Origin of the sequence: Microbacterium deferens (genome assembly GCF_045517775.1) — a bacterium.
GTDB lineage: Bacteria > Actinomycetota > Actinomycetes > Actinomycetales > Microbacteriaceae > Microbacterium.
This window is the reverse complement of sequence record NZ_JBEUWT010000001.1, coordinates 172,111-228,749: the sequence shown is the minus strand read 5'-3', so window position 1 is coordinate 228,749 and position 56,639 is coordinate 172,111. Positions and strand designations below refer to the sequence as shown.

At 68.2% G+C, this 56,639-nt stretch carries 53 protein-coding genes and 2 tRNA genes (2 of these 55 only partly in view); 37 read left to right on the top strand and 18 right to left on the bottom strand.

Going from position 1 to position 56,639, the window contains the following annotated elements:
- Both ABTU82_RS01085 and ABTU82_RS01080 read right to left on the bottom strand, forming a co-directional pair.
- A protein-coding gene (locus ABTU82_RS01085) for an App1 family protein (protein WP_116646461.1) crosses the window boundary here: on the bottom strand, window positions 1-172 show its 5' end (the start). It extends 875 nt beyond the left edge of the window; 172 of the gene's 1,047 nt are visible here — the first part of the coding sequence; the start codon lies at window positions 170-172; its stop codon lies beyond the left edge, outside the window.
- Between the two features lie 5 nt (window positions 173-177).
- Window positions 178-861 carry a DedA family protein gene (locus ABTU82_RS01080; protein WP_407171120.1) on the bottom strand — a complete coding sequence of 228 codons (684 nt, stop codon included), beginning with the start codon at window positions 859-861 and terminating at the stop codon, window positions 178-180.
- 41 nt (window positions 862-902) lie between these two features.
- On the opposite strand from ABTU82_RS01080, the gene ABTU82_RS01075 reads away from it, so the two are divergent.
- From ABTU82_RS01075 to holA, 5 genes are all read left to right on the top strand, one after another.
- Window positions 903-2,204 (top strand): anthranilate synthase component I family protein, encoded by a 1,302-nt coding sequence (locus ABTU82_RS01075; RefSeq protein WP_407171117.1) that lies wholly within the window; start codon window positions 903-905, stop codon window positions 2,202-2,204.
- 69 nt (window positions 2,205-2,273) lie between these two features.
- Window positions 2,274-4,847, top strand: a complete 2,574-nt coding sequence (gene leuS, locus ABTU82_RS01070) for a leucine--tRNA ligase (protein WP_407171116.1) — start codon at window positions 2,274-2,276, stop codon at window positions 4,845-4,847.
- A 123-nt stretch (window positions 4,848-4,970) separates the two neighbouring features.
- Window positions 4,971-5,582: a ComEA family DNA-binding protein gene (locus tag ABTU82_RS01065; protein WP_407171114.1), complete on the top strand. Its 612-nt coding sequence runs from the start codon at window positions 4,971-4,973 to the stop codon at window positions 5,580-5,582.
- Complete coding sequence (locus tag ABTU82_RS01060) at window positions 5,579-7,912, top strand: ComEC/Rec2 family competence protein (protein ID WP_407171113.1); 2,334 nt, start codon at window positions 5,579-5,581, stop codon at window positions 7,910-7,912. Before ABTU82_RS01065 ends, ABTU82_RS01060 begins: the two co-directional genes overlap by 4 nt.
- Before the next feature lie 10 nt (window positions 7,913-7,922).
- A complete protein-coding gene (holA, locus tag ABTU82_RS01055) occupies window positions 7,923-8,960 on the top strand; it encodes a DNA polymerase III subunit delta (protein ID WP_407171112.1) in 1,038 nt (345 codons plus the stop codon).
- Window positions 8,961-9,097: 137 nt separating this feature from the next.
- Here the strand turns inward: holA and rpsT are convergent, their stop codons facing one another.
- From rpsT to ABTU82_RS01040, 3 genes are all read right to left on the bottom strand, one after another.
- On the bottom strand, window positions 9,098-9,358 hold the full coding sequence (gene rpsT / locus ABTU82_RS01050) for a 30S ribosomal protein S20 (protein WP_116646468.1): 261 nt from the start codon (window positions 9,356-9,358) through the stop codon (window positions 9,098-9,100).
- Between the two features lie 114 nt (window positions 9,359-9,472).
- A complete protein-coding gene (locus ABTU82_RS01045; protein WP_407171109.1) occupies window positions 9,473-10,192 on the bottom strand; it encodes an alpha/beta fold hydrolase in 720 nt (239 codons plus the stop codon).
- 64 nt (window positions 10,193-10,256) lie between these two features.
- Window positions 10,257-14,912 (bottom strand): ExeM/NucH family extracellular endonuclease, encoded by a 4,656-nt coding sequence (locus ABTU82_RS01040; protein WP_407171107.1) that lies wholly within the window; start codon window positions 14,910-14,912, stop codon window positions 10,257-10,259.
- Between the two features lie 228 nt (window positions 14,913-15,140).
- On the opposite strand from ABTU82_RS01040, the gene lepA reads away from it, so the two are divergent.
- The 12 genes from lepA to leuA all read left to right on the top strand — a co-directional run bounded on the left by lepA (window position 15,141) and on the right by leuA (window position 27,993).
- Window positions 15,141-16,991, top strand: coding sequence for a translation elongation factor 4 (lepA, locus tag ABTU82_RS01035; protein WP_116646471.1), 1,851 nt, complete (start codon window positions 15,141-15,143; stop codon window positions 16,989-16,991).
- Window positions 16,992-17,001: 10 nt separating this feature from the next.
- Entirely contained in the window at window positions 17,002-17,652 is a 651-nt protein-coding gene (locus ABTU82_RS01030; RefSeq protein ID WP_116646472.1) for a DUF1990 family protein, read from the top strand.
- Window positions 17,652-18,869: a radical SAM family heme chaperone HemW gene (hemW, locus tag ABTU82_RS01025; protein ID WP_407171103.1), complete on the top strand. Its 1,218-nt coding sequence runs from the start codon at window positions 17,652-17,654 to the stop codon at window positions 18,867-18,869. The genes ABTU82_RS01030 and hemW overlap by 1 nt, the downstream gene beginning before the upstream one ends.
- A gap of 94 nt (window positions 18,870-18,963) precedes the next feature.
- Complete coding sequence (gene hrcA, locus ABTU82_RS01020; protein WP_407171101.1) at window positions 18,964-20,004, top strand: heat-inducible transcriptional repressor HrcA; 1,041 nt, start codon at window positions 18,964-18,966, stop codon at window positions 20,002-20,004.
- 53 nt (window positions 20,005-20,057) lie between these two features.
- Window positions 20,058-21,185 carry a molecular chaperone DnaJ gene (gene dnaJ, locus ABTU82_RS01015; protein ID WP_116646475.1) on the top strand — a complete coding sequence of 376 codons (1,128 nt, stop codon included), beginning with the start codon at window positions 20,058-20,060 and terminating at the stop codon, window positions 21,183-21,185.
- A 2-nt stretch (window positions 21,186-21,187) separates the two neighbouring features.
- Window positions 21,188-21,919, top strand: a complete 732-nt coding sequence (locus ABTU82_RS01010) for a 16S rRNA (uracil(1498)-N(3))-methyltransferase (protein WP_407171098.1) — start codon at window positions 21,188-21,190, stop codon at window positions 21,917-21,919.
- A gap of 49 nt (window positions 21,920-21,968) precedes the next feature.
- Window positions 21,969-22,316, top strand: coding sequence for an HIT domain-containing protein (locus tag ABTU82_RS01005; protein WP_407171096.1), 348 nt, complete (start codon window positions 21,969-21,971; stop codon window positions 22,314-22,316).
- A complete protein-coding gene (locus ABTU82_RS01000; RefSeq protein WP_116646478.1) occupies window positions 22,309-23,391 on the top strand; it encodes a PhoH family protein in 1,083 nt (360 codons plus the stop codon). Before ABTU82_RS01005 ends, ABTU82_RS01000 begins: the two co-directional genes overlap by 8 nt.
- A complete protein-coding gene (gene ybeY / locus ABTU82_RS00995; protein ID WP_116646479.1) occupies window positions 23,388-23,858 on the top strand; it encodes an rRNA maturation RNase YbeY in 471 nt (156 codons plus the stop codon). The genes ABTU82_RS01000 and ybeY overlap by 4 nt, the downstream gene beginning before the upstream one ends.
- Window positions 23,855-25,186 carry a hemolysin family protein gene (locus ABTU82_RS00990; protein ID WP_116646480.1) on the top strand — a complete coding sequence of 444 codons (1,332 nt, stop codon included), beginning with the start codon at window positions 23,855-23,857 and terminating at the stop codon, window positions 25,184-25,186. Before ybeY ends, ABTU82_RS00990 begins: the two co-directional genes overlap by 4 nt.
- Window position 25,187: 1 nt before the next feature.
- Window positions 25,188-26,081 carry a GTPase Era gene (era, locus tag ABTU82_RS00985; RefSeq protein WP_116646481.1) on the top strand — a complete coding sequence of 298 codons (894 nt, stop codon included), beginning with the start codon at window positions 25,188-25,190 and terminating at the stop codon, window positions 26,079-26,081.
- A gap of 151 nt (window positions 26,082-26,232) precedes the next feature.
- The gene (gene leuA / locus ABTU82_RS00980; protein ID WP_407171092.1) at window positions 26,233-27,993 is read left to right on the top strand and encodes a 2-isopropylmalate synthase; all 1,761 of its coding nucleotides are present in this window, start codon (window positions 26,233-26,235) and stop codon (window positions 27,991-27,993) included.
- 86 nt (window positions 27,994-28,079) lie between these two features.
- Here the strand turns inward: leuA and ABTU82_RS00975 are convergent, their stop codons facing one another.
- Window positions 28,080-28,790 (bottom strand): trimeric intracellular cation channel family protein, encoded by a 711-nt coding sequence (locus ABTU82_RS00975; protein WP_407171090.1) that lies wholly within the window; start codon window positions 28,788-28,790, stop codon window positions 28,080-28,082.
- A 67-nt stretch (window positions 28,791-28,857) separates the two neighbouring features.
- Between ABTU82_RS00975 and recO the strand changes: the two genes are divergently transcribed.
- Both recO and ABTU82_RS00965 read left to right on the top strand, forming a co-directional pair.
- Window positions 28,858-29,601, top strand: a complete 744-nt coding sequence (recO, locus tag ABTU82_RS00970) for a DNA repair protein RecO (RefSeq protein ID WP_116646483.1) — start codon at window positions 28,858-28,860, stop codon at window positions 29,599-29,601.
- Window positions 29,598-30,404: an isoprenyl transferase gene (locus ABTU82_RS00965; protein WP_116646484.1), complete on the top strand. Its 807-nt coding sequence runs from the start codon at window positions 29,598-29,600 to the stop codon at window positions 30,402-30,404. The genes recO and ABTU82_RS00965 overlap by 4 nt, the downstream gene beginning before the upstream one ends.
- Before the next feature lie 13 nt (window positions 30,405-30,417).
- Here the strand turns inward: ABTU82_RS00965 and ABTU82_RS00960 are convergent, their stop codons facing one another.
- Window positions 30,418-31,494 (bottom strand): PIG-L family deacetylase, encoded by a 1,077-nt coding sequence (locus ABTU82_RS00960; RefSeq protein ID WP_407171087.1) that lies wholly within the window; start codon window positions 31,492-31,494, stop codon window positions 30,418-30,420.
- 118 nt (window positions 31,495-31,612) lie between these two features.
- On the opposite strand from ABTU82_RS00960, the gene ABTU82_RS00955 reads away from it, so the two are divergent.
- Window positions 31,613-32,308, top strand: coding sequence for a DsbA family oxidoreductase (locus ABTU82_RS00955; RefSeq protein ID WP_407171085.1), 696 nt, complete (start codon window positions 31,613-31,615; stop codon window positions 32,306-32,308).
- Here ABTU82_RS00955 and ABTU82_RS00950 read toward each other — a convergent pair.
- A complete protein-coding gene (locus ABTU82_RS00950; RefSeq protein WP_116646487.1) occupies window positions 32,297-32,797 on the bottom strand; it encodes a glutathione peroxidase in 501 nt (166 codons plus the stop codon). The two genes, ABTU82_RS00955 and ABTU82_RS00950, sit on opposite strands and share 12 nt — an antisense overlap.
- A gap of 59 nt (window positions 32,798-32,856) precedes the next feature.
- On the opposite strand from ABTU82_RS00950, the gene dusB reads away from it, so the two are divergent.
- Genes dusB through ABTU82_RS00920 form a run of 6 tightly spaced genes read left to right on the top strand, consistent with a single transcriptional unit; the run spans window position 32,857 to window position 39,320 of the window.
- On the top strand, window positions 32,857-34,023 hold the full coding sequence (gene dusB, locus ABTU82_RS00945) for a tRNA dihydrouridine synthase DusB (protein WP_407171084.1): 1,167 nt from the start codon (window positions 32,857-32,859) through the stop codon (window positions 34,021-34,023).
- Window positions 34,013-35,353 carry a deoxyguanosinetriphosphate triphosphohydrolase gene (locus ABTU82_RS00940; protein ID WP_116646489.1) on the top strand — a complete coding sequence of 447 codons (1,341 nt, stop codon included), beginning with the start codon at window positions 34,013-34,015 and terminating at the stop codon, window positions 35,351-35,353. Before dusB ends, ABTU82_RS00940 begins: the two co-directional genes overlap by 11 nt.
- Window positions 35,353-37,224: a DNA primase gene (gene dnaG, locus ABTU82_RS00935; RefSeq protein WP_116646817.1), complete on the top strand. Its 1,872-nt coding sequence runs from the start codon at window positions 35,353-35,355 to the stop codon at window positions 37,222-37,224. The genes ABTU82_RS00940 and dnaG overlap by 1 nt, the downstream gene beginning before the upstream one ends.
- 33 nt (window positions 37,225-37,257) lie before the next feature.
- Window positions 37,258-38,031, top strand: coding sequence for an ATP-binding cassette domain-containing protein (locus tag ABTU82_RS00930; RefSeq protein WP_407171083.1), 774 nt, complete (start codon window positions 37,258-37,260; stop codon window positions 38,029-38,031).
- Window positions 38,031-38,381, top strand: coding sequence for a DUF6804 family protein (locus tag ABTU82_RS00925; protein WP_407171080.1), 351 nt, complete (start codon window positions 38,031-38,033; stop codon window positions 38,379-38,381). The genes ABTU82_RS00930 and ABTU82_RS00925 overlap by 1 nt, the downstream gene beginning before the upstream one ends.
- Before the next feature lie 51 nt (window positions 38,382-38,432).
- Window positions 38,433-39,320, top strand: coding sequence for an LLM class flavin-dependent oxidoreductase (locus tag ABTU82_RS00920; protein WP_407171078.1), 888 nt, complete (start codon window positions 38,433-38,435; stop codon window positions 39,318-39,320).
- Window positions 39,321-39,401: 81 nt separating this feature from the next.
- Here the strand turns inward: ABTU82_RS00920 and ABTU82_RS00915 are convergent.
- A tRNA-Asn gene (locus ABTU82_RS00915) sits at window positions 39,402-39,477 on the bottom strand.
- Window positions 39,478-39,540: 63 nt separating this feature from the next.
- Window positions 39,541-40,107 carry a peptide deformylase gene (gene def, locus ABTU82_RS00910; RefSeq protein WP_407171076.1) on the bottom strand — a complete coding sequence of 189 codons (567 nt, stop codon included), beginning with the start codon at window positions 40,105-40,107 and terminating at the stop codon, window positions 39,541-39,543.
- A 45-nt stretch (window positions 40,108-40,152) separates the two neighbouring features.
- On the opposite strand from def, the gene ABTU82_RS00905 reads away from it, so the two are divergent.
- Entirely contained in the window at window positions 40,153-41,139 is a 987-nt protein-coding gene (locus ABTU82_RS00905) for a DMT family transporter (RefSeq protein WP_407173268.1), read from the top strand.
- A 28-nt stretch (window positions 41,140-41,167) separates the two neighbouring features.
- Window positions 41,168-41,241, top strand: a tRNA-Ile gene (locus tag ABTU82_RS00900).
- Between the two features lie 207 nt (window positions 41,242-41,448).
- On the opposite strand, the gene ABTU82_RS00895 is transcribed toward ABTU82_RS00900, so the two are convergent.
- Window positions 41,449-41,868: a DUF4279 domain-containing protein gene (locus ABTU82_RS00895; RefSeq protein WP_407171073.1), complete on the bottom strand. Its 420-nt coding sequence runs from the start codon at window positions 41,866-41,868 to the stop codon at window positions 41,449-41,451.
- A gap of 176 nt (window positions 41,869-42,044) precedes the next feature.
- Here ABTU82_RS00895 and ABTU82_RS00890 point away from each other — a divergent pair, with 176 nt between their 5' ends.
- The 3 genes from ABTU82_RS00890 (at window position 42,045) to ABTU82_RS00880 (ending at window position 46,285) form a co-directional block, all read left to right on the top strand.
- Entirely contained in the window at window positions 42,045-42,809 is a 765-nt protein-coding gene (locus tag ABTU82_RS00890) for a hypothetical protein (protein ID WP_407171071.1), read from the top strand.
- 1,956 nt (window positions 42,810-44,765) lie between these two features.
- Complete coding sequence (locus ABTU82_RS00885) at window positions 44,766-45,299, top strand: putative immunity protein (protein WP_407171069.1); 534 nt, start codon at window positions 44,766-44,768, stop codon at window positions 45,297-45,299.
- Between the two features lie 437 nt (window positions 45,300-45,736).
- Window positions 45,737-46,285 carry a hypothetical protein gene (locus ABTU82_RS00880; protein ID WP_407171067.1) on the top strand — a complete coding sequence of 183 codons (549 nt, stop codon included), beginning with the start codon at window positions 45,737-45,739 and terminating at the stop codon, window positions 46,283-46,285.
- Here ABTU82_RS00880 and ABTU82_RS00875 read toward each other — a convergent pair.
- Window positions 46,254-46,499: a hypothetical protein gene (locus ABTU82_RS00875; RefSeq protein WP_407171064.1), complete on the bottom strand. Its 246-nt coding sequence runs from the start codon at window positions 46,497-46,499 to the stop codon at window positions 46,254-46,256. The two genes, ABTU82_RS00880 and ABTU82_RS00875, sit on opposite strands and share 32 nt — an antisense overlap.
- A gap of 248 nt (window positions 46,500-46,747) precedes the next feature.
- Between ABTU82_RS00875 and ABTU82_RS00870 the strand changes: the two genes are divergently transcribed.
- The 3 genes from ABTU82_RS00870 (at window position 46,748) to ABTU82_RS00860 (ending at window position 48,183) form a co-directional block, all read left to right on the top strand.
- Window positions 46,748-46,903: a hypothetical protein gene (locus ABTU82_RS00870; RefSeq protein ID WP_407171061.1), complete on the top strand. Its 156-nt coding sequence runs from the start codon at window positions 46,748-46,750 to the stop codon at window positions 46,901-46,903.
- Between the two features lie 105 nt (window positions 46,904-47,008).
- A complete protein-coding gene (locus ABTU82_RS00865) occupies window positions 47,009-47,485 on the top strand; it encodes a cupin domain-containing protein (RefSeq protein WP_407171058.1) in 477 nt (158 codons plus the stop codon).
- Window positions 47,482-48,183, top strand: coding sequence for an alpha/beta hydrolase family protein (locus tag ABTU82_RS00860; RefSeq protein WP_407171056.1), 702 nt, complete (start codon window positions 47,482-47,484; stop codon window positions 48,181-48,183). The genes ABTU82_RS00865 and ABTU82_RS00860 overlap by 4 nt, the downstream gene beginning before the upstream one ends.
- 42 nt (window positions 48,184-48,225) lie before the next feature.
- Here the strand turns inward: ABTU82_RS00860 and ABTU82_RS00855 are convergent, their stop codons facing one another.
- Window positions 48,226-49,167: a linear amide C-N hydrolase gene (locus ABTU82_RS00855; RefSeq protein WP_407171053.1), complete on the bottom strand. Its 942-nt coding sequence runs from the start codon at window positions 49,165-49,167 to the stop codon at window positions 48,226-48,228.
- Window positions 49,168-49,215: 48 nt separating this feature from the next.
- Between ABTU82_RS00855 and ABTU82_RS00850 the strand changes: the two genes are divergently transcribed.
- Window positions 49,216-49,587 (top strand): hypothetical protein, encoded by a 372-nt coding sequence (locus ABTU82_RS00850; protein WP_407171051.1) that lies wholly within the window; start codon window positions 49,216-49,218, stop codon window positions 49,585-49,587.
- 34 nt (window positions 49,588-49,621) lie between these two features.
- Here ABTU82_RS00850 and ABTU82_RS00845 read toward each other — a convergent pair whose 3' ends face one another.
- On the bottom strand, window positions 49,622-51,628 hold the full coding sequence (locus tag ABTU82_RS00845) for a DUF262 domain-containing protein (RefSeq protein WP_407171050.1): 2,007 nt from the start codon (window positions 51,626-51,628) through the stop codon (window positions 49,622-49,624).
- 168 nt (window positions 51,629-51,796) lie between these two features.
- On the opposite strand from ABTU82_RS00845, the gene ABTU82_RS00840 reads away from it, so the two are divergent.
- Window positions 51,797-52,570, top strand: a complete 774-nt coding sequence (locus ABTU82_RS00840; protein WP_407171049.1) for a hypothetical protein — start codon at window positions 51,797-51,799, stop codon at window positions 52,568-52,570.
- Between the two features lie 168 nt (window positions 52,571-52,738).
- On the top strand, window positions 52,739-53,242 hold the full coding sequence (locus ABTU82_RS00835) for a DUF3145 domain-containing protein (protein ID WP_116646501.1): 504 nt from the start codon (window positions 52,739-52,741) through the stop codon (window positions 53,240-53,242).
- 139 nt (window positions 53,243-53,381) lie between these two features.
- Here ABTU82_RS00835 and ABTU82_RS00830 read toward each other — a convergent pair whose 3' ends face one another.
- The 4 genes from ABTU82_RS00830 to ABTU82_RS00815 form a co-directional block, all read right to left on the bottom strand.
- Window positions 53,382-54,620: a beta-ketoacyl-[acyl-carrier-protein] synthase family protein gene (locus ABTU82_RS00830; protein ID WP_407171046.1), complete on the bottom strand. Its 1,239-nt coding sequence runs from the start codon at window positions 54,618-54,620 to the stop codon at window positions 53,382-53,384.
- Window positions 54,621-54,675: 55 nt separating this feature from the next.
- Window positions 54,676-54,924 carry an acyl carrier protein gene (locus tag ABTU82_RS00825; RefSeq protein ID WP_116646503.1) on the bottom strand — a complete coding sequence of 83 codons (249 nt, stop codon included), beginning with the start codon at window positions 54,922-54,924 and terminating at the stop codon, window positions 54,676-54,678.
- Window positions 54,925-54,991: 67 nt separating this feature from the next.
- Window positions 54,992-55,993 carry a beta-ketoacyl-ACP synthase III gene (locus ABTU82_RS00820; RefSeq protein WP_116646504.1) on the bottom strand — a complete coding sequence of 334 codons (1,002 nt, stop codon included), beginning with the start codon at window positions 55,991-55,993 and terminating at the stop codon, window positions 54,992-54,994.
- A protein-coding gene (locus ABTU82_RS00815; RefSeq protein ID WP_407173266.1) for an ACP S-malonyltransferase crosses the window boundary here: on the bottom strand, window positions 55,990-56,639 show its 3' portion. Its footprint extends 271 nt past the window's final position; only the last 650 of its 921 coding nucleotides appear in the window; its start codon lies beyond the right edge, outside the window; the stop codon is at window positions 55,990-55,992. The genes ABTU82_RS00820 and ABTU82_RS00815 overlap by 4 nt, the downstream gene beginning before the upstream one ends.

Below are 56,639 nucleotides of genomic sequence, written 5' to 3'. Positions count from 1 at the left end.
TCAGGACGCGTCCGAGGACCCGTACCCACTCCTCACTGCCGTATCCGGGAAAGCCGGTCGCGGTGGGCACGAGGCCGCGCCCGCGGGCGCGACGCTCCCGCCACGAGTGGAAGCGTCGCTCGAGACGGGCGAGCCACAGGATCTTGGGGCGCTCAGGTGCGTCGGAAGGCATCGCTCTCAGTCTTTCATGCCCGCATCGTCCGCGTGCGAGGGTTCGGCCGGATCGTCGCCGAGATGCTTGCGCTCCACGCGCTCGATCACCTTCTTGCCGATGAAGATCAGCACGAGGAACACGACGATCACGGCGACGAAGATGTAGCCCGCGTAATGGATCGACTGCGACAGATCGCGATACGTGCCCGCGGCGAGGGAGGCGACCGAGATGTAGAGCGTCGTCCAGATCACGCACGCCGGCGTCGTCCAGGCGAGGAACCGCCGGTAGGAGTAGTTGCTCATGCCCACCGTGAGCGGGACCAACGAGTGCAGCACGGGGAGGAACCGCGAGAGGAAGATCGCGAGCCCGCCGCGCCGTTGGAGATACCGCTCCGAGCGTTGCCAGTTCTTCTCCCCGATGCGCCGCCCCAACCGCGAGGCGCGGATGCGGGGTCCGAGGAATCGGCCGAGGGCGAAGCCGATGCTCTCACCGATGAGCGCACCGCCCACCACCGCAAACCCGAGCGCGATTGCCTCGACGGGGCCGGAGACGGCGGTGCCCGCGACGATCACCACCGTGTCGCCGGGCACCACGAGACCGACCAGCACGCTCGTCTCGAGCATGATGGCCAGGCCGGCGATGATCGTCCGCACGACGGGATCGACACTCTGCACCGTGTCGAGCAGCCACGTCAGGATCTCGTTCACGCCACGAGCCTAGAACCCGTCGTCGCGTCTACCCTGGGAGCGTGTCGCCACTGAACGTCGCCGTCGCCGTCGACGCATGGATCGACCCCTCCGACGCCTACGCCGGTGTCGTGGGAGACGATCCGCACGGCTTCTGGCTCGACGCCGGCCCCGACGCCCTCCACGGCTGGAGCTGGCTCGGCGTCGGACGCCCCGAGTTCGACCCCGCCGCGGTGGACGCGGTCGACCTGACGCGACCCTCGCATCGCACCGACGAGGCCGGCCCCTTCCGCGGCGGGTGGGTGGGCTGGGTCACCTATGAGGCGGGCGCCTCGGCCGCTGCTGCGCCCACCGTCACCGGCGAGGACCCCGCGCGGTGGTGGCTGCGCGTAGACGACTTCCTCGCCTTCGATCACGCGAACCGCCGCGTCTGGGCGTGGGCGCCGACGCGCGAGCGAGCCACGCGGTTGGCCGACACGGCGGCGCGATGCCGGCCGGATGCTGCGCTGCCGGCTGAGCCCGCCGCATCCGTCGCCCGTTCCCGCCATCTGCCGTCGGAGTACGGCGAACTGGTGGAGAGGTGTCGCGATCACATCCGTGAGGGCGATGCCTACCTCCTCTGCGTGACGACCCGCTTCGAGATCGACGGGCATATCGATCCGCGCGCGGTGCATCGCAGGCTTCGGGCATCATCCCCGAGTCACCACGGAGGCTTCGTGCGGGCCGGAGGCACAGCGCTCGTCAGCGCGACCCCGGAGCGCTTCCTCACGGTGGACGACGGGGTGGTGCGGACGCATCCGATCAAGGGCACACGACCGCGTTCGATCGATCCCGTGGAGGATCGCCGGCTCGCCGACGAGCTGCGCGCAGATCCGAAGGAACGCGCGGAGAACGTCATGATCGTGGACCTGATGCGCAACGACCTCGCGCGGGTGTGCGCCCCCGGCACCGTGACCGTCGAACGGCTGCTCGACATCGAGAGCTACCCCGCCGTCCACCAGCTCGTGAGCACCATCGCGGGCTCCCTCGCCGATGGCGCGACCCTCGGCTCGTTGCTCGCGGCCGCGTTCCCGGCGGGCAGCATGACGGGGGCCCCGAAGCTGTCGGCCATGACGATCCTGCGCGAACTCGAAGCTGCTCCGCGGGGCGTGTTCTCGGGCTGCTTCGGGTGGGTGGGCGACGACGGAGGAGCCGACCTCGCGATGGTGATCCGCAGCGTCGTCGTGCACCCCGACGGTGCGTACGTCGGCGCCGGGGGCGGCATCACGTGGCACTCCCGGCCCGAGGCGGAGGTGCGCGAGGTGGGCTGGAAAGCGCGCGCGCCCCTGGCCGCGATCGGCGCCGTTCTGCCGCCGGGCTGGTGACGGCGGCATTCCGGTAACGTGGATCGCGCGCCGTGTGCGCGACCCGAACCCCACGATTGGCTCTTCCGTATGTCTTCTATGCCCTCTTCGCCCGCTGAGAGCGGTGGCCCCGACGTTCACGCGGTCCAGCGGAAGTGGCAGGAACGCTGGGCCGAGAAAGACCCGTTCCGCGCCGGCGGCGACGAAGACACCCGCCCACGCAAGTACGTGCTGGCGATGTTCCCCTACCCCTCCGGCGACCTGCACATGGGGCACGCCGAGAACTACCTCTACTCCGACATCGTCGCGAGGTTCTGGCGGCACCGCGGCTACAACGTGCTGCACCCGATCGGCTGGGACTCCTTCGGCCTCCCGGCAGAGAACGCGGCCATCCAGCGCAAGGCCGATCCGGTGCAGTGGACATCGGCGAACATCGCTCAGCAGAAGACGAGCATGAAGGACTACGGGGTCTCCTTCGACTGGAGCCGCGTGCTCCACACGAGCGACCCCGACTACTACCGCTGGAACCAGTGGCTCTTCGAGCGCCTCTACGAGCGGGGCCTCGCCTACCGCAAGGACGGCGCCGTGAACTGGTGCCCCTTCGACCAGACCGTGCTCGCCAACGAGCAGGTCGTGGACGGTCGTTGCGAGCGGTGCGGCAACGAGGTCGTCAAGAAGAAGCTGACCCAGTGGTACCTGCGCATCACCGACTACGCCGACCGCCTGCTGGACGACCTGAACCAGCTCGAGGGTTTCTGGCCGCAGAAGGTCATCCAGATGCAGCGCAACTGGATCGGTCGTTCCGTGGGCGCCGACATCGACTTCGAGATCGAGGGACGCGCCGAGAAGGTCACCGTCTTCTCCACCCGCCCCGACACGCTGCACGGCGCGACATTCTTCGTCGTGGCACCCGATTCCGACCTCGCCGCCGAGCTCGTCCAGGGCGCGTCCGCCGAGGCGCAGGAGCGGTTCTCGACCTACCTGGCCGACGTCCGCAAGGCCACCGACATCGATCGGCAGTCGAGCGACCGTCCGAAGACCGGCGTCTTCCTCGAGCGCTGGGCGATCAACCCCGTCAACGGCGAGCGCATGCCCGTCTGGGCGGCGGATTACGTGCTGGCCGACTACGGCCACGGCGCGGTCATGGCTGTTCCCGCCCACGACCAGCGCGACCTCGACTTCGCCCGCGCGTTCGATCTGCCGGTGCGGATCGTCGTCGACACCACCGCTCCGATCACCGGCGCGATCCCCGTTATCGAGCTCGATGAGCACGGTGTGCCGATCGATCCGGGCGGGGAGAGCATCGATGACCTCGATCCGGCGCGCACGGGCGTCGCGCTCACGGGAGAGGGCCGTTTGATCAATTCGGGCCCCTTCGACGGGCTGTCCAAGCGCACGGCCATTTCTCGCGTGATCGACCAGCTTCAGAAGGACGGCCTCGGCCGCGCCGCCAAGACATTCCGTCTGCGCGACTGGCTCATCTCGCGCCAGCGCTTCTGGGGAACGCCGATCCCCATGATCCACACCGACGACGGTCGGATCGTGCCCGTGCCCGACGACCAGCTGCCGGTGCGTCTGCCGGCGGTCGAGGGTCTCGACCTCACCCCCAAGGGCGCGTCGCCGCTCGGCGCGGCGAAGGACTGGGTCGAGGTGGCCGACCCCGAGACCGGCGCTCCCGCTCGGCGCGACCCCGACACGATGGACACGTTCGTCGACAGCTCGTGGTACTACATGCGGTTCCTCTCGCCCGGCGACACGACGCAGCCGTTCTCCTCGCGTGAGGCCGACAAGTGGGGCCCGGTCGACTTCTACATCGGCGGCGTCGAGCACGCGATCCTCCACCTCCTCTACGCGCGCTTCGTCACGAAGGCGATGTTCGACATGGGCATGGTCGAGTTCACCGAACCGTTCACGCACCTGATCAACCAGGGCATGGTGATCCTCGGCGGCACGAAGATGTCGAAGAGCAAGGGCAACCTCGTGCTCTTCCAGGAGGAGCTCGACGCGCACGGCGCCGACGCCCTTCGTGTCGCCCTCGGATTCGCCGGCCCGGTGGAAGACGACAAGGACTGGGACGACGTCTCCACGACCGGCGCGACCAAGTTCCTCGCCCGAGCGCTGCGCATCGCCCACGACGTCGACAGCGAAACCGACGTCGTGTGGGCCGAGGGCGACGCGGCTCTGCGTCGCGTCACGCACCGCCTGTGGGCTGATGCGCCCGGACTCATCGAGCAGACGAAGTTCAACGTCGTGGTCGCCCGGCTCATGGAGCTCGTGAACGCGACCCGCAAGGCGATCGACACCGGAGCCGGAGCCGGCGACCCCGCCGTCCGCGAGGCGGCCGAAGCGATCGCGATGATCCTCGACCTTTTCGCCCCGCACACCGCGGAGGAGATGTGGGAGGTGCTCGGGTACGAGCCCTTCGTCGGTCTGGCCGTCTGGCGTCAGCCCGACCCCACCCTCCTCGTGGAAGAGTCCGTCACCGCGGTCGTGCAGGTCGACGGCAAGGTGCGCTCGACGCTGGAGGTGTCGGCGAGGATCGATGCCGCCGATCTCGAGGCCCGTGCGCGCGCCGACGAGAAGGTGCGCCGAGCACTCGGCGACCGTGAGATCGTCCGCGCGGTGGTGCGCCCGCCCAAGGTCGTCAGCTTCTCGACCAAGTAGCAACGGTCGCAACGGGGGAGGGGCGTAGCATCCGCCCCTCCCCAGGCTGCGTCCGTCGCGATCCTTCCACGGCAGTGAGGCGGCGCCTCGCGACGCGCACCGGGGCCACGTAGCGTCACCGGGGTGCCAGACGCCCACGATCGCACCGCCTCTCGACGTCTAGGCGTGGGCGCGGTCGTCGTGCTGCTGCTCGCCGGGCTGGTGATCACGGTCGGCATCGGTATCGCTCGTGGCGCGGGCGGTGCGGGAACCACGACGGTGACCCCCTCGGCGACAGCGCCGCCGGGCGACCCGGCCGACGGAGCGGTCTACGTTCACGTCACCGGCGCGGTCGCGGCACCCGGGCTCTATCGTCTGACGGTCGGGGCTCGCGTCGTCGATGCGGTCGGGTCGGCGGGCGGGTTCGCCGAAGATGCCGACCGGGGGTCGGTCAACCTGGCGCGCCCGGTGACCGACGGCGAGCAGCTCGTCGTGCCCGTGATCGGAGCGATCACCGACGAGCCGGCGCAGGGACAGCCGGATGCTGCGCTCGGCGCCGTCGGCGGACTCATCGACCTGAACAGTGCCGACCCCTCGGTGCTCGATACGCTGCCGCGGATCGGCCCGGCGCTGGCGGAGCGGATCGTCGCGTGGCGCGACGAGAACGGGCGGTTCACAAGCGTCGACGATCTGCTCAGCATCCCCGGGATTGGCGAGAAGATCGTCGACGGCCTGCGCGCTCTCGTGAGGGTATGAGCGCCGCGCGTCGACGCCGGCGCGCAGCGCGGCTCGTTCCAGCGGCCGTAATGGCGTGGGCGGCGGCCGCCCTCGCGGTCTGCGTCCCCGAGACGGCGGTGTGGGCATCGGCGGCGCTCTGGGTGACCGCGGTCGTGGGCTGCGCCCTGCTCTGGCGGCATCCGACGCCGGTGCGCGCGGTGATCGTGGTGGCCGCGGTCGGCGCCGCCGTGGCGGTGTCGCACGTGGCGCTCGCGCAGCCCGGCCGCACGAGCGTGGAGCACCTGGCCACGGGCGGTGGCCGCGCGCTCGTCGTCGAGGCGACGATCTCAGGCAAGCTCGACCCGAACAGCTCCGGCGACATCTGGTTCGACGCCCTCGCCGACCGCATCACGGCCGGCGATCGTGCCGTCACCGGCGGGGCGCTGCCGCTGCGCGTCGGGGTCGCGGCAGACGCCGTCGCGTCGCTCGACCGCGTCGACATCGGCAGCGAGGTCACCGTGCGCGCAACCTCCATCCCGTTGGGCGTCGGCGATCGGGCCGTGCTCGTTCTCCGCGCACAGGAGGTGATCGTGCGCGCGGAGCGGCCGAACGCGGTGCTCGCCGCCGCATCCGATCTGCGTCGCGGTCTCGTCGAGTCGGCCGGCGGGCTTCCCGGGCCCGGTGCGGCACTCGTGCCCGGCCTTGCCGTGGGCGAGACGCGTGCGGTCTCGGCCTCGCTGGACGAGAGCATGAAGGCGTCGTCGCTGTCGCACCTCACAGCCGTGTCGGGTGCGAACTGCGCCCTCGTGGTGGGGGTGGCGTACGGCACCTCGGCCCTCGTCGGCGCGCGACGGGGCACGCGGATCGCCGCCGGACTCGTCACGCTCGGGGGGTTCATCGTGCTCGTCACCCCCGAGCCCAGCGTGGTGCGCGCCGGCGCGATGGCCGCCATCGCGATGTTCGCTCTCGCGCTCGGGCGCGCGGGTGCGGGGCTGAGCGTGCTGTGCCTCGCCGTCGTGTTGCTGCTCGCCGTCGACCCCTGGCTCGCCATGTCGCTGGGATTCGCGCTCTCGACGGTGGCGACAGCATCCCTTCTGGTGCTCGCTCGTCCGCTGGCCGACGGGCTCTGCCGCTGGATGCCGCGACCGCTCGCCCTCGCTCTGTCGATACCGTTCGCGGCACAGCTCGCCTGCGGGCCTCTATTGGTGCTCGTCGACCCTCGCGTGCCGGTGCTCGGGGTCGCGGCCAACCTCCTCGCAGCGCCGGCCGCCCCTGTCGCCACCCTCGCGGGGCTCGCGGCGTGCCTTGCGGCTCCGTTCCCCTGGGTGCAGGACGGACTCACGGCGATCGCGTGGCTCCCGGCGAGCTGGATCGCCGGGATCGCCCAGGTGGTCGGAGCACTGCCCGGGCAGCAGCTGCCGTGGTGGAGCGAACTGGGCGGACTCGCCGCCCTCTCGGCCGTGTCGGTGTGCGTCGCCGTGGTCGTGCTCGCTCCGCCCGGAACGAATCGGCGGATGCTGCGTGGCGTCGCGGTCGTGGTGGTCTGTACGGTCGTCGGGGTCGGTGGCGGACAAACGGCCCTTCGCACGGTGGCCGGCCCGTGGACCGTACCCGGCAACTGGGCGATCGCCGCGTGCGACGTCGGTCAGGGCGATGCCGTGCTGCTGAGATCGGAGGGTGCCGTCGCACTCATCGACACCGGGCCCGACCCCGCAGCGCTGGACACGTGTCTCTCGCGCTTCGGGATCTCTCGGCTCGACCTGCTCGTGCTCACCCACTTCGACGCCGATCACCGGGGCGGTGTCGAGGCAGTGCGTGCTCGCGTCGACCTGGTCGTGCACGGGCCTTCCGACGGCGGCGCCGCCGATCGAGTGCTCGCTGGGCTTCGGCAGGGCGGATCCCGCACGGAGCTCGCCCACCCGGGTATGCAGGGGATCCTGGGCGGTGCGCGGTGGCGGGTGCTGTGGCCATCCGCGGCGGTCGCCGCCGGGAACGACGCGAGCGTCGTGCTCGACGTGCGCGGCGGGGGCATCCCCGACACCCTGCTCCTGGGCGACCTGTCTGCCGAGGCGCAGCAGGCGATGCAGCGGAACGAGCCGGTGGGGGAGTTCGATGTGGTGAAGGTCGCCCACCACGGCAGCGCCGACCAGGACGCACGGCTCTACGGCGCCGCGTCGCCGACGCTCGCGCTGGTCACGGTCGGTGCGGACAACGACTACGGCCACCCTCGAGAGTCGATCTTGTCGACGTTGGCGTCGGTGGGGGCGACCGTCGCCCGCACCGATCAGGAGGGCATCGTCGCGGCGTGGAAAGGCAACGACGGCGTGCTCGCTCTCTGGAGGGAACGCGACGTCGCGGGGGCTCGTTAGGCTGGTGGGTATGGCCGCCGCTCCCCGTCGATCCGCTCCGGCGAAGGCCAAGTCGGCGATCCCGCAGGTCTCGTGGCGCGAGCCGCGACCGGCGCCGGTGGTGCTGGTCTCCGGACCCGAAGAAGTGTGCGCCGAGCGTGCCATCGCGGGCATCCGCGACTACCTGCGCGCCGAGGATCCGAGCCTCGAGGTGACAGACGTCCGTGCCGACGACTACGCCGCGGGCACCCTGCTCGGCGTCAGTTCTCCCTCTCTCTTCGGCGAACCGCGTCTGGTGCGCATCGGCGGCGTCGAGAGAGCATCCGACACTTTCTTGCTCGAGGCGCTCGCCTACCTCGAGCACCCGCAGGAGGGCGCGACGATCGTGCTGCGGCACAACGCAGCGAGCGTGCGCGGAAAGAAGCTGCTCGATGCGGTGCGCGCGGGGCAGGGGAGCGGCATCGAGATTCCGTGCCTGGCGATCAAGCGCGACAGCGACAAGTACGACTTCGCCGCGGGCGAGTTCTCGGCCGCTCGCAAACGCATCGCGCCCACCGCGCTCCGCGCGCTCGTCTCGGCTTTCTCCGATGACGTCACCGAGCTCGCGGCCGCGTGTCAGCAGCTCATCTCCGACGTCGCTGGCGACATCGACGACCGGATCGTCGAGCGCTACTACGGCGGTCGGGTCGAGACGTCGGCGTTCACCGTCGCCGACACCGCGATCGCCGGCCGGTACGGAGATGCCCTCATCGCCCTCCGCCAGGCGCTCGCCTCGGGCGCCGACCCGGTGCCGCTTGTGGCTGCCGTGGCGATGAAGGTGCGAACGATGGCGCGGGTTGCGGGCAGTCGCGAATCGTCGGGGGCTCTGGCTGCCCGGCTGGGTATGAAGGACTGGCAGGTCGACCGAGCCCGGCGCGACCTCGTCGGTTGGTCGCAGACGACGCTGGGGATGGCCATCCATGCGGTGGCCCGGGCCGACTCCGAAGTGAAGGGCGCGTCACGCGACCCCGTGTTCGCGCTCGAGCGCATGATCACCGTGATCGCGACGCGCACGCCCTTCGGCGACTGAGCGGCGTCCATCCGCCGAGACGCCGCAATCTGCTGAGACACACCGCCGCGCCGCGTGTAACGGCCGATTCCGGTGTGTCGTGGCGGAAACGAGAAAGCCCGCCCCGCGAACGGGACGGGCTTTTCACGAGGTGCGGCTCAGAGAGCGGCGACCTGCTTGGCGATGGCCGACTTGCGGTTCGCCGCCTGGTTCTGGTGGATGACGCCCTTGCTCACGGCCTTGTCGAGCTTCTTGGTCGCCGTGATGAGGGCCTTCTCGGCCGTGGCCTTGTCGCCTGCGGCGATGGCTTCACGGGTGCGACGGATCTCGGTGCGCAGGCCGCTCTTGACAGCCTTGTTGCGCTCGTTAGCCTTCGCGTTGGTCTTGTTGCGCTTGATCTGCGACTTGATATTCGCCACGTTCGACGGTCTTTCGTTCGGAGGATTCGGTCAATTGCCGGTTGACAGAAGAGGGCTGTCGCACGGCGGTCGTGAGGGTGGGAAAACCCACACGCAAGCCAAACACCGAGTCTATCAGGTCTGCTCCACCGTCGTTATCGCGAGGTTGAGCACGGCGTTGAACACATCGGGGCGCATCGAGGTGACGAGATGGGTGGTCTTCGGCACGATGATCAGCTCGGCCTCGGGAACGGTCCTCGTGAACAGCGCTTCGTTGATGCGCAGCTGATCGTATTGCCCGTTCACGAACCAGAGAGGCACACGGATGCTGCGCAGCGCTCGCATGAGATCGAGCACCGAGAGGCTCGCCAGCGCGGTGTGCTGCGTGTCGAACGCGTACCCGCCCGCGCCGAAGTCCTCGCGGGTCTCTTCCGGCAGCGTGCGGGCGAGCACGTAGTCGGTGATGGCGGCGCCCCGATCGGGAAGCGAGTCGAATCCTCGGAGGAAGAGGCGGTATGCCCGCAGGGCTGCTCCCCGTGGGATAGCGGTGCAGCCCGCGCCGATGACCGCCGCCAGTGGAGGGGGCTCGTCCGATCCCGCATACTCGAGCGAGAGCAGGCCTCCCATGGAATGACCGACCAGCAGCACGGGGCCCCGGGCGGCCGCATCCGTGACGGCCCGGTCGATGGTGGCGAAGGCCCCTTCGATGGTGAAGTCCTCCGCCATCCGGGTTCCGTGCCCGGGCAGATCGACCGCTGTCGCCGTGTTTCCTCGCGCTGCGAGGTACTCGAGCTGAGGCCGCCACATGCTGGCGGACGTGCGGATGCCGTGGACGAACACCACCGCGACCGACATGTCTCCAACATACGACGCGCCCCCTGCCCGGCCGAAGCCGAACAGGGGGCGCGTTCGTCTGCGACTAGCGCGTCACGGGCGACCGACGCCGGAGGGCGTAGGTCAGACCGCCCGCCACGAGCAGGAAGCCCGCAGCGAAGGCGATTCCGAGCGGCAGCTCCGACCCGGTGACGGCGAGCTGGCCGCCGGCGAGAACGGTGACACCGACCCGGATCGGGCTCTCACCCGCGGTCGTGATCACGAGCTCGTGCGCGCCGAGAGCGAAGTCCGACGGGATCGCGACAGCGAACGATGTGCGTCCCGACGCGTCGGCGACGGGGATTCCCGTCACCACGATCGGTTCGCTGAACAGCGTGGCGCCGATCAGCTGGCCCGGCTTCAGGCCCGTCACGGTGACGTTGAGCACGCCGCCCTGCTCGACGCGGTCGTTGAGCGTCACGCTGGCCCAGCTGCCGTCCGGCGCCTCGGTGCCGGGCTCACCCGTGCCGGGGTTCTCGGTGCCGGGCTCACCCGTGCCGGGGTTCTCGGTGCCCGGCTCATCGGTCGTCACGATCGCGCGACCCAGGGGCGCCGGGTCGACGACGTCGAAGGCCTCGAAGTACGCCAGCGTGGCGTCGAGATCGACCTGACCGGTATCGGTGCGGTCGGTGCCGAGGGCGAACGTCTTGAACCCGTCGCCACCGTTCGCCAAGAACGAGTTGGTGACGACCGTGAAGGTGTCGCTCGGGGCGATCCGGTCACCCTGATACGACATCGACACGACACGCCCACTGCGCGGATCGGCGTCTTGCACATACTCGTAGGTGAAACCCTCCGAGACACCGAGGTGCAGCTTGGGTCGGTCGCCCGTCGCTTTCCACTGCTGCTCGAGGATCTCTTCGATCTGCGCACCGGTGAGGGTGACAGTCACGAGGGTGTTAGCGAAAGGCTGCACGAGTGCCGCCTCCTTGTAGGTCACGACGCCGTCCGCGCCGTAGAGCAGGTCGGCGCGGAGCCCACCCGGGTTCATCAACGCGATCTGCGCCTTCTTGCCCGCGAATGCCGGGTTCTCGCTCGTCGCCCACAGGTAGACGTCGGAGACCCAGTTGCCCATCGACGATTCGACGCCGCGGTTGCCGCCCGGGGGAGTGCCCCCGCGGAGGATGTCCGCGCTGATCTCGCCGACCGGCTCGGCACCGATGATGTCAGCGTCGGCCACGTAGTCCGCGACCATTGCTGCGATCTCGGTGTTCGCGGGGTAGGCGCCAGCGGCGGGGGTTCCGGTCACGAGCGGGAACGTGCTGCCGCCGATCGAGATGAGCTCATCCGAGCCGGTGTCGTAGGAGATCTCGAGCTTGCCGAGCGCCTTGCCGTACTCCGACGCCTGGATCACCGGACGGGTCTGACCGTCGGTGCCCGCCACCGGAACGTCGCACGCGTAGGTCTGGTGCGTGTGGGCCGAGACGATCGCGTCGATTTCCGCCGACGCGCCCGTTGCGAGCGCACCGAACCCGGCCTGATCAGAGGCGAGGTCGGCACAGTCGTTCGAGGTCGCGGCCCCGGAGTGCGTGAGAAAGATGATGACGTCGGCCTCGTCGGCGACCTCGGCGGCGACGCGGTTGGCCGCCTCGAGCTGGTCGCCGAAGCGGATGTCGGCGATGCCCGCAGGATCGACCATCGTGGCGGTGTCTTCGGTGACGGTGCCGATGAAAGCCACCTTCACGCCGTCGACGTCCTTGATGGCGTACTCCGGGAGGACCGTCTCACCCGTCACGCGGTCGTAGACGTTGGCTCCGAGTCCGTATGCTCCGCCCAGCTCGCGCTGCGCGTCGGTGACATCGTCGGTGTCGGTGTTTCCCCCGAACCGCGGGATCACCCGGTTCAGCAGGTCATCGAAACCCCGGTCGAATTCGTGGTTGCCCACGGCGCTCACATCCAGGCCCGACGCCACGAGCGTGTCGATGGTCGGGTTGTCCTGCTGGATCAGAGAGGTGAACGTCGACGCGCCGATGTTGTCGCCCGCTGACACGAACAGCGTGTTCGGGTTCTCGTCGCGGTAAGCGTCTACGGCCCCGGCGATGACCGCCGCGCCCGCCACGCCGTTGCCGTTGTCGGCTTCCAGCCGGCCGTGGAAGTCGTTGATCGTCAGAATGTCGATCTCGGTCGGCGCGGTTGCGCGTGCCGACAGGCCGACCTTCACGGGGTCGTGGTCCGACGAGCGGTAGGGCGTCGCGTCTTCCCAGAAGTTCGTGCCGTGGTAGCCGTAGCGGCTGTACTCGAGCGCGATCGACTCTCCGGAGTTGATGTTCCAGATGTCGGCCCCCGTGGCGCGCTCGAGAGCGGCCTCGTTGAGCAGCACGTGATCCAGCGAACCGGTCAGGCCCGAGAACGAGTAGCTCGACGAGCCGACCTCGAACTCCGACTCGGCGTTGACGTAGCCGGCGCCGTAGAGCACCTGCATGGGGTCTTCCTGCGTGTAGGAGTTGAAGTCGCCGACGAGGAACACGGCGTCTTCAACAGTCGTGACGTCGTCGACCCATGCGGTCAGCGCTGTCGCCTGACGAACGCGCGAGTTGTTGGACGCGCCCTGCCCGTCATTCTGATCGGCGTCGACGCCTTCGCCGGAGCCCTTCGACTTGAAGTGGTTCACGGCGAGGAAGAACTTCTCCCCGCCGCCTGCGGGAACGAAGAACTGTCCGATCGGCTCGCGCGCGTTGGCGAAGGGCTGACCGTTGCCGCTCTGGGTGGCCAGCGCCACCGAGGCGCCCTCGGGCTGCACGAGCGCCGTCTGGTAGATGATCGCGTTCGTGATGACGTCGCGGTCGACGTCGGCGAGCGAGTCGGCGGTCGGGATGAACGCCCACTTGCCCGGGGTCGACGCCGCGTTCAGCGCGGCGACGAGCGACCCGACGGCCTCGTCCTTCGTCTCGCCGAGCGCTTCGGAGTTCTCGATCTCCATGAGACCGACGACGGAGGCGTCGAGGTCTTCGATGGCGGTCACGATCTTCGACTGCTGGCGGGCGAAGTCCGCCGCATCCCACGCACCGCGCACGTCGCAACCGGTGCGGACGGAGTTCGCCTGGCCGTTCGGGAGCGGGGTGTAGGTCTGGCAGCCCGTGGTCGACTCGCCGAGCGTCGTGAAGTAGTTCAGCACGTTGAACGACGCGACGCTGAGGTCTCCGCCGACGGGCTGGGGGGCTGCCGTGCGCGGGTTCGAGAACGCGACCTGGTCTGCTCCGCTGCCGTCGGCCACGAGAGGCTGCGTCGGGTTGATCTTCCAGGTGTTGTTGCGGTAGTCGACGATGAACGAGCCGCTGAGCTCGGCCTGGCCGCCGACGACGACCGGCTCGACGAGCGAGACGTAAGCGGGGGTCAGCGCGCTGTAGGTCACGTTCAGGAAATTCGTCGATGCGCCGTCGTCGAGCGTGAGCGCACGTGCCGCGTTGTCCGCAGCCACGGCGGCAGCCTCGGGAGTTCCCGGTCGGGCGGCATCGGTGGGCTGACGAAGGGGCGTGGCGCCGGCGGCGAGGCCGACCTCCCCGTACTGGTTCGTCGAGTAGGTGTTCGACACGGTGAAGTCGTCGGTCAGCTGCACGAGCATCGACTCGAGCGACTCGCGCTGCGCATCGGTGGTCGGCCACGCGACGGTCGAGAAGGTCGGCGCGGTGGCGGCGTCGATCTTCGTGGCCGCGCCGACACCCGCAGTGATCTGGGTCAGACCGTTGAACTCGCTCACCGGTCCGGTGACACGAACGGTGTCGCCGAGGGCGACGGCGCCGACGGCTGCGGGGGAGTACACGAAGAGGGCGTCGGACGCGGTGTGGGTCGCCAGGTCGATCGGCCCGCCCGTTCCGGCGGTCTGGATGACGTAGCCGTTGAGCCCCCCGGTCGGGTAGTGCGCCGTGACGACGCCCTCGGTAGTCACCGTCTGGCCTGCGAGAGGTGACGCCGACCCGGTGCCCTGGATGTCGGCGATCGGCACGACGGCGCCCGGGGTGGTCGGCTGGGTGGGGGAGGGAGACGGCGATGGCGGCGTGGGCGTCGTCGGCTCGGGGTTCGGTGTCGTGCCGGAGCCGCTGTTCGTCGGGGTCGGGGCACCGAGTGCGAAGTCGGCGGAGTTGTTGGCGGTGTTGGTTCCCGCGGCGTCGCGCGAGGCCGACTGGGTCACGCTCGTGGCCGGTGCCGCTGCGACGGCGAAGTCGTTGGCAGATCCGTAGCCGACGTAGTCGACGACCTCGGGGAGTGCCGCGACGCCGGTGCCGACGGCGAGCGGGGTGACGGTGTCGACCAGCGCGACCTTCGCGTTGGAGGCCTGCATGGGGATCGAGCCGTCGACGTCCGCCTCGAAACCGGGAAGCGCGGTGTTCGTGCCGAACGCCTGTCCTACGAGGAGGTGTTCGCCGGCCTCGAGCGAGATGTCACCGAGCGGGGTGACCTGCCACGAGGTGCCCGACGCCGAGGCGTACTGGACGCTCCACCCGTCGAGGTCGACAGCGGCGTCGCTCGTATTGAGGAGTTCGACGAAGTCTCGGTTCAAGACGGCGCCGTTGTTGCCGCCGCCGCCGTACACCTCGCTGATGACGACGGGGGCGCCGCTGCTGACGGCTGCCGTGGCGGGCAGGGCGCCGACGCCGAACGAGCCGACGGCGAGGGCCGCGACGGCAGCACTCGCTGCGAACGCCCGGCCCTTTCCTCCTCTCGTGGTCTCGGACCGATCAGAGGTAGGGGGATGCGACGTCACAGACTCTTCTCCAGGGTTTGGGCGCACGACGAACAGCGGCCGGGACGACGGCCGTTCGGAGGTCGGGGGGACCTGTGTCGATACTCCACGATGTCACGGACACTCGCGTGTCGTCGAGGTAAACGTCCGGTAACGCCGCCACCACCAGAGGGTGCGTGGGGTGCTCGAAGCCGCCCGCCCGCACCTGCGCCCGCGGACGCGCTCCGTCGCCCGTAGAATCGACGGAACATGTCACCGCGCGCACTCCAGTCTCTCGAGCCCTCCGCGACCCCGCCGGAACTGATCCGCAACTTCTGCATCATCGCCCACATCGACCATGGCAAGTCGACGCTGGCCGATCGGATGCTGCAGATCACCGGCGTGGTCGCCGACCGCGATATGCGCGCTCAGTACCTCGACCGCATGGACATCGAGCGCGAGCGCGGCATCACGATCAAGAGCCAGGCGGTGCGCATGCCGTGGGCGTTCGAGACGCCGTCGAACTCTTTCGCGCTCAACATGATCGACACCCCCGGTCACGTCGACTTCACCTACGAGGTCAGCCGCTCGCTCGCCGCGTGCGAGGGAGCCGTCCTGCTCGTCGACGCGGCGCAGGGGATCGAGGCGCAGACGCTCGCGAACCTCTACCTCGCGCTCGAGAACGACCTCACGATCATCCCGGTGCTGAACAAGATCGACCTCCCCGCCGCCGACCCCGACAAGTTCGCCGCCGAGCTGGCGGGGCTCATCGGAGGTTCACCCGACGACGTGCTGCGCGTGAGCGGCAAGACAGGCCAGGGCGTCGAGGAGCTGCTCGACCGCATCGTCCGCGACATCCCCGCGCCGAAGGGCGACCCCGATGCTCCCGCGCGGGCGATGATCTTCGATTCGGTCTACGACGCCTACCGCGGTGTGATCACGTACGTACGAATGATCGACGGCAAGCTCGAGCCGCGCGAGAAGATCCAGATGATGTCGACGCGCGCCACCCACGAGACTCTCGAGATCGGCGTGTCGAGTCCGGAGCCCACGCCCTCCCGAGGGTTGAGCGTGGGTGAGGTCGGCTACCTGATCACCGGCGTGAAGGACGTGCGCCAGTCGAAGGTCGGCGACACCATCACCACGCACCGGTCTCCTGCGACCGAGGCGCTGGCGGGCTACACCGACCCGAAGCCGATGGTCTACTCGGGCCTCTATCCGATCGAGCAGAGCGACTACGCCGACCTGCGTGAGGCGCTCGACAAGCTGAAGCTCTCCGACGCGTCGCTCGCGTACGAGCCCGAGACCTCGGTCGCCCTCGGCTTCGGCTTCCGGTGCGGGTTCCTGGGGCTCCTCCATCTCGAGATCATCACCGAGCGACTCGAGCGCGAGTTCGGTCTCGAGCTCATCGCCACCGCTCCGAGCGTGGTCTACGAGGTCACGACCGACAACGGTGAGACCGTCACCGTGACCAATCCGAGCGAGTACCCCGACGGCCGCGTCTCCTCCGTTCAGGAGCCGATGGTCAAGGCCGCGATCCTGCTGCCGAAGGACTATGTCGGCACGGTGATGGAACTGTGCCAGCAGCGACGCGGGTCGCTCCTCGGCATGGACTACCTCAGCGAGGATCGCGTCGAGATCCGGTACAACATGCCGCTCGGCGAGATCGTGTTCGACTTCTTCGATCAGCTCAAGAGCAAGACCCAGGGGTACGCGAGTCTCGACTACGAGCCCTCGGGTCAGCAGAGCGCCGATCTCGTCAAGGTCGACATCCTGTTGCAGGGTGAGAAGGTCGACGCGTTCTCGGCGATCGTGCATCGCGAGAAGGCGTATGCCTACGGCACCCTGATGACCGAGCGCTTGCGCAAGCTCATCCCTCGCCAGCAGTTCGAGATCCCGATCCAGGCGGCGATCGGTGCGCGCATCATCGCTCGCGAGAGCATCCGAGCCATGCGCAAGGACGTCCTCGCCAAGTGCTACGGCGGCGACATCAGCCGCAAGCGCAAGCTCCTCGAGAAGCAGAAGGAGGGCAAGAAGCGAATGAAGACCATCGGTCGCGTCGAGGTCCCCCAGGGCGCGTTCATCGCGGCTCTCTCGGGCGACGTCGAGGAAAAGAAGTAAGGCTGAGGTCATGCGTCGCGGAACCTTCAAGGACGAGACGGTGGACTACGCCGCCGTCGGAGCCACCCAGGCCCCCGACCTGATGCAGTACCCGCCCGAGCGGTCGGTGCCTGCCGAGGAGGCCTGGCGGATCGGCAGCGGTGAAGAGCGCTTCACCATCGCCGGAGAGGCTCTGCTCAGCTGGTCGGCCCAGCGCGAGGGCGGCCTCACCCTCGCCGACGTGCGCCCGGCGGCGGGTCCGTCGTACACCGGGGTCGGGTATGACGGTGAAGGCAGGCCCATCGCCCCCAGCCGGCTCGAGTCCGATCAGCGTTTCGCCGCCGACGGCACGCCGTTCGTCGGCCCGGGCACCACGGTGCATCTGCACGGTCACGCCGGCCGCTATCGCGCCGACGCCGAGGCCCGCGTGATCTCGGTCATCGAAGACCCCCGTCGCGTCGGTTTCGCGCTCGGCACGGTCGGCGGGTCAGTCGTGAGCGGCGAGGAGCTCTTCCTGCTCGAGTGGCGCGACAACGACGAGGTCTGGTTCACGGTGCGCGCCTTCGATCGCCCGGTGGCGTTCCTCTACCGGCTGTTCCCCGCCATGGTGCGTCAGCGTCGGCGCGAGCTCTTCTCGCGATACCTGCGCGCGATCTCTCCGATGTACACGACGCCCGCCTGATGGGCTCCGCCCTCCCTCTCGGCGACCCTGCACCTCCCGACGGCGCTCTTCCCGAAGACCTCGGCCACGATCCGTCGACACCGTTCGGTGTCTATCTCCACGTGCCGTTCTGTCGAGTGCGGTGCGGATACTGCGACTTCAACACGTATACGGCCACCGAGCTGCAGGGTGCCCGACAGGATCAGTACGCCGACACGGTCGGTCAGGAGGTCAGCCTCGCGCGCCGCATCCTGGGCGATGCCGGTGCGCTCCGCCCCGCGCAGACGGTGTTCTTCGGCGGGGGAACCCCGACGCTCCTTCCGGCCGGCGACCTCGGACGAATGCTGGCCGGGGTGACGGATGCTTTCGGCCTCGCTGACGGGGCAGAGATCACCGTGGAGGCGAACCCCGACACGGTGACTCCCGCGGTCATGCGGGAGCTTGCGGCCTCCGGGGTGACGCGTGTGTCGATCGGCATGCAGTCGGCGAGACCCCACGTGCTCGCGGCGCTCGACCGGACGCACGATCCGGCGAATGTGGCGACGGCGGTGGCGGCGGCCCGCGATGCGGGCCTCGCGGTGAGTGTCGACCTCATCTACGGCGCTCCGGGTGAGTCGCTCGACGACTGGCGCGCATCGCTCGAGACCGCTGTGGCGCTCGAGCCCGATCATCTATCGGCCTACGCCCTGATCGTCGAGGACGGCACGAAGCTTGCCCGTCAAATCCGTCGAGGAGAGGTCGTCGCCCCCGACGACGACCTGCAGGCCGACATGTACGAACTGGCCGACGAGATGCTCGCCGCCGCGGGGTTCGACTGGTACGAGGTGTCGAACTGGGCGCGCGACGACAGCCGGCGGTCGCGCCACAACCTCGCCTACTGGCGGGGGACCGACTGGTGGGGGTTCGGGCCCGGCGCCCACAGCCACGTGGCCGGTCTGCGGTGGTGGAACGTGAAGCATCCGGCGGCGTACGCCCAGCGGCTCGCGCGGGGAGAATCACCGGCGGCCGCGCGCGAGCGTCCCGATGCGACGGCTCGGCGACTGGAGTCCGTGCTGCTGCGCTCGCGCATCCGCGAGGGGCTGCCCTTCACCGAACTGACAGACGAGGGCGTGCGCGCCGTCGCGTCGCTGGTCGACGAGGGACTCGTCGCGGCGGAACCGGCCGACGCCGAACGCGTCGTGCTGACTCGCCGCGGGCGGTTGCTGGCCGATACGGTGGTGCGCACGCTCACAGCGTGACGTCAGGGCCTCGCGCGGCCCGATCAGCTAGAATTGGCACTCACGGCGCGCGAGTGCCAGTCCGACCCACGAGAACGGCAGAGCGGAGGGGACCATGGTCAGCGAACGCGGACTCCAGGTGCTCCGAGCGATCGTGCAGGACTACGTCGACACGCGCGAGCCCGTCGGGAGCAAGGCCATCGTCGAGCGTCACGCGTTCGGGGTCTCGGCGGCCACCATCCGCAACGACATGGCGCTGCTCGAAGACGAAGAGCTGATCGCCGCTCCCCACACCTCGTCGGGTCGCATTCCCACAGACAAGGGCTATCGCGTCTTCGTCGATCACCTGGCCGACCTCCGTCCGTTGAGCCCCGCGCAGCGCAGCGCGATCGCGTCGTTCCTCGACGGCTCGGGAGACCTCGACGATCTGCTCTCGCGCACGGTGCGCGCTCTCACCCAGCTCACCGGGCAGGTCGCGATCGTGCAGTACCCGTCGTTCGCGCGCGCGAACGTCACCCACGTCGAACTCGTCGACCTCGGTGGCGGGCGGCTGCTCGTGATCGTCGTGACCGACACCGGACGCGTCTCGCAGCGCATCGCCCTCGTCCGCGAAGAGCCGACCGAGGCCGACCTCGCCCAGCTGCGCGCCCGTGTCTCCTCGGTCGTGGTGGGGCACCTCGTCGGGGACGCCACGCAGCGAATCGCCGACCTGCTGGCGGCCTCGATCGTGCCGGCGACCGGAACGGATGCGGCGGCCCACGCCATCTTGCGAGTGCTTGCCGAAGAGCTCGAGGAGTTCCGTCAAGATCGCCTCGTGATGGCCGGGGCGGCGACCCTCGCTCGTCGAGAGTCCGACTTCCGCGGCAGCATCTACCCGCTCCTGGAGGCGATCGAGGAGCAGGTCACGCTGTTGAAGCTCATGACCGAGATGGTCGTCGACGCCAAGGGACTCGCCGCGAGCATCGGGCGGGAGAACGAACCGTTCGGCCTCATCGAGGCATCCGTCCTCGCCAGCGACTACGACGCCTCGGGGACGGGCGCGCGGGTCGGGCTCCTGGGCCCGACGCGCATGGACTATCCCTCACATCTGGCGGCGGTCCGCGCCGTCGCCCACCATCTGACCCGGATGCTCGAAGACGACGAGAACGCCCGCTGACGCGGCATCCGTTTTAATGACGATCCCCGCCGCGTGCGGGCAGGAAGGCGAATGTGGCTGACCACTACGAGGTTCTCGGTGTCGCGCGCGACGCGAGCTCAGACGAGATCAAGAAGGCATACCGCCGTCTCGCGCGCGAGCTTCACCCCGACGTGAACCCCGGCGCCGACGCGTCGGAGCGGTTCAAGCTCGTCACCCACGCCTACGACGTGCTGAGCGACGCCGAACAGCGTCGCCGCTACGACATGGGCGGCGATGGCGGAGCGTTCGGCGGGGCCGGGGGAGCAGCCGGGTTCGGCGGCTTCAGCGACATCTTCGAGACGTTCTTCGGGGGTGGAGGCGGAGGCGGCAGCCGTGGTCCGCGTCCGCGGTCGCGCCGCGAACGCGGACAGGACGCCCTCGTGCGAGTCACCCTCGAGCTCGATGACGTCGTCTTCGGCGTGCACCGCGACCTCGAGGTCGACACCGCCGTGCTCTGCGAGACCTGCCAGGGGGCGTGCACCCAGCCGGGTACGTCGGAGGTCACCTGCGACATCTGCCACGGCAGCGGGCACATCCAGCGAACCGTGCGCAGCCTCCTCGGCAACGTCGTCACGAACCAGCCGTGCGGAACGTGCCAGGGCCACGGCACGACCATCCCGTATCCCTGTGCGACCTGCCAGGGCCAGGGTCGTGTGCGGGCTCGCCGCACCGTGTCGGTCGACATCCCGGCCGGTGTCGAGACCGGACTGCGACTGCAGCTGCCCGGTTCCGGCGAGGTCGGACCGGCCGGCGGACCGAACGGCGACCTCTACCTCGAGGTCACGGTCGCACCCCACGAGACCTTCAGCCGCGACGGCGACGACCTGCTCGCGACGCTCGAGGTGTCGATGTCGGATGCCATCCTCGGCACGAACACCACCATCGACGCCCTCGACGGCTCGGTCGACCTCGAGGTGCGCGCGGGGGTCCAGGGCGGTGACGTGCTGACGATCAAGGGACGTGGCATCACGCCGTTGCGGGGAACCCAGCGCGGCGACCTGCGCATCGGAGTGCACGTGGTCACCCCGACCAGGCTCGATGCCAAGGAGCGCGCGCTCATCGAAGACTTCGCCAAGCGCACGAAGGCCCCCGCCCCTCATCTGGCCGAGTTCCACCAGGGCCTGTTCGCGAAGCTGCGCGACCGCTTCCGCAACGTCTGATCGTGGCGCTGCACTTCCTCTCCGACGCCGCGACCTCGGCTCGGCCCGGCGATGACGTCGTCCTCGAGGGTGCCGAGGCCCACCACGCAGCATCCGTTCGTCGGCTTCGGGTCGACGAGGCGGTCACGGTCGGGGATGGCCGGGGCGTGTGGCTCACCGGCCGCAGTGCTGCCGTCTCTCCTCGTGAGGTGACGGTGCGAGTCGACGCGCGTCGGGAGGAACCGGCACCGAGCCCGCGGGTGATCCTCGTGCAGGCGCTCGCGAAGGGCGACCGAGACGAGCTCGCGGTGCAGGCCGCCACCGAGCTCGGTGTCGACGCGATCGTGCCCTGGCAGGCCGAGCGCAGCGTCTCGCGGTGGGACGGCAAGGCCGACAAGGGAATCGCGCGCTGGACGACCATCGTGCGCGAGGCGGCGAAGCAGGCCCATCGCGCGTGGGTTCCCGAGGTGCGCTCGCTCGCTCGCACGGCTGACCTCGTCGCCCTGGCCGGACAGACGCGGATGCTGCTGCTCGAGCCGTCGGCCGAGGCTCCCCTGAGCGCGGTCGACCTCGCCGACGACACGCGCGACGTTGTGTTCGTCGTCGGTCCCGAGGGCGGAATCGCCGCGGCCGAATTCGCCGCTCTCGAAGACGCCGGTGCGGTTCGGGTGCGGCTGGGGACGACCGTTCTGCGCACCTCGACCGCGGGCGCCGCCGCCCTCGCCGTCGTGAGTGTCGCGCTCGGCCGCTGGTGACCTCGACCGCGGCCGGATCCGCTCGACCCCGCGCCGGTAGACTGGTTGCATGACCGAGACCTCGATCTTCACGCGCATTCTCGAGGGTGAGATCCCGTCGGAGATCATCGCCGAGACGGAGAACGTCTTCGCCATCCGCGACATCGCCCCGAAGGCACCCGTCCACATCCTCGTGATTCCGAAGACGGCCGCGTACCGCGATGTCGTGGAGCTCGCAGCCGGTGACCCGGCACTCCTAGCCGAGGTCGTCGGGCTCGCGCGCACCGTCGCCGCCGAACACGCCGACGGCGAGTTCCGGTTGATCTTCAACACCGGCGCAGCTGCCGGACAGACCGTCTTCCACGTTCACGCCCACGTGCTCGCGGGCGACCTCGACGAGAAGAGCCTGAATGCCTGAATCCTTCGACGAGACCGTCGTCGAGCACGTCTACGTCGACGGTGTCGCCATGGTTCAGCTGCTCGGTCCGCAGGACCGGTTGCTGCGCGTGGTCGAGAAGGAGCACCCGGGAGTCGACGTGCTCGTGCGCGGCAACGAGATCACACTGAGCGGCGAGGCTCGTGTCGTGGCCGGGGCGCTCGCTCTCGTCGAAGAGCTCATCGCCATGACGAAAGCCGGGCACGGGCTCGAGCCGTCGGATGTGAGCAGCTCCAGCCGCATCCTGCGCTCCGAAGGCGGACCCCGCCCCTCCGAGGTGCTCGGCGAGGCGATCCTGTCGTCACGCGGAAAGGTCATCCGCCCGAAGACGCTCGGGCAGAAGGCCTACGTCGACGCGATCGAGGAGAGCACGATCGTCTTCGGCATCGGCCCCGCCGGTACCGGAAAGACCTACCTCGCGATGGCGAAGGCCGTGCAGGCGCTTCAGCGCAAAGAGGTCAGCCGCATCATCCTGACCCGCCCCGCCGTCGAGGCCGGCGAGCGTCTCGGATTCCTCCCGGGCTCGCTGACAGACAAGATCGACCCCTACCTGCGCCCGCTCTACGACGCGCTGAACGAGATGATGGACCCCGAGATCGTGCCGAAGCTCATCGCTTCGGGCACCATCGAGGTCGCCCCGCTGGCGTACATGCGGGGGCGCACGCTCAACGACTCGTTCGTCGTGCTCGACGAGGCCCAGAACACCACGCCCGAGCAGATGAAGATGTTCCTCACCCGCCTCGGATTCGGCACGCGGATGGTCGTGACGGGCGACATCACCCAGGTCGACCTGCCGATGGGTGCGTCGGGCCTGCGTCTCGTGACCCGCGTGCTGCGCGACATCGACGACATCCACTTCGCGTACCTGACCAGCGCCGACGTGGTGCGTCACACGCTCGTCGGGCGCATCGTCGACGCCTACACCGAGTACGACGAAGAACGCCTGGCGTCTCGCCGCGAGCGCGACGAAGCCGCCGAGTTCGCCAACCGTGCCGAGCGCCGCGGCGGTCGCGCGGCCGGCCCCCGCGATCACCAGCCGAGACGAGGACGCCCGTGACGATCGAGATCAACAACGAGTCGGGCGTGGCGGTCGACGAGCAGGTTCTCCTCCGCCTCGTCGAGTTCGACCTCGCCGAGCTGCACGTCAGTCCCGACGCCGACCTCGCCATCGTGCTCGTCGACGAGGGCGCGATGGAGGCGCTGCACGTGCAGTGGATGGACGAACCCGGCCCCACCGACGTGCTCAGCTTCCCGATGGACGAACTTCGCCCCGGCACCGACGACGCGCCCACTCCGGCCGGTCTCCTCGGCGACATCGTGCTCTGCCCGCAGGTGGCTGAGACACAGGCCGTGGCGGCGAAGCACTCTACGCAGGACGAACTCGTCATGCTCACCACCCACGGGCTGCTGCACCTGCTCGGTTACGACCACGCCGAGCCCGAAGACGAGCGCGAGATGTTCGGTCTGCAGAAGGAGCTCATCTCGGGCTTCCAGGCTTCCGAGCGGCGACGTCGCCGCACATGACCGAAACCCTCCTGCTCGTCGCAGCCCTCCTCCTCGTCGCCTTCGGCGGTCTCATGGCCGCCATCGAGGCCGCGCTCAGCGTCACTTCGCGCGCCGATCTCGTCGACCTCACCTCGGAGGGTCGCAGCGTCAGCGCCCTGCAGAAGATCGCCGACGACCCCGACGCCCATGCCAACGCGGTCGCGTTCATCCGCGTGCTCGCAGAGACCGCGGCGGCCGTGCTCGTGACCGTCGCCTTCACCCTCCTCTTCGATAACATCTGGTGGGCGATGCTCGCGGCGGCGTTGCTAATGACGGGCATCTCGTTCGTCGCGGTCGGCGCAAGCCCCCGCTCGGTGGGGCGTCAGCATGCTCGCGGCCTCCTGCTGGGAGCGGCTCCGCTCGTGCGGGGTCTGCGGATCCTGCTCGGCCCCCTCGCCTACGGCCTCGTCGCGATCGGCAACCGCGTCACGCCCGGTCTGTCGCAGGGATCGTCGTTCGCGTCGGAGGAGCAATTGCTCAGCATCATCGACGAGGCCGCCGAGAACGAACTCATCGAAGAGGACGACCGCGAGCTCATCCATTCGGTGTTCGACTTCACCGATCGGTATGTGCGCGAGGTGATGATCCCGCGCACCGACATGACGACGGTGGATGCTGCGGCCTCGACCCGTTCGGCGATGACCCTCTTCCTCGACACGGGTCATTCCCGGCTCCCGCTGGTCGACGATGAGCGGGACGACGTCGTCGGAATGCTGTACCTCAAAGACCTTGTGCAGTTCGGCTTCGAAGACCAGGGTTCGTGGCGCGACGCCCCGATCCGCCGCATAGCGCGTCCGGCGATGTTCGTGCCCGAGTCGATGAAGGCCGAGACGCTTCTGCAGAAGATGCGGCGCGACGCCGTTCACGTGTGCCTCGCGGTCGACGAGTACGGCGGCGTGGCCGGCCTCGTGACCCTCGAGGACCTCATCGAAGAGCTCGTCGGCGACATCTCCGACGAGTACGACGCGCGTTCGACCGAGATCGTCGAGCTCGAGCCCGGCCGATACCGTCTCAGTGCGCGCGTTGCGCTCGACGAGGTCGGCGACCTGTTCGGGATCGAGCTCGAGGACGACGACGTCGACTCGATCGGCGGTCTTCTCGGCAAGGCGCTGGGTCGCGTGCCGCAGCCGGGCGCCACAGCGCAGTACGCCGGCCTCACGATGACCGGCGGCGCCTCCCGCGGCCGCGGCCGCGGGCTTGCGACGGTCTTCGTCGAGCGGGCCGAGAATCTTGACGCGGCGACGACGACCACCGATGGTCGCGCACCGCAGACCGGGGAGATCCGTCTCCCTCGAAAAGGGGAATGAGATGACCGACTTCCGCTCGGGGTTCGCCACCTTCGTCGGCCGACCCAACGTAGGAAAGTCCACGCTCACGAATGCCCTCGTCGGTGAGAAGGTCGCCATCACCAGCGAGAAGCCGCAGACGACCCGGCGAGCGATCCGCGGGATCGTCAATCGCGCCGACGGGCAACTCGTCATCGTCGACACCCCGGGTATCCACCGCCCGCGCACCCTTCTCGGGGAGCGGCTGAACAACCTCGTCGAGCAGGTACTCGGCGACGTCGACGTGATCGGTTTCTGCGTGCCGGCGACCGAGAAGGTGGGCCCCGGCGACCGGCGGATCGCGGAGTCGCTCAGCGGCTACCCGCGCGCGAAGAAGGTCGCGATCGTCACCAAGACCGACGCGGCGAGTCGCGACCAGATCGCCGAGCGTCTGCTCGAGGTCGACGCTCTCCGCGAGGACTGGGCGAGTGTCATCCCCCTCTCGGCGACGGCGGGGGAGCAGCTCGACGTGCTCGTCGCCGAGCTGATCGGCATGATGCCCGACGGCCCGCCGCTGTACGGCGAAGGCGTCGTAACCGATGAAAGCCTCGACGACCGGATCGCCGAGATCATCCGCGAGGCCGCACTCGAGGGCGTCAGGGACGAACTGCCGCACTCGATCGCTGTGACCGTCGAAGACATCGCGGCCCGTGAGGGCACCGACCTGACCGACATCTACGCCAACATCGTCGTGGAACGCGACAGTCAGAAGGGCATCATCATCGGGCCGAAGGGTTCGCGTCTCGCCGACGTCGGCGCCCGCGCCCGCGCCGGCATCGAGCCGCTCGTCGGCACGCGGGTCTTCCTGTCTCTGCGCGTGCGCGTGGCGAAGGAATGGCAGCGCGACCCGAAGCAGCTCGGACGCCTCGGGTTCTGAGCGAACGCCGGGGCGCAGCATCCTGGTACGATCTGTGCATGCTTCACGGTCTGCTTCTTCTTAGTCGCCGCGACGAGGCCTCGTTCTAGGGCCCACCTCGTCGCGGAGCTTGTCGTCGGCCCGTCTCTCATTCAACGGAAGCGACAGCATCATGAAGAACACCCAGCAGCCCACGGCCGCGCCCATCCACAAGTACCGGCCGTACCACGAGCAGATCCGCGTCGATCTGCCCGACCGTACCTGGCCTGACGCCCGCATCACCGAGGCTCCCCGGTGGTGCGCCGTTGATCTCCGTGACGGCAACCAGGCCCTGATCGACCCGATGAGCCCCGAGCGCAAACTCGTCATGTTCGAGCTGCTCGTGCAGATGGGCTACAAGGAGATCGAGGTCGGGTTCCCCAGCGCGAGCCAGACCGACTTCGATTTCGTGCGCAAGCTGATCGAAGAGAACCGCATCCCCGACGACGTGTCGATCCAGGTGCTGACGCAGGCGCGCGAACACCTGATCGCTCGCACCTACGAGTCGATCGCGGGGGCCAAGCGCGCGATCGTGCACTTCTACAACTCGACGAGCGTGCTGCAGCGCGAGGTCGTCTTCCGCACCGACCAGCAGGGCATCGTCGACATCGCCCTGGCCGGTGCGCGCCTGTGCCGCCAGTACGAGAAGACCGTGCCCGAGACCGAGGTGTTCTACGAGTACTCGCCCGAGAGCTACACCGGCACCGAGCTCGAGTTCGCCGTCGACATCTGCAACCAGGTGCTCGAGATCCTCGAGCCGACGCCCGAGCGCAAGGTCGTCATCAACCTGCCCGCCACCGTCGAGATGGCGACCCCGAACGTCTACGCCGACTCGATCGAGTGGATGTCGCGTCACCTCAGCCACCGCGAGAACGTGCTGCTCTCGCTGCACCCGCACAACGACCGCGGAACCGCCGTCGCGGCGGCGGAACTCGGCTACATGGCCGGTGCCGACCGCATCGAAGGGTGCCTCTTCGGCAACGGGGAGCGCACCGGCAACGTCGACCTCGTCGCACTGGGCATCAACCTGCTGTCGCAGGGCATCGACCCCCAGATCGACTTCAGCGACATCGACCACGTCAAGCGCACGGTCGAGTACTGCAACCAGCTGCCCGTGCCCGAGCGCAGCCCCTGGGCCGGCGACCTCGTGTTCACGGCCTTCAGCGGCTCGCACCAGGACGCCATCAAGAAGGGCTTCGAGGCGATGGCCGCGCGGGCGGATGCCCAGGGCGTCACGGTCGACGAGATCGAGTGGGCCGTGCCGTACCTGCCCATCGACCCGAAAGACCTGGGCCGCTCGTACGAAGCCGTCATCCGCGTCAATTCGCAGTCGGGCAAGGGCGGCGTCGCCTACCTGCTGAAGAGCGACCACGCCCTCGACCTGCCTCGCAAGCTGCAGATCGAGTTCTCGGGTGTCGTGCAGGCCAAGACCGACGCCGAGGGCGGCGAGGTCACGAGCGACCAGATCTGGGCCGTCTTCACCGACGAGTATCTGCCGGCGCCCGACGCCGCCGATCGCTGGGGGCGTTTCGAAGTGCTCGGCACGCGCTCGTCGAGCGATATGAGCGGCGACGTCGAGCTGCACGTGCGACTGCGCGACGGCGACTCGATCGAAGACACCACCGCGAACGGCAACGGCCCGATCGCGGCGTTCCTCGAGATCGTGCGCTCGCGCGGCATCGATATCTCGCTCTACGACTACGTCGAGCACACGCTCAGTGCCGGCGGCGACGCGCAGGCGGCTTCGTACGTCGAGCTGCGGGTGGAGGGCGAGCGCCTCTGGGGTGTCGGCATCGACGGTGACATCTCGACCGCCAGCCTCAAGGCCATCATCTCGGGCGTCAACCGCGCGATCCGCACCCGCGAGAACGCGGGCGAGCTCGCCGCCGTCTGACCCCTCTTGACCGCGAGACCTCGTTCTGCGCGCGAGACCCCGACATTCGACCGGGGTCTCGTGCGTCGGAAGGGGGCTCGCGGTCTTTACGGGAGGGGCGGATGCTGCGCGTCGGGGCGGATGACCGGGATAGCCCGGGTCTCCGCGGCGACCTTGCGGCGGTAGAGCATGCGCTGTTCGGGGAGCGAGAGGTCGAACACCACGGCGAGGATGCGGATGACGGCGGTGACGGCGATGCCCGTGATCGCCGCGCCCACCAGCGGCAGCCCGAATGCGGCGGCCGTGGCGAGCACGAAGCATCCCGCCGCCGCCGCCACCGCGTAGAGCGAGCCGACGTGCATGATCGCGATGGGGAGCCCCATGAGGGCGTCGCGGAGCACGCCTCCGCCGACAGCGGCGCAAACGCCCACGAAGACGGCGGGCACCATCGGGAGGCCGAGCGCCAGCGCCTTGCTGGTGCCGAACGCGCCGAACATGCCGATCACGAAGGCGTCGAGCACGACGATGACCCGGTTGACCCGCTGGAAGACCCCGGCCAGCAGCATCCCCACGAGCGCGGCGCCGGTCGCGACGAGCAGATACCAGTTGCTCTGAAGGGTGGCGGGAGGCACACCGAGGAGCAGGTCGCGGATGAGTCCGCCGCCCATGCCGATCAGGATGCCGATGATGGCGACGCCGAGGAGATCGAGCCGCCGTTGGCCTCGGAAACCCGAGGCGAACAGCGCCCCCTGCACGCCTCCGAGCCCGACCGCGGTGAGGTCGGCCCACAGGGGGATGACGAACTCGGGCTGATCCACCCCACCATTGTCCCGCGTCGGCGGGGCGCTGCCGGCCTGACGTCGTCGGGGCGACCGATAATGGATCGTGCCCACTTATCGCGACGAAGTCGTGATCCTGCGTACCCACAAGCTGGGGGAGGCGGATCGCATCCTCACCCTGCTGAGCCGCCGCAACGGCAAGATCCGTGCGGTCGCGAAGGGCGTGCGGCGTACCTCGTCGAAGTTCGGCGCGCGCCTCGAACCGTTCATGGTCGCCGATGTGCAGCTCTACCGCGGGCGCACCCTCGACGTGGTGCAGCAGGCGGAGTCGCTCGGATCGTACGGCGCCGACATCGTCGTGGAGTACGAGCGCTACACCTCCGCCAACGCCATGGTCGAGACCGCCGACCGGCTCAACGAGTCCGAAGCGACCCCGCAGCAGTATCTTCTGCTCGTGGGGGGTCTCCGCGCCCTCGCCAAGGGCGACCATACCCCTCGCAGCGTGCTCGACTCCTACCTCCTGCGTGTCATGGCGCTGTCGGGCTGGGCGCCCGGGCTCGGCGAATGCGCGCGCTGCGGAACCGCCGGCGACCACCGGTCGTTCGTCGCGCAGCTCGGCGGCATGGTGTGCGCGAACTGCGCACCCGTCGGTTCGCCGAAGGTCGCGCCCGAGACGACATCCCTTCTCCGCTCGTTGATGGCGGGGGAGTGGGACGCCGTCGACGGCGCACCGCAGCATGCCTCTGCCGCAGCATCCGGCCTCGTCGCCGCCTATGCGCAGTGGCACCTCGAGCGCGGCATCCGCTCGCTCGCCCACGTCGAAACGGGAAGAGCGCAGATCACCCGATGAGCCCGAAGCCCTTCACCCACAAAGATGCTGTGCCCTTCCGCCCTCTGGATTGGACCGGTGAGTACCCGCCCGCCTTTCCGCGCGGATCGGTGCCGGAGCATGTGGCCATCGTCATGGACGGCAACGGCCGCTGGGCGAACCGTCAGGGCCTGACCCGCGTCGAGGGTCACCGCGCAGGTGAAGCGGCGCTTCTCGATGTGGTCGCCGGCGCCGTGCAGGCCGGTGTGAAGCACCTTTCTGTCTATGCGTTCTCGACGGAGAACTGGTCGCGCTCGCCCGACGAGGTGCGCTTCCTCATGGGGTTCAACCGCGACGTGCTGCACCGGCGTCGCGACCAGCTCAACGAGTGGGGCGTGCGAGTGCGGTGGGCCGGGCGCAAACCGCGCCTCTGGGGCTCGGTCATCAAGGAGTTGCAGTACGCCGAACAGCTGACCGCGGGCAACGACGTGCTCACCCTGACGATGTGCGTGAACTACGGCGGCCGGGTCGAACTCGTCGACGCCATGAGACGGATCGGTGAGGAGATCTCGGCGGGACGGCTGAAACCCTCGGCCGTCACGGAGAAACTGATCCGCCGTCACCTCTACCAGCCTGACATGCCCGACGTCGATCTCTTCGTCCGCTCCAGCGGCGAGCAGCGGACGTCGAACTTCCTGCTGTGGGAGTCGGCCTATGCCGAATTCGTATTCCTTGACACCCTCTGGCCCGACTTCCGTCGTACGCACCTCTGGGATGCCATCGGGCACTACCTCGGACGGGACCGCCGGTTCGGCGGCGCCGTCGACACACCCGACGAGGAGTAGCGGGTGCTCGGGCTCACCCGATCCCGAGTTCCGCTTCGGTGAAGAGGTATTCGCGCCCGAGCCAGCTGCCGAAGCGTGGCACCGCCAGGCACGACGCGTCATCGGTGCAGCCGCGGATCACGGGGTCGTCGGCGGCGTAGGTGCGGAACACGGCGATCTTGTGCCGGAGCACCTCGCCCGACAGGTTGGCCGGTCGTTGGGCCGACTGGTACCCCATCGCGTACATGATCGTCGCGCCGCCGCGGTCGCCGCTGAACCACGCCTTGCGCGCGAGAATGCCCGTGATGGCGTGGTCGGCATGGTCGCCCTTGGCCAACGCGTTGGCGCTGCCGGGCACGTGCGTGAAGAAGGAGGCCGGCTGATAAGCGCTGATCAGGTCGCCGAGGCCCGCGACGATCGCGTTCCACGACAGGGGCGCCCCGCCCGTGGAGGGGGCGAGAGCGGCGATCTTGTCAGCGGCCAGCTTGGCCAGGCTGACCTCGCCCGTCGCGGGGTACCCCTGACCGTTGAGGTTGCCGTCGGGCAGATGAAGGAAGACGAGCGACACCCGGGTGTCATCGACGGGCTGATGCACCGAGACCGTGGCGCCGGAGGGCAGCGTCACCGCTGTCTGCGTCCAGGATGACGAGGCTCCACGGAGAACGTCGTAGGCGCGGTGGATGCCCTGCACGCGACCGTTCGCGTATTCTGCGCCGCGGCCGGCGTCGCCGTCCGTGAGGAAGACGGTGCGGATGCAGCCGCCAGACGCGAGCACCTGCGGGAGCTGCGCGCCGGCGAACAGCAGATCGTCGTCTTCATGAGCCCAGACCGACATCGCTCGGGCACCCGCGCACGCGGGGCGCAGCGGATCGACCGGCGGCGGCGCGGGCGGCTCGGGCTCTGCGGTGGCCGTGGGTGACGGCACGACGGTCGGGGTCGTCGTCGGTGTGGGAGTCGGAGTCGCGTTCGCCACCGACGAGACCGTGGGCTCCGTGGTCGGCGCGACCTCGGTCGCGGATACGGCGACGCAGCCGGCCAGTCCGAATGCGATCGCAGAGGCGACGACGATGAATCCGAGTGCGGACAGCCCGCTCTTACCCCGATGACGCATGATTCTCATTTCCCCGAGATCCGCAACCCCCTTGCGAATTATCGGACCCATCATTGCACGTCGCGGTAATACCCCCGTGTCATGGAATGCGCACCGTGGCCGACGTGTTGCGCATGACATGACAGACGCCATCAGAATCGACGTGTGGAGCGACATCGCCTGCCCGTGGTGCTACATCGGTAAGCGCAACCTGGAATCCGGCCTTGCCGCAGCATCCACCGACGACGACGCTCCCGTCGTGGAGGTGGTCTTCCACTCCTACGAGCTCGCCCCCGACACACCGGTCGACTTCGACGGCGGCGAGACCGACTACCTCGCGCATCACAAGGGCATCCCCGCCGAGCAGGCGCGCGAGATGCTCGACCGCGTCACCGGTGTCGCCGCCGCCGCGGGCCTGGAGTACCGGTTCGACACGCTGAAGCACACGAACACGGTCAAGGCTCACCAGCTGCTGCACTTCGCCAAGGCGGAGGGCAGGCAGCCCGAGCTCACCGAGCGTCTGATGTCGGCCTACTTCACCGAGGGTCGCCACCTCGGGCGGGACGACGTGTTGGTCGCGCTGGCCGCCGACGCCGGGCTCGATCCCGACGCCGCGCGCGACGCGCTGGTCTCAGAGCGCTATCTCGACGACGTGCGCGCCGACCAGGCGCAGGCGCAGGCCTACGGCATCACCGGCGTGCCGTTCTTCGTGATCGACGGCAAGTACGGGGTCAGCGGCGCTCAACCCGCAGAAGCCTTCGCCCAGATCGCGCGCCAGGTGTGGGACGAGCGCCGACAGGCCAGCACCGCCGAAGCCGAGGAGTCAGTCGCCTAGAGCGCGCTCGATGACGGCCACGATCGCCGGGTCGTCGGGTTTGGTGGTCGGTCGGAAGCGGTGCACGTCACCGGTCGGGGTGAGCACGAACTTCTCGAAGTTCCACAGGATGGGTCCGCGCTTGCCCTCGAGGTCTTCGGCCTTCTTCAGCGCCTTGTAGAGGGGAGCCGCTCCCGGCCCGTTCACCTTCACCTTGTCGAGCACGGGGAAGCTGACTCCCCAAGTGGTCGCGCAGTAGTCGAGGATCTCGTCCATCGACCCCGGCTCCTGCCCCATGAACTGGTTGCAGGGAAAGCCCAGCACGGTGAAGCCGCGGTCGCCGTACGTGCGCTGCAGCTCCTCGAGCTGCTCGTACTGCGGGGCCAGGCCGCACTTCGATGCCACGTTCACGATGAGGAGCACGTCTTGTCCGTACGCTGCAAGGCTCGTCGGCTCACCATCCGCCGTCTGGAACGGGATGTCGCGGAGATCTGTGGAATCAGCGGTCATGGTCCCCAGGCTAGAACCGTGAGCGGCTCTCGTGGGTCAACGTCTGGGAGAATGGAACAATGACTTCGACCCTCGCTCCGACGCGCTCGCTGCGCATCGGTCCCATCGAGCTCGACGCCCCCGTCGTGCTGGCTCCGATGGCCGGGATCACGAACACCGCTTTCCGTCGCCTCTGCCGTGAATACGGCGCCGGGCTGTATGTCAGCGAGATGATCACGACCCGTGCGCTCGTCGAACGCAACGCCGTGACGATGCGCCTGATCCAGCACCATGAGTCCGAGACTCTGCGTTCCATCCAGCTGTTCGGCGTTGACCCGGCCACGACCGAGAGCGCCGTTCGTCTGCTGGTGGAAGAAGACCGCGCAGACCACATCGATCTGAACTTCGGCTGCCCGGTGCCCAAGGTCACGCGCAAGGGCGGCGGAGCGGCCCTGCCGTGGAAACTCGGGCTCTTCCACGACATCGTCTCGCGCGCGGTCAAGGCCGCGGGTGACATCCCTCTCACCGTCAAGATGCGCAAGGGCATCGACAAAGACCACCTGACATTCCTCGATGCCGGACGCATCGCCGAAGACGCAGGTGTGGCGGCCGTGGCGCTCCATGCCCGCACGGCGTCGGAGTTCTACTCGGGTCACGCCGACTGGTCGGCGATCACCGCGCTCAAAGAAGCCGTCACCAGCATCCCGGTCCTCGGCAACGGCGACATCTGGTCTGCCGCCGACGCGCGGCGCATGATGGAGCAGACCGGGTGCGACGGGGTCGTCGTGGGCCGCGGATGCTTGGGACGACCGTGGTTGTTCGGAGATCTCGCTCGCGAGCTGGGCGGTCCGGATGCGGCGATGGGCGCCCCCGTCGACGCGACGCTCGGCTTCGTCGCCGACGCCTTCCGCCGTCACGCCGAGCTGCTGGTCGACTTCTACGAGGACGAGCTGCGCGGGTGCCGGGACATCCGCAAGCACGCGTCGTGGTACTTCAAGGGCTATCCCGTCGGCGGCGACCTGCGCGCGCAGCTGGCCATGGTGTCGAGCCTTGCCGAGATCGACGACCTCCTCGAAACGATGGACCGCTCGGCGCCGTACCCCGGCGCCGGAGCGGAGGGCCAGCGCGGGCGCGCCGGCACGCCCAAGCGCACGGCTCTGCCCGACGGCTGGCTCGCCTCTCGTGAGATCGGCCTCGAGGCGTCCACCGCCCTCGCCGCCGCGGAGATCGACAACAGTGGCGGCTGAGAGCGGCGCGGTGGTCGCCGCCGCCCGCCCCGCCGGTTACGACGATCCCGACGCCGCGCGTTTCCACGTCGAAGAGCACCGTTCGCGTCGTGACGATTTCGCGCGTGACCGCGCCCGTGTGCTGCACTCGGCTGCGCTTCGCCGCCTCGCCGCCAAGACCCAGGTGCTCAGCCCCGCGAGTCCCGCCGACTTCGCGCGCAACCGCCTGACCCACTCGCTCGAGGTCGCCCAGGTCGGTCGCGAGCTCGCCACCGCGTTGCAGCTCTCGCCCGACGTGGTCGACACCGCCTGCCTCAGCCACGATCTCGGTCACCCACCGTTCGGGCACAACGGTGAGCGAGCGCTCAATGACTGGGCCGAAGACATCGGAGGATTCGAGGGCAACGCTCAGACCCTTCGCATCCTCACCCGTCTCGAGCCGAAGGTCATCGACGACGACGGACGCAGCTTCGGGCTGAACCTCACGCGAGCCAGCCTCGACGCGACGTGCAAGTACCCCTGGACCTCCGAGCACCCTTTGCCCGATCCCGGCGGGCGGTTGAAGTACGGCGTGTATCCCGACGATGAGCCCGTCTTCCGGTGGATGCGCGACGGTGCGCCGGGGCGCGTCCGGTGCATCGAGGCCGAGGTCATGGACCTCTCCGACGACATCGCCTATTCGGTGCACGATTTCGAAGACGCGATCACCAACCGCTACCTCGATCCGCGACTGCTCGCCGACACCGGTGAGCACTCCGGGCTCCTGTCTGCGATCCAGACGTGGGTCGGTTTCGACTTCCCCCGGGAGGAGCTCGAAGACGCTCTGTACCGGCTCATGCGCCTGCCCGAGTGGTTGCCGTCGTTCGACGGCAGCCGCCCCGACCTCGCCCGGCTCAAGAACCTCACGTCAGACCTCATCGGCCGGTTCGCGCGGGCTGCGACGGCCGCCACCCGTGAGGCGTTCCCGCTCGAAGCCCTCACCCGTTACCGGGCTCACGTCGTCGTACCTCGGGTCGTCGAGGCCGAGATGGCGGTGCTCAAGGGCATCATCGGGGCGACGGTCGTCTCGATCGACGGTCGCAAGGCGCTCTACAAAGAGCAGCGTGGCGTGCTCAAGCGGCTGGCGTCGGCGCTGTGGGAACAGCCCGACTCGCTCGACGCGATCCACGCCGACGATTTCGCGTCGGCCGCCGACGACGCCGCGCGCCGTCGCGTCGTGGTCGATCAGGTCGCGAGCCTCACCGACCAGCTGGCGATCGCCTGGCATGGGCGGCTCGTGGGCGAGGTGGATGCTGCGTCTCTCGGCGTCTGGGCGCCGTGGGCGCCCGCACCGACCGCCGGGGACCGCTGATGGCGGGGCGGATTCGTCAGGCCGACATCGATGAGGTGAAAGCCAGAACGAACATCGCCGACATCGTGGGGGAGCGGGTCGCGCTCAAGTCGGCGGGCGTCGGCTCGATGAAAGGGCTCTGTCCGTTCCACGACGAGCGCAGCCCGAGCTTCCACGTGCGGCCCCAGGTCGGCTTCTACCACTGCTTCGGCTGTGGCGAGTCGGGTGACGTCTACTCGTTCTTGCGCGCCATGGATCACGTGTCTTTCACCGAGGCCGTCGAACGGCTGGCCGGGCGCGTCGGATACACGCTGCACTACGAAGACGGGGGAGCGGCACCGGAGACCAGCGGTCGTTCACGCCTGTACGCCGCGAACGCGGCGGCGGCGGAGTTCTTCCGCGCGCGCCTGCTCGACCCCGAGGCCGAGACCGCGAGAAGGTTCCTCGGCGAGCGTGGATTCGATGCCGGCGCCGCCGCGCATTTCGGGGTGGGTTACGCGCCGAAGGGCTGGTCTGCTCTGCTCGACCATCTCGTCGCGCAGAAGTTCACGAGAGAAGAACTCGAGCAGGCCGGGCTCGTCTCTCGAGGACAGCGCGGTGTCTACGACCGATTCCGCGGCCGGCTGGTGTGGCCGATCCGCGACGTCACGGGCCAGGTCATCGGTTTCGGAGCGCGCAAGCTCTACGACGACGACCAGGGCCCCAAATACCTCAACACCCCCGAGACGCCGATCTACCGCAAGTCGCAGGTGCTCTACGGTCTCGACCTCGCCAAGCGCGACATCTCTCGCGGGCATCGTGTGGTCGTCGTCGAGGGCTACACCGACGTCATGGCCTGTCACCTCGCGGGTGTGACGGGGGCGATCGCGACATGCGGAACCGCGTTCGCGGCCGACCACATCACCGTGCTGCGGCGCGTCATGGGAGACGATTCCGCGTCGGGGGAGGTCGTGTTCACGTTCGATCCCGATGCGGCGGGTCAGAAGGCCGCTCTGCGCGCGTTCGGCGACGAGAAGCGCTTCTCGGCCCAGACGTACGTCGCCGTCGCCCCGGAGGGGCTCGACCCCTGCGATCTGCGTCTCAAGCGCGGCGACGGGGCCGTGCGGGCCCTCATGGACAACAAGGTGCCCATGTTCGAGTTCGTGATCGACCAGCGACTCTCGGGTTACGACCTCGCGACTGTCGAAGGACGCGCCGCGGGTCTGCGCACCGCGGCCCCCATCGTGGCCGAGATCCGAGACCCGTCGCTGCGTCCCGGCTATACCCGCGTGCTGGCTCGACGACTCGGACTCGACCTCTCCGAGGTGTCGGCGGCCGTCGACCGTGCCGCGCGGAGTGCGCGTGCCGACGGGGCGTCATCGCGCGGTGACGACCGCACGCCGTCACCGTCCGCGCCCGCCGAAGCCCCGGTTCCCGAGCTGCGCGTCACCGTCGCCACCCTGCCGCGATCGCGCGACGTGGCGATCGAGCGCGACGCGCTCATGGCGTTCCTGCAGTATGGACATCACGTCGACGCATCCCTGCTCTCCCGTGCTCTCGCGGCCCCCTTCACGCATCCCGGGCTCGAGGCCGTCCGGTCGGTGCTCGCTTCGTCGAACGACGCGTCGAAGCCGGGGTGGGCCGCCGATGCGGTGAGCGCAGTGCGTGAGCCCTATCGCACGCTCGCCGCCGAGCTGCTGACGTCGGACTTTCCCGCACGCGACGAGGCACACGCGATCGCCTCTGCGAACGATCTGGCGGTGAACCTCCTGCGACGGGTTCTCGACCGCGAGAAGACCGAGCTGCTGGGGGCGATCCAGCGCGTTCCCGCAGACTCGGCCGACGGACGAACGCTTCGCCTGCGTCTGCGGGAAGTAGACATCGAGCGCCAGCGCCTGGTCGGTGCGCAGTAGCGTTCGCGCCCCCGGGCAGGCAGGATGAAACCCATGTCTCGCGCGAAAACACCCGACGTCTCGATTCGGGTTGACGATCTGTCGCTCATCCGGGGTGACGCGCGCGTGATCGACGGTCTGTCGTTCACACTCGCCCACGGTGAGACGCTGACGATCATGGGCCCGACCGGTGCCGGGAAATCTACCCTCGCCGCGGTCCTGGCAGGACGCGCCGGCACGTCGATCTCGGTCGCCGGGGGTGAGGCTGTCGTGGAGGGCATATCCGTGAAGCGGCCCGGGAGGGCGCTGCGCACCCTGACGTATGTGACCGGCTACCTTCCGCAAGGCGGCGGATCCGACCTCCCCGCGCGTCTGACGGTGTCGGAGGTGATCGCCGAGCCGATCACCAGCCGCGATCGGCGCGTCAATCCGCGTGCTCTCGCGGTGCGTGTCGCGACGCTGCTCGACGAGATGCAGCTGCCTCTCGGAGCCGCCCCGAAGTACCCCTACGAGCTCAGTGCGGGTATGCGTCAGCGTGTCGCGATGGCCAGGGCTCTCGTTCTCGATCCGCGTCTGCTCGTCGCCGATGACCTGTACGCGAACCTCGACATCGAAGTGAGGGAGACCGTTCTCGAGGCGGTACGCCGTCGGCGCGCGTCTTACGGCCTGTCCGCCCTCGTGGTGACGAACGACCCGGATGCTGCGCGCGAGCTCGATTCCGACGTGCTGGTGCTGCGAGCCGGCCACACCGTCGCCTACGGGGCCGACGCCGGCACGATGGTCTGGACGCCAGACGAGGCGAACGACCACCGTTCGGTCGTCCGCTGATGGGGGCGCCCCAGACTCCGAAGGCCGCCGCGGAATATCAGCGGAACGCTCTCGCGCCGGGAATCCTGGCCGCCATCGTGCTCGTCGCGGGTATCGCCTTGGTCGGACAGGAGTATTACCTCGCCGTCAGGTTCGTCGTAGCGATCCTGGCGGTCATCATCGGCTGGTTCGCCATTCAGGCGGGTCAGTGGTGGTGGGCACCCGTCATGCTCGCCATCGCGCTCATCTGGAATCCGGTACACCCGATAAACATCACCGGTGAGTGGCTCGTCGGTGCGCACATCGTCGGCGCCGCCGTCTGTCTCGTGGTCGGTGCGCTGATCAAATTCCGCCGCACGCCCGCTGCGTAGCATCCGGCTGATCCCTCGTCAGGGCGCGACGCCGAACCTACACTCGGAACCATGCGTCATGGCATCGTGATCCTCCCGCAGGAACCCTGGACGACAGCTCGGGCAAAATGGGAGTCGGCGGAGTCTCTGGGCTTCGACCATGCCTGGACCTACGACCACCTCTCGTGGCGCACACTGGCAGACCAGGTCTGGCATGCGACCGTGCCGACGCTCACCGCGGCAGCCGTGGTGACGAAGACGATCCGGCTGGGAACCTTCGTCGCCTCGCCGAACTTCCGCCACCCGGTCCCGTTCGCGAAAGAGGTCGCGACCCTCGACGACATCTCCGGCGGCCGCTTCGTTCTGGGAGTCGGTTCGGGAGGCACCGGCTTCGACGCGTTCGTACTCGGCCAGCCCGATTACTCGCCCCGCGAGCGACACGAGCGCTATGTCGAGTTCGTCGCCGTCCTCGACGAGCTCCTCCGCCACGAGCCTGCGGGCTCCGGCGGTTTCGACGTCGACGGTCGGTGGTTCACGGCGCGCGGCGCCCGCATGGTGGGGGAGCCTGTGCAGCGACCCCGGGTGCCGTTCGTTCTCGCAGCCAACGGCCCGAAAGGACTCGCGCTCGTCGCCGAACGAGCTCAGGGATGGGTCACCACGGGGTGGGAAGGGCGCACCGGCGAGGAGTGGTGGCAGTCGGTCGAGATGCTCTCGCGTCGCCTCGATGACGCGCTGGAGAACGTCGGACGCGATTCTCGATCGATCGACCGTTATCTCTCCCTGGACTCGGGCGGCTTCTTCTCGTTCGAGAGCGTCGCGCGCTTCGACGAGATGGTCGAGCGCGCCGAGGCGCTCGGCTTCACCGACGTGATCTCGCACTGGCCGCGCGCCGACGGCATCTACGCCGGAGACGAAGACGTTCTTTACGAGGTCGCTTCACGGCTCGTCGCGGCGCCGTGACCCGAGCGGGGCCGACCTCGTGTTCGCCGACACCCGCACACGACGAAGGCCCGAAGCGTGCGCTTCGGGCCTTCACTGCGTTGGCTCCCCGGCTTGGACTCGAACCAAGAACCTATCGGTTAACAGCCGATTGCTCTGCCAATTGAGCTACCGAGGATCACATCGCCCGTTCGCAGGGCAACCCCTCGATACTAGCAAAGCGAAAGGGGTGGTCGGAAACTCAGGCGTCCAGATCGTCGATTCCGGGTGTCCATGACTTGCCCGGACGCCCCCATCCGCGCTTCTTCGCGATCTTCTGCGCGGTCTTCCAATCGGAGTCGTCGAGCCGGTCGACGTAGAGGATCCCGTCGAGGTGATCGAACTCGTGCTGAAGGATGCGGGCTCGCCACCCGTCGACCTGGATGCTGACCGACTGGCCGTCGAGGTCGGTGCCCGTGATGAGCACCTCGTCCGACCGGCGAAGCGGGAAGCGCTCACCCGGGAACGACAGGCACCCCTCCGACTCCTCCTCATCGTCGGGAGCGCCGGGCTCGAGCCGCCTCATCCACAACTCGGGGTTGAGAATCACGCCACGCCACGGTGCGCCGTCGTCGTCCGTGTAGCTGTACGTGAAGATGCGCAGACCGACGCCCACCTGGGGGGCGGCGAGTCCGACCCCGGGCGCAGCATCCATCGTCTCGAACATGTCGTCGACGAGCGTGCGGATCTCATCCGAGATCTCGGCGACGCGGCTGGCGGGGGCGTGGAGAACGGGGTCTCCCATGATGCGGATAGGAAGAACGGCCACGCCTTGAGCCTATCGAGCGATTCCGGCGGTTAGTGTCGGAGGGTGATTGGCGCCGAAGTTTTGCTGAACGACGTCACGGATGAACTCGTCGGTATCTTCCGCGACCCCGGGATTCTCCTCGGGATCCCTCTCGCGTTGGCGGGTGCGGTTTTCATGTCTTTCGGTGCGCAGTACCAGCACCGCGGCGTGATGAAGGTCGAACGTGTCACCGGTCAGACCGGCGCGGGGCTCAGCGGTCGGCAGCTGCTGGCGCTGCTCGGTCGCCCGTCGTGGGTCATCGGCACGCTCATGCTGGGGCTTGCGATCATCTGTCAGCTCGGTGCGCTGTCGGTCGCGCCGCTGATCCTCGTGCAGCCCATCGGCGCGATCGCGCTCGTCATCACGACGCTGCTCAACGCACGGGTTTCGGGACACAAGCCGACTCGACGGTCGATCTTCGCGATCGTGCTGTGTATCGGCGGCATCTTCTCCTTCGTGACGATCGCGGCATTCTTCGCGACCGAGCACGCGATCACGGCGCGAGAGCTCTCGATCATCCTCGTCATCCTTCTGGTGGTCCTCGCCATCTTCGGTGGCACGTGGCTCGCGCGTCGCCGAAAGCTGCGCGCGTTGTTCTACATCTCCGCCGGTGGCGTGGTCTACGGATTCGTCGCCACGCTCGCGAAGGTCGTCATCAGCCGGGCGCAGGACGGCAACTTCGACTGGTTGACGGTGCTCTGCGTGGTCGGACTCCTGATCGCCGCGGGCGTCGGTTCGTACTTCGTGCAGACGTCGTATTCCGTGGGTCCGCCCGACCTCGTGATCGCGGGTCTCACCGTGATCGACCCGATCGTGGCCGTCGTGATCGGCCTCGTGGTGCTCGGCGAGGCGTCGACCGCTCCGCCGTGGGCGCTCGTCGGCTTCGGCATCGCGGGCGCGATCGCGATTGTCGGCGTGTTCCTGCTGACGCGCTACCACCCGCAGATCATCAGCGACAGCCAGGAGCTCGGCATAGCCCGCGGGAGTGGCCGGGAGCGCCCGCCGCTGGCGTGACCGCGCGACGATAAACTCGTCGACGCAGGGGGCGGTGGCCAAGCTGGTCAAGGCAGCGGGCTCATAACCCGACGATCGTGGGTTCAAGTCCCACCCGCCCTACAAAGAACCGCGGAAACACGTGGGAGAACCGCGCGTAGAAGTTGCGGCGGTGGCGTCGCGGACTCATTTAGGGGGCCGCTTCTGGACGTTTCCCCCGCGAGGTACGCATGAGGTGCCGGCGGCCACGTGTTCTCGCGCATACAGTGAGTCCTCTGATGGAGGGCACCATTCAGTTCCCAGCGGAGCACGGCTGGGGCAATGAGCGCACTACTCCTCCGCGATCAGACCTTCGTCGAGATACACCGTGGCATAGAGGTTTACGCCGAGAGCGGCGATCCGCTCGGCGACCTCAGCCGGGAGAACAAAGCCGCCCTGGGCGGCGTCGGAAGACCCGTGCCACCACAGTCGCGCTTCGCAGTCGTCCGGGAGTTCGGCGACCCTGCCAGCGGCGGTGCGGGTAATTCGGAGTATTTCCTTCAGTGATCCGGTGCCGGTTTGGTCTTCCTCCGTGTTGTTCATCGTGTCCGCATCTACGGACCATGTGTGATGCTCGCGGACTCGACCTGACCGGAGGGTGACACCTTTTGGCCTGACTTCAGTCGGGTCAAGCCCCAGCAATCTCGAGCTCGTCTCAGGGTCCGTCTCCGTTGACGTGACGACGAAACTCGCTCTACCCGACCGGATCATGCGGCTGAGCCTAGAGCACTCCGTAACGGGCGCTGCAGGCGCTGTATTGATCGCGAACAGCTCGCGCATTGCCGATCTATTCAGTTGCGCGGGTGGATCGAGCAGCGGGCGTCTGTAAGGGCTGCTTGTGAACTCAGCCGTAGCGCGCGGTAAGGAGTCCCGTTAGCTTCGATCACATGAACGTCGCTGCCAAGTTCACCGCGGGCGTCGCCGTGCTCGTCGTGGGCGGCCTCGTCGCCCTCGCTGCGCCAGCCATCTTTGGCGCGTACGCAGAGATGTCGTCGTGGGCCATCTTCCAGCCACCGGAGGAGCCGACTGTCGAGCCAGCGCCCGACGAGACGGAGGACACCCTTGGCGCGGAGATGATTGATGAACTCGGCGACGGCTACGTGTACGTAGGGAACGGCACCGCGATCCCGAAGGGCTCCCCTCCCGGGTGCGACGACCCGGCCTGGCTGCACGTCGGCGGGATGAGCGCGAGCCTGAGCGGGAACCTGGTGGATCGAGGCGCGCGCGACCTCGCCGCGGGCATCGCGGGCACGGACGAAGAGGGTCAGATTGTGACGTACACCGTGGCGCCCGGTGATGCGATCTATGCGATCGGCGATCGATTCTGCATCGCGAACGCGCTGACGCTTACGATGCTCAACCACACGCGTACGATTCAACCCGGCGAGGTGCTGTTGCTTCACCCTGACAGCTCCATCCCGTGGATTCCGTACTTCAGCCCCGCCGGCTCGCCCGCCGGATACCAGCAGATTCCGTACCAGCTCGCAGTTGAAGCGATGAGCGCCGCGGCCCACGCTGACGATCTCGACGCCATCCGCAGGATCTTTGCTGACGACCTTGCGCACCTGTTCCCGCACCCGGCCGACGCCGACGTGATCGCAAAGGCACTCGACGCTGGCGACCTCGATATGCTGCGCCAGATGTTCGCGTAGCCAGTGGATAGGCGAATGGACAGGAGAGCGCGATCACTTGGCTCCTCGTAATTGCCTGGGGGTGAACCTTCGCGTCAGGCACAGCAGCGCGCCACGAGTATTGCCGACAGCGCGCTCCTCGACGTTCGGCAGGCGGTGTCTCTTGTGGCCGGCAACCTCGAGAAGCTGCCAGAGATTCTCATCGGTCGATGTATCGGGTATGCCACGGAGAAGACCTCGGCGGAGTTAACCTCGCGGCAAGTGACTGCGGTGTCCGTGCAGAACGAACAAGACCTGACCGTGACGATCGTTATTCAATCAGGCGGTCAGGCACCCGCTGGCTACGCTGGGTGTTGATGATTCTGGCTGGGTTGGGCGTGCTCGTCGCCATAGTGATGCTGCAGGTGCGGCTCTACGCGTGACGTTCCGCCGAGCGCACTAGCGCGGTGAGAATGGTGCGTCCGTCACCGCTGCACTGGCCACAGGCAGATGGTGAAGAGGTGGGCTGACAGAGGATAGTCAAGGTTTCTTCGTGGGCCAATCAGTCGAATTACGTCTTGCAGCAGCTGAGGTGGGCTGGAGGCGCGATACGGCGTCGGGGCGACGTCGCGGACCTGCGTTGCTCCGTCTCTGCGAGCCATGAGAGGTGTCTACGCAGTGCTGACTGCATCCGCGTCGGCTGTGGTCCGCAGTTCTGCTCGTGGCGCCTTGAGTGCGAACCGCCCAAGAAGGGCGAGCCCGAAGAAGAAGGCGCCAAGGCCACCGAGAAAGAACGGGGCTCCGGGAGATATCCAGGCCAGGTACGGGTACGCCACTGCTGCGCACACGACATTTGAAATCAGTGCGGCAGTCGCTTGACACACCATCGAATCGGGGCGGAGTGAAGCTATCAAATATGCGATCGCTGCGGGAATGAGCCCGGCGACTGCGAGGCATGCAAACTCGGTCAGTATCTGCGAGGTCTCCCAGCCGGGTTCGCGAACGGAGGACGACGGAGCAGGTCGCGAATACACGTCGACGTGAGCCGAAATCGCGCTGACTATGAGGGTCGCGACGATCAGCAAAATGCCCGTCTGCGCATGCCATCCCCGCCTGCCACGCATGCCGCCGCCGATTCCTGAGATCGCTACGAAATTCATTCTGTCAGGCGTCGCGTCAAGACAGTGAAGTCGTCAGCGTCCTTGATGGGCGGTGTCTCGTTACGTCGAGGAGGGCAGAACAATCGTCGAGAGCGGCTATTTCGCGCAGATGAGCGTGTTCAACCCTTCCACCAGACGCTGCGCCGTAGGCCTGAAACACATCGTCGACGGAAAGTCCGGGTACCACTCGGTCCTCCCCACGACCTCGAGCATGTAAAGGTTGCCGTTCAACCAGCGTGGTCCCGCCGTGAAGCTATCCCAGACACCTGCGTACGGCACAAGGGCGAAGAGGTGGACATCCGTGAGGTCGACGCGATGCATTCCGTGGGTTCCTCGGATGATCAAGTGGTCGCCTGCGATCCATGCCTTCACCCGCCAGGCGAGAGCGACAGCAATAGCTGGCCCGATTGCCATCGCCGCTTGAACGATCCAAGCGGTAGCGGACCCCTCAAGCGTCCCGAAAAGCGCCAACAAGAGATAAGAGAACGCGAGGGTGCTGATGCTGAGGCCACGCGGAACCGACCCGACTTTGCGCAGGTCACGCGCAAACGGGGTGTCACAAGGAGGGGGGACGTCACTACTTCACGCTGCTTCGTTGTGGTTGCGCCGGCGCGGTGAACCGGACAGCGCCGTGGGTGGCTATCGCCAGCAAAGTACGAGAGACCCGCGTCGTCACAATGAACAGCGCGCCTGGCAGCATGCTCGCAGGAGAGCCCGTGTTGTCTTTGGAGGTTCCTTGCCACTCAGAGCGCCCGCGTAGCGAGGGTCGCCTGGCCGAGACGCACGGCGATGTCGCACCCGGCTGCGGCACGTTCATCGTGTGTAGGAAGGTAGGAGCATGCTTTCCCCACAATCGCTCAGCGAGAATGACCGCCGAATCGTCGCCGCGTGGGCAGCGGACTGCGCGGAACGCGTTCTCCCGCTGTTCGAAGCCGAGGCGCCGGAAGACGATCGACCACGAGACGGAATAAGCCGCGCCCGATCTTTCGCCAGCGGAGAATTGGATGCGGCGGGAGAGATCCGACGCCGCTTCGTCGCCGGACGAGCCTCACAGTCGGTAGATTCGCCCGCGGCGAAAGCTGCTGCGTGGGCAGCCGGACAGGCTGCGGGAGTCGCGCACATGGGCGCGCACGCTCTCGGTGCCGCAGCCTATGCGGCGAAGGCAGCCGAGATCGTCGATCCGGGTCGTGGAGGCGCGGCCGAAATCGAGTGGCAGCTGGCGAACATGTGCCAGACCGCGAAGACAGCGTTACGACAATTGCCGGCGCTTGGAGAGGACTCATCCGGGCCGCTCGGAGCGGGGCTGCTCGCCTCGGGCCTTCTCGGAGAGAACATCCGCATCATTCAGTCAGCTCTCGCCCCGAGGGCGTGAACCGTTCGCCCGCGTTCGCGGCTGTATGGCCAGCCGCTTCGCATCACCGCTCTCCGTGCTCACCTCTACGGCGATAGTGAGGTGCTTCTCCCTCTTGCGGGGGAGGCGGGCAGATCGACCGCGGAATACCGTCTTGGTATAGCGATAGAACCACTCTCGCGGGCGTCAACTGGTGCACTCGGCGCAGTCGCACTCGGTTTCGTGGTGGGGCTGCTCTTGGCTAGCCCGCTGCTCGGAGTCGCGGCAGCGGTGTACACCGCGATCCCCTTCGCATACCTGACCACCCGGCTCTCTGTTGCACGGTTCTGCTCAACCACGCCCCGCACCCGAAGAGGCGAATCGGGGGAGTAGAGTCGCGCCTCCGGTTGCGGAAGCGGTGCGTTCCGGGCGACGGCTGACCCTCCGCGAGTGATCCTGGGCCCGACTAGCCTCGAGGAGTGAACGAAGCTGAGAACGCTGCCGCTCAGGTTTGGCGCATTGTCGTCGGCGGTCTCGCTTGCGGCGAGCTTCTCGCGCGACTCGCGGCTGCGGGTGTGCTCCTCAACAACTATGCTGAGACGCTTCTCGCCGCCGCAACAGCTGACGCCATCGCCGAACCCGAGCAAGTGGTGGTCATCGAGCGATCGGTGCGCGACCTCGGCTTGCCCGATGGCGGAACCCTCCCTGAGATTCACGAGCGAGCACTAGCCGCAGGCTTGCGCCTCTGCCCTCCGACTACTGGAGCCTGCCTGCGACTCGCCATCCGAGATCAGTCTCCCGCTCCCGACAGCGTGCTGAGCGCCGGCCGCGCTCCGTCAGGATCGCTCACCATCGCCGCACCGCGCCTCCGAGATGATCACGAGTTCCCGGCGGGGCTCTACCTGAGAGTGGTCGACGGGCAACGGTGGCTGCGCGGGTTCCGATGCGACGACGAGCACGTCTGGTCGGCCGACGACAAATTCGTGTTTCGGGCGGTCAGCGCGGGCACTGACGCCGACGCAGCGTAAGCGCCAGCGCGAGGATGATGAGCCCGACGAGCGTCGACCACATCGCAACCCCCATCACCGTCGCATCCGTCGGAAGCATCGCGCAGCCGACAGAGGTGTCTTCATAGTCGCAACTGCGCCACGGTTGGAAGAAGAAGATCACCGTGATCGTCGCCCCGATGACCGTCACAACCGATCCGGACAGGACGGCGAGTGCTCTTATCCGCTGCGTCATACAGACCAACCTACGAGGATGAACGTTACTCGCGTCGGGATCAGCCGAGGCCGGCCGCCCGCGCTGGAGCAAAGTCGGGGCGCAGTGGCCCATGCCGGTTGCTCGGACGCCTTCGACCAGGAGCTGGAGTGCACGAAACACACGTCAGATCACCCCGCGCGCCGCGCGAACAACGTGCGACACGCGTGCCGTCGAGGTGCAGGGGCGTCGATGCTGTTCGCGCGTCGCGCGTGGATTATTGTCGGTGAGTGCTCGACTCCTCCACGCTGCTGCTGATCCTGTTCATCGACCTCAGTGTGCTCGTGTCGGTGATCGGCGTGATGGTGTTCGTCTACATCCTCCGCCCCCGCGCGACCAGGAATCGCGGGGCGGCAATGCCGCAGAGGCGAGCCGAAGACGCCTAGCGGTCTTCGGCGGCGCAGCATCCGCCGCCCAATGCCTACATGTGATCGTCGTTCGTCGTCTCTGCCACACTGACAGCACCACGTCCTGAGCAGAGGAGTACGACGATGACGTCCGAAGAAATCATCCTGGGAGATCTGCCCGCCGGCATTGTGCGGGCCGACGAAGCCTACGCCGGGCGCGTCTGGAACGTGCTCGGGCACACGTACACCACCAAGATCGAAAGCGCCTCTACCTACTCCTGGCTTTCGCTCGACCCCGCTGGGACGGGGGTGCCGCCCCACGTGCACCCGACGCAGGACGAGTTCATCTACGTCTTCGAGGGTGTCTACACTCTGTACCTCGACGGGCAGTGGACGACCGCCGGGCCGGGCGACCTCGTGCAGATGCCGCGCAACCTCCCGCACGCGTACTACAACAAGCAGGAGACAGAGGCGAAGTCGCTCTTCTGGGTCAGTCCAGGCGGCAAGCTCGCCAACCTGTTCAGCCTGCTGCACAACGTCACCGATCCCGCGGAGGTCGTTCGACTCTCGGCGCTCAATGGCGTCGACTTCCTTCCCGAAGGCGCGGTCGAAGGGGCGTGAGCGCGGCGGAGGCCGCTCGTCGAACTCTTCGCTACGGGCAACACCCCGACCAGCACGTGGAGGTCACCTCTCCGGTCGGCAGCCCGCGCGGCACGGTGGTGCTCATTCACGGCGGGTATTGGCGTCGCCCGTTCACGGCTGAGCTGATGCAACCGTTGGTACCGATGTTCACCGCCGACGGATGGGTGGTCGCGAACGTCGAGTACCGGAGGGGTTCGGAAGGATGGGCGGCCACCGCCGCCGACCTCACCGCGTCGCTTGCCGCCGCGCGCACAGCGGGAGAAGCGTCGCGGCTGGCGATCATCGGTCATTCGGTCGGAGGACAGCTGGCGCTCCTCGGCAGCAGCGAGGGCGACGCCGTCGTTGCCCTCGCTCCGGTCACGGATCTCGTGCGCGGCTCTCGCGAGCGCATCGGAGACGGCGCCGTAGAGGAGTTCTTCGGCGAATCGACCGACTCGATCGTCGCGGCGTCCCCTGTCGCTCACGTTCCACCCGGCGGTGAAGTGCTCGTCGTGCACGGGCGCGATGACGCTCGGGTGCCGATCGAGCACACGCGCGACTACGTCGAGGCAGCCCGGTCTGCGGGTGCGCGGGTGGACTTCACAGAAGTGCCACAGCTCTCGCACCTGCACGCGATCGTCCCCGCAGCATCCCACTGGCCATACGTGCGCACCTGGCTCGAGAAACGACGCGGCTGAGCCGGTCCGAGGCCATCGCCGTCGTTGGCGCGCCGGAGAGAACTAGTAGGGGAGCACCCCGGGCTGCAGGTTCTCGGTCTGGTCGCCGACGAGCGTGAGCTGCCGTGGGTCGATGCGGCGCACCTCCGAGCCGTCGGCGAGGTCGTCGAGGGTGATCCAGAAGATGTTCGGGCTCCGGGTCGAGCCGAAGTAGTAGACCCGGTTCGTCAGATCGGCACCGGAACGCCACCACGTCGGATACACGTCGCCGGTCGAGTAGGGCGCGCCGTACGGCACCGACACGTTGGCGATGAGCTGGAAGACCCCGGCGACGGCTTCTTCGAGATTGGCCGGTTCGGGGAGGTAGTGGAGGAAGTACGACGAGCGGACGAAGCGATCCGACGACGTGATGTCTCCGGGCGGTGGCAGCTCACCCCCGAAGGGGCGGTAACGCGCCAGGTTCTCGAGCTGCTTGTCGAGGGTGGGGGAGTTCGCCATGACGGTGTACTCGGGGCCGTGGTGCACGACCAGCGTGCCATCGAGCGGCTCGATGATCGCGGAGTCGCCGGTCGCGTCCTCCAGAGCGATGTGGATGCCGAGCTCGATACCGCGAAAGGTGGGCGAGGTGATCCGGATGCTGTCGATGTCAGCGACGGCCTCGGCCACTGTCGCGTAGTTGTCGAGCAGGTACTGCACCCAGAGCGCGTTCGGCACGGAGGGGCGGCCGTCGGGGTCGGGAAACGACACGTCCTCAGGGTCGAGGTAGAGCGCGTGCGCGCCCAGGCCCTTTTCATTGAGGCCGTCGACGGTGCCCATGCTCCACATGCTGGTGACGACACTCGAGTACCGCGAGCGCCACGCGTGCGCGTCGGTGTCGCCCGTGCCCCCGCGCTCGGTGCCGCGCGGCACGAACCAGAGCTCGGGCTCGTCGCTCACCGACCAGTCCATGCAGCGGCTGACGGTCTTGGCGATCGGGTTGTCGTTCCAGAGGATTCGCGTACACACCACTGCACCATAGCGTTCACGGCGCGAGCGGGCCGCTATCGTGCAGATATGGCCCAGAACAGCGACGAACGCCCGGTTTCGCCGTGGGCATGGCCGGGCGAGTGGGTTCGCGAGGAGAAGTTCTGGCGCGACATCGGAGCGAGAGTTCTCGCGGGCGTCGTCACGGCCGCCATCGTGTATGTCGGAGCCCTCGTGCTCGGGTACCTCCATACCCCCGAGGTCGGCGCGGGCGTCATGATCGTGCTCATCGGCGCGGGCGCACTGATCTTGGGCTCGTCGGGTGCGGCCGTCCTGCTCGGGATGCGAACCCGCTCTCGCTCGGGCGCGCGCGCCATCGGACGCGTGCTGATCGGCACCCTGCTGATTGTGCTCGCCATCGCGCTGGTGATCGGCGGGCTCGTCGACCTGCTGCGCCCCTGACGAGCGGTCTCCCGTATTGCCGGATGCTGCGGGGTCAGGGCATCGCGTCGCCGATGTAGGAGTACTTCACGAAGACCTCCGACGCGAGTCCGGCTTCGTCGAGCACGCCTTGCACCGCGGTGAGCATGTAGCGCGAGTCCCATCCCATGTAGAGGAAGTGGGCGTCGTCGAGTGCGTCCCACTGTCCGTTCCACGACTGGGCCCCGTAGACGGGGCCGCCCCGGCGGCCGCTGAACGCCACAACAGACTCGCGCGAATCGGCCCACAGCCGCTTGAACACGCGGTTGAAGAGGTACTTGACGTCGTAAACCTCCCAGTGCTCGCCGCAGTATTCGACGTAGTCCCATTCCCGCTGCCAGCCGCGCGGCCACCCGCGCCTGCGCTTCGCGTCGAGGATAGGGGTCAACCCGTCGTCGTCGATGTCAACGACCGGCGGCTTCGCCCAGATCTCGAGGAACCGTTCGCCGAGTGAGGCCGATCGCGCGGAGATGGCGGCCGTGTTCCACGCCGGCACCGACGCGAGCTCGGCGGAGATGTCGACCGCGCTGCGCGGGTAGATCCCGTCACGCTTATCGGGGTAGGTGCGGTCGACCGCGCGCTCCGCGAGTCCTTCCTCGAGGAGCGTGAGGTTGCCGAGCGTCTTCGCCAGCGCCCGGTGGCTGTTCTGCTCGTCCTCGGTGTACTCCGACCATTCGCGCGTGCCGTCGCCGCTCCACGTGTCGGCGGGCGCGGGCGGGAAGATCCACTCGAGCTCGACGTCGGGGGAGTCCGTCGCCGCGAGACGCCGGAGAACGTATGTCGGATGGGGGAGCTCGCTGTACTTGAGGCCTACGCGCACGCGCTCGTCCGACGGGGTGATGCGCGAGATGGCCTTCTCGAGCTCGTCCTGCCCGTCGGCGCGGGCTCGGCACAGGCGCGCGACGAGCCGGTCGTTGGCCAATCCGACGACGCTGCGGCGCAGGAGGAGGGCTTGCACGAACCCGAGAGTGCGCAGCAGCGTGGGCTTCTGCACAGCATCCGTCAGGTAGTCGCCGTAGGCCCGCATGATCAGCGGGTACATGCCACGGCCGAAGGTGTTGAGGTAGCCGATCTGGCGCGCTATCTCGGGGTCCGGCTCGTGGGCTGGCTCGAGCAGCACGCGGTAGATCTCCGAATAGGCCTTCCACTGCGCCGCATCCGCCCGGAGTTGCGCCAGGTCGAGTCGCGGGAACTCGGCCCGGAACGCGTCGTACACACCGCGCTCACCGACCGTCGACACTTCGCGCCCGGTGCGCATGACGAGGTAGTGCCGCCAGAACGATGCGATCGTGTCACCGGTGTTCTGCTCGATGGGAAGCCAGAACCCGTCTTCGATCTCGGTCTGCTCGTCGTGCGACAAGCCCATGAGCACGTAGTTGTGGATCAGCTCGTGGTCGCGCAGAGGCTCGCCGGTGGAGTTGAGGCTCTCGAAGATCTGCTGGGCGTTGGCGCCCGCACCCAGAGTGATCGAGACGTGCTCGAGCTTCTGCAGGCCTCGCCAGATGCTCGGCGCCTCGGCGAGGCTCACCTGGCTGCGGAAGAACGCGTAGTTGTCGTCGAAGCGCGTGTCGCGTGCGGCGTCGTCGGCATGCGCGTCCATCATCACGGCGCGGAAGGCGTCTGCCCACGCGCGATGCGGACGCAGCTTCGTGCGCGACGGATCGGCCGCGCGCACGATCACGCGCTCGAGTTCGGCCGCCATCTCCGGATGCGTTCCTCGCACGGTGTGGTGAAGCGCCGCGACCAGCAGCATCAGCGTCGTGATGCGCTGCTGGCCGTCGATGAGCACGAGCTCGCCGGTGGTGTCCTCCGTATTGACGGCAGACAGGATGGAGCCGATGAAGTGCATGCGCCGATCGTCGGTGTCGGCGACGGCGCGGATGTCGGCGAGCAACTGCTCGCAGCCGCCGATGTCCCAGCGGTACTGCCGCTGATAGACGGGAACGACGATGCTCGTCTCGGGCGACGACAGCCATCCGATGGTGTTGACGGCGGTCGCATCGACATTCGTGGCGCTGACCATTCTCGGCACCGGTCTCCGTTCGGCATCGGGGGAGCGTCGAACCGGGTGCGGCGCGAGCCCTGGCGAGTCTAACCGAGCTCCCGGGATCGACCGGGGTGCCGATGTAGGCTTGCCTTACCAGGGCCAGGAAAAACGTACTGGCCCCCTACGGAAGGCATGACTCACCTCATGGGTTACATCAAATCGGCCGCTCTCGAAGAGACCGGCTACGTGGTTCTGGACCGCTACAACAAAGAGATCGACCCCAAGGAATGGCTCGACATCGAGTACGTCGATTGGAAGTCGTCGGGTGACACCCGCTTCGCCCCGCTCGCCTCGCGCGACGGAGAGATCGAGTGCGCCGGATTCTGGAGCGGGAAGAATCCCCGCACCGACAAGGACGGCATCTGGATCGGCTCGCAGACCGCGCTCGCCCCGACGCTCACCGAGCGCGCGATGGAGCCCGGTGCGAACGTCGGCCGCTGCCGCATCATCGAGCTGCAGCCGAACACGTACGCCGACTGCCTCTACAACCTCCACCAGGACGACAACAACCGCCTCAACCCCGACGGCACCGGGTGGGTCGTGCGCGGTTTCTTCAACCTCACCGACGACAAGGACAGCTACTTCGTCCTGCGCGAGAACCGCACCGACCCCAGCAAAGAGACGCGCATCGCGCTTCCGGCGGGGGCGCAGCTCATCGTCGACACGCAGCGCCTCTGGCACGCCGCCACGCACCCGGGCAACGACCCGCGCTACTGCCTCATCACGTCGTGGACGTCGGGCCCCGAGCTCGACGCCTACATCGAGAAGTACAACGGTGTGAACCACGTCGACAGCTACGAGGTGCCGCAGGATCAGCTCGACGCCGGTCAGGCCGAGCAGACCCGCCGGCTCGCCGCCCGCGCCGCTGCTCTCGCGGCCCGCGGCCAGGCCGAGCAGACGGTCATGAGCGAGGCGTAAACACTCCTCTGAGAATGGCCCCGGTCGGATTCGATCGGGGCCATTTCTTCGTCCGGAATCACACGCTTGTGATTCCGCGGCTCACCGGAGATAATTGCGACAGAACAACCGAATATGCCGGGTTCCGGTCAGGTCGTAGGGGAAGACGTACCTGACGAAGGAGAAACCATGGCAACTGCGTCTTCGCGCGGAGTGATCTACATCCACTCCGCGCCACGTGCACTATGCCCACACCTGGAGTGGGCTGTCGGTCGCGCCCTCGGGCGTGCTGTCAATTTCGAGTGGTCCGAGCAGCCCGTGCTGTCGGGTGCTCGCCGTACGGAGTTCTTCTGGGAGGGGCCCGTCGGTTCGGGTGCAGCTCTTGCGAGCGCTATCCGCGGATGGGAGCACCTCCGCTTCGAGGTGAGCGAAGACCCGACGCCGCGCAGCGACGGCGGCCGTTGGATGCACACGCCCGGCCTCGGCATCCATTACGCGCAGACGGATGCTTCGGGAAACGTCGTCATCGGAGAAGACCGCCTCCGCTACGCCATGGAGCTCGCGGGCGGCGACGCGTTCGAGTTGCAGCGCGAACTGCACGTAGCGCTGGGCGCAGCCTGGGACGAAGAGCTCGAGCCCTTCCGTCACGCGTCCGACGAGGTTCCTGTCGTCTGGCTGCACAAAGTCGGCTGAGAGGCCGCGAGATCTCAGGCGGGTGAGGCGTCGGTAACGGCGGCCGGTGGGGCGTCCCGGTGCCGCGAACGCGAATCACCCGCCTGATACGGAAGATGCCCCCGGCTCCGGCCGGGGGCATCTTCGCGTGCAGCGGTGGTTACACAGAAGCAAACGCGACGACGGCGTTGTGGCCGCCGAACCCGAAGGAGTTGCTGATCGCGAGCTGCGGGCCGTCGCCGAGTGGGATCGTCGATCCGGACAGCCGGAACGGCACCGCCGGGTCTTGCTCGGTGAGGTTGATGGTGGGGGGCGCCTGACGATCGCGGATCGCGAGGATCGTGAAGATGGCCTCGAGTGCACCGGTGCCGCCGAGAAGGTGGCCGGTCGAGGCCTTCGTCGCCGAGACCGGGATCTCATCGACGCGCTCACCGAAGACGGTGCGCAACGCGGTGTATTCGTTCGGGTCTCCGACCGGGGTGGACGTCGCGTGGGCATTGATGTGCGTGACGTCGTCGGGAGACGCATCGGCTGCCTTCATCGCCATGCGCACGGCGCGCGCCGCGCCCGTGCCCTCGGGGTCGTTGGCGGTGATGTGGTACGAATCCGCGGTCACACCGCCACCGACGACGGTGGCGTAGATCTTGGCCCCGCGCGCCTTCGCGTGCTCCTCGGTCTCGAGGATTAGCACGCCCGCACCCTCGCCCATGACGAAGCCGTCGCGGTCGATGCTTGCCGGGCGCGAAGCGGTCTCGGGCGAGTCGTTGCGACGCGAAAGCGCCTGCATCGACGCGAAGGACGCGATGGTGATCGGGTGCACGGCAGACTCGGTGCCGCCGGCGATGACGATGTCGGCGAGCCCATCCTGCAGGTGCTCGACGGCGTTCACGATCGATTCGGTACTCGACGCGCAGGCCGAGGCGACGGTGCGGGCGAAGGCGCGCGCACCGAAGTGGAGGGAGAGGTTGCCGGCGGCCGCGTTCGGCATGAGCATCGGCACCGTCATCGGCATGACCCGCCGCGGTCCCTTCTCGCGAAGCGTGTCCCAGGCGTCGAGCAGAGTCCAGACACCACCGATACCGGTGGCGAAGTCCACGCCGAGCCGTTCGGGGTCGACCTCGGGGCTGCCGGCGTCTTCCCACGCCTCCATGGCGGCCACCATGGCGAGCTGCGAAGACGGGTCGAGGCGCTTCGCAAGGGGACGGGCGAGCACGGTCTCGGGGCGCACCATCGCCTCGGCGGCGAAGGTGACCGGGAGGTCGTACTTCTCGACCCAGTCGTGCTCCAGCGTCCGGGTGCCGGATACGCCGTCCAGCAGGGCGGACCAGCTCTCCGGTGCCGTTCCGCCGATGGGCGAGGTGGCACCGATGCCGGTGACGACGATGCGTGTCGTGCTCATGTGTTGAAGATCCTCGAGGTATGTGGTGGGGGCGCGGTGGCCCCCACCGCAGGTACTACGCCTGGGCCGACGTGATGTAGGTGACGGCGTCGCCGACGGTCTTGAGGTTCTTGACCTCGTCGTCGGGGATGGTGACGCCGAACTTCTCCTCGGCGTTGACGACGATCGTCATCATCGAGATGGAGTCGATGTCGAGGTCGTCGGTGAACGACTTCTCGAGAGCCACCTCGTCGGCGGAAATACCGGTCTCGTCGGTGATGAGCTCTGCCAGCCCGGCGAGGACCTCGTCGTTGGTGAATGCCATGGTGTCTCCTGTTCTGAGGGTGTGGGCCCGACGGGCCTTGATCAGTCTAGAGTTCGCCGTGCCGCCCCTACGGGAGCACCACGACCTGCGCGCCGAAGACGAGCCCGGCTCCGAACCCGATCTGCAGGGCGAGTCCGCCGCTGACTTCGGGGTGCTCTTCGAGCAAACGGTGCGTCGCGAGCGGGATCGAGGCGGCAGAAGTGTTGCCCGTCGTCTCGATGTCGCGCCCGATGACGACCGACTCGGGCAGACCGAGCTGCTTGGCGAACTCGTCGATGATGCGCATGTTGGCCTGGTGGGGCACGAAGGCGGCCAGATCGGATGCTTCGATCCCGGTTCGCTCGAGGGCCTCACGCGCGACCTTCACCATCTCCCAGACGGCCCAGCGGAAGACGGTCGGACCCTCCTGACGAAGAGTGGGCCACGGTGCGACGCCATCGCGGAATTCGGTGAGCGTGTGGTTCATGCCGACGGCGTCGGCTTTCGACCCGTCGGAACCCCAGACGGTCGGTCCGATCCCGGGCGTGTCGCTGGGGCCGATCACGGCCGCGCCTGCGCCGTCTCCGAGGAGGAACGAGATGCTGCGGTCGGTCGGATCGACCACGTCGCTCAGCTTCTCGGTGCCGACGACGAGCGCGTAATGGGCGATCCCGCCCCGGATGAGGGCGTCTGCCTGTGCCACCGCGTAGGCGAAGCCCGCGCAGGCGGCGTTCACGTCGTAGGCGGCGGCCGGGTTGGCGCCCACGCGGTCGGCGACGATCGCCGAGACCGACGGGGTCTGCTTCGGGTTGCTGATCGTGGCGACGATCACCGCATCGATGTCGGATGCGGCGACGCCCGAACGTTCGATGGCCTCGGCACCGGCGATCGCGGCGAGGTCTATCGCGGTCGTCGTCGCCTCGGCGCGGACGCGCGTGATGATCCCCGTGCGCTGACGGATCCACTCGTCGCTGGAGTCGATGGGGCCCACGAGGTCGTCGTTCGGAACGACGAGCTCACCGCGGGCGGCACCGTAGGCGTAGATGCGGGTGTGGGCCACGCCCTGGGGCTGGCGGAGTACGGCGGTCACGCGGGGACTTCTTCCAGGAGGGCCGCCGCAGCGACCAGATCATCGGGGGTCTTCACCGCGACGGCGGGGGTGCCGCGCAGGCCTCTCTTGGCGAGACCGGTGAGCGTGCCCGCCGGGGCGAACTCGATCAGGCCGGTCGAGCCGTTCTCGGCGAAGGACGCCATGGTGCGGTCCCACCGCACGGGCGAGGCGACCTGGGCGACGAGCAGGTCCAGGGCTGCGCGTCCCGACGAGACGACGGAGCCGTCGGAGTTCGTCCACAGGGGCGCGGAGGGGTCGGAGGGGTCGATGTCGCTCGCGGCTGCGCGCAGCACGTCGACGGCGGGCTCCATGAAGCGGGTGTGGAACGCGCCGGCGACGGCGAGGGGGATCACCCGCGTGCCGGCGACAGGGGAGGCCGCGAGCTCTGCGAGAGCCGCCGGGGTGCCGGCGGCCACGATCTGACCGGCGCCGTTGTAGTTCGCCGGGGTGAGATCGAGCTCGGACAGCCGGGTCAGCACGGCCGCTTCGTCGCCTCCGAGCACGGCGCTCATTCCGGTCTCGGTCAGGGCCGCAGCATCCGCCATCGCGCGTCCGCGCAGGCCCACGAGCCGCATGCCCTCGTCAGCGGTGATGACGTCAGCGGCCACGAGTGCGGCGATCTCGC

What these genes read in the sequence shown, in the direction of transcription:
- leuS (WP_407171116.1), top strand. Translation starts at nt 2,274, where the DNA reads ATGTCTTCTATGCCCTCTTCGCCCGCTGAGAGCGGTGGCCCCGACGTT.
- ABTU82_RS01060 (WP_407171113.1), top strand. Translation starts at nt 5,579, where the DNA reads ATGAGCGCCGCGCGTCGACGCCGGCGCGCAGCGCGGCTCGTTCCAGCG.
- holA (WP_407171112.1), top strand. Translation starts at nt 7,923, where the DNA reads ATGGCCGCCGCTCCCCGTCGATCCGCTCCGGCGAAGGCCAAGTCGGCG.
- ABTU82_RS01045 (WP_407171109.1), bottom strand. Translation starts at nt 10,192, where the DNA reads ATGTCGGTCGCGGTGGTGTTCGTCCACGGCATCCGCACGTCCGCCAGC.
- lepA (WP_116646471.1), top strand. Translation starts at nt 15,141, where the DNA reads ATGTCACCGCGCGCACTCCAGTCTCTCGAGCCCTCCGCGACCCCGCCG.
- ABTU82_RS01030 (WP_116646472.1), top strand. Translation starts at nt 17,002, where the DNA reads ATGCGTCGCGGAACCTTCAAGGACGAGACGGTGGACTACGCCGCCGTC.
- hemW (WP_407171103.1), top strand. Translation starts at nt 17,652, where the DNA reads ATGGGCTCCGCCCTCCCTCTCGGCGACCCTGCACCTCCCGACGGCGCT.
- hrcA (WP_407171101.1), top strand. Translation starts at nt 18,964, where the DNA reads ATGGTCAGCGAACGCGGACTCCAGGTGCTCCGAGCGATCGTGCAGGAC.
- ABTU82_RS01005 (WP_407171096.1), top strand. Translation starts at nt 21,969, where the DNA reads ATGACCGAGACCTCGATCTTCACGCGCATTCTCGAGGGTGAGATCCCG.
- ABTU82_RS01000 (WP_116646478.1), top strand. Translation starts at nt 22,309, where the DNA reads ATGCCTGAATCCTTCGACGAGACCGTCGTCGAGCACGTCTACGTCGAC.
- ABTU82_RS00990 (WP_116646480.1), top strand. Translation starts at nt 23,855, where the DNA reads ATGACCGAAACCCTCCTGCTCGTCGCAGCCCTCCTCCTCGTCGCCTTC.
- era (WP_116646481.1), top strand. Translation starts at nt 25,188, where the DNA reads ATGACCGACTTCCGCTCGGGGTTCGCCACCTTCGTCGGCCGACCCAAC.
- leuA (WP_407171092.1), top strand. Translation starts at nt 26,233, where the DNA reads ATGAAGAACACCCAGCAGCCCACGGCCGCGCCCATCCACAAGTACCGG.
- ABTU82_RS00965 (WP_116646484.1), top strand. Translation starts at nt 29,598, where the DNA reads ATGAGCCCGAAGCCCTTCACCCACAAAGATGCTGTGCCCTTCCGCCCT.
- ABTU82_RS00960 (WP_407171087.1), bottom strand. Translation starts at nt 31,494, where the DNA reads ATGCGTCATCGGGGTAAGAGCGGGCTGTCCGCACTCGGATTCATCGTC.
- ABTU82_RS00955 (WP_407171085.1), top strand. Translation starts at nt 31,613, where the DNA reads ATGACAGACGCCATCAGAATCGACGTGTGGAGCGACATCGCCTGCCCG.
- ABTU82_RS00950 (WP_116646487.1), bottom strand. Translation starts at nt 32,797, where the DNA reads ATGACCGCTGATTCCACAGATCTCCGCGACATCCCGTTCCAGACGGCG.
- dusB (WP_407171084.1), top strand. Translation starts at nt 32,857, where the DNA reads ATGACTTCGACCCTCGCTCCGACGCGCTCGCTGCGCATCGGTCCCATC.
- dnaG (WP_116646817.1), top strand. Translation starts at nt 35,353, where the DNA reads ATGGCGGGGCGGATTCGTCAGGCCGACATCGATGAGGTGAAAGCCAGA.
- ABTU82_RS00930 (WP_407171083.1), top strand. Translation starts at nt 37,258, where the DNA reads ATGTCTCGCGCGAAAACACCCGACGTCTCGATTCGGGTTGACGATCTG.
- ABTU82_RS00925 (WP_407171080.1), top strand. Translation starts at nt 38,031, where the DNA reads ATGGGGGCGCCCCAGACTCCGAAGGCCGCCGCGGAATATCAGCGGAAC.
- ABTU82_RS00920 (WP_407171078.1), top strand. Translation starts at nt 38,433, where the DNA reads ATGCGTCATGGCATCGTGATCCTCCCGCAGGAACCCTGGACGACAGCT.
- ABTU82_RS00895 (WP_407171073.1), bottom strand. Translation starts at nt 41,868, where the DNA reads ATGATCCGGTCGGGTAGAGCGAGTTTCGTCGTCACGTCAACGGAGACG.
- ABTU82_RS00890 (WP_407171071.1), top strand. Translation starts at nt 42,045, where the DNA reads ATGAACGTCGCTGCCAAGTTCACCGCGGGCGTCGCCGTGCTCGTCGTG.
- ABTU82_RS00885 (WP_407171069.1), top strand. Translation starts at nt 44,766, where the DNA reads ATGCTTTCCCCACAATCGCTCAGCGAGAATGACCGCCGAATCGTCGCC.
- ABTU82_RS00875 (WP_407171064.1), bottom strand. Translation starts at nt 46,499, where the DNA reads ATGACGCAGCGGATAAGAGCACTCGCCGTCCTGTCCGGATCGGTTGTG.
- ABTU82_RS00865 (WP_407171058.1), top strand. Translation starts at nt 47,009, where the DNA reads ATGACGTCCGAAGAAATCATCCTGGGAGATCTGCCCGCCGGCATTGTG.
- ABTU82_RS00850 (WP_407171051.1), top strand. Translation starts at nt 49,216, where the DNA reads ATGGCCCAGAACAGCGACGAACGCCCGGTTTCGCCGTGGGCATGGCCG.
- ABTU82_RS00845 (WP_407171050.1), bottom strand. Translation starts at nt 51,628, where the DNA reads ATGGTCAGCGCCACGAATGTCGATGCGACCGCCGTCAACACCATCGGA.
- ABTU82_RS00840 (WP_407171049.1), top strand. Translation starts at nt 51,797, where the DNA reads ATGGGTTACATCAAATCGGCCGCTCTCGAAGAGACCGGCTACGTGGTT.
- ABTU82_RS00835 (WP_116646501.1), top strand. Translation starts at nt 52,739, where the DNA reads ATGGCAACTGCGTCTTCGCGCGGAGTGATCTACATCCACTCCGCGCCA.
- ABTU82_RS00830 (WP_407171046.1), bottom strand. Translation starts at nt 54,620, where the DNA reads ATGAGCACGACACGCATCGTCGTCACCGGCATCGGTGCCACCTCGCCC.
- ABTU82_RS00825 (WP_116646503.1), bottom strand. Translation starts at nt 54,924, where the DNA reads ATGGCATTCACCAACGACGAGGTCCTCGCCGGGCTGGCAGAGCTCATC.